The 57,671-nt window shown below is 72.7% G+C and carries 45 protein-coding genes, 1 tRNA gene and 2 pseudogenes (1 of these 48 only partly in view); 26 read left to right on the top strand and 22 right to left on the bottom strand.

The features are described from left to right. The first annotated feature begins 62 nt into the window (after positions 1-62). Entirely contained in the window at positions 63-1,010 is a 948-nt protein-coding gene (locus tag ACZ5TL_RS05375) for a methionyl-tRNA formyltransferase (RefSeq protein ID WP_468587869.1), read from the top strand. Between the two features lie 95 nt (positions 1,011-1,105). On the opposite strand, the gene ACZ5TL_RS05370 is transcribed toward ACZ5TL_RS05375, so the two are convergent. From ACZ5TL_RS05370 to ACZ5TL_RS05355, 4 genes are all read right to left on the bottom strand, one after another. Further along, positions 1,106-1,807, bottom strand: coding sequence for a response regulator (locus ACZ5TL_RS05370; protein ID WP_468587867.1), 702 nt, complete (start codon positions 1,805-1,807; stop codon positions 1,106-1,108). Beyond that, on the bottom strand, positions 1,804-3,432 hold the full coding sequence (locus ACZ5TL_RS05365) for a sensor histidine kinase (protein ID WP_468588025.1): 1,629 nt from the start codon (positions 3,430-3,432) through the stop codon (positions 1,804-1,806). The genes ACZ5TL_RS05370 and ACZ5TL_RS05365 overlap by 4 nt, the downstream gene beginning before the upstream one ends. 573 nt (positions 3,433-4,005) lie before the next feature. Further along, on the bottom strand, positions 4,006-4,509 hold the full coding sequence (locus tag ACZ5TL_RS05360) for a hypothetical protein (RefSeq protein ID WP_468587865.1): 504 nt from the start codon (positions 4,507-4,509) through the stop codon (positions 4,006-4,008). Positions 4,510-4,584: 75 nt separating this feature from the next. Next, a complete protein-coding gene (locus tag ACZ5TL_RS05355; protein ID WP_468588023.1) occupies positions 4,585-6,468 on the bottom strand; it encodes an ABC transporter ATP-binding protein in 1,884 nt (627 codons plus the stop codon). A gap of 300 nt (positions 6,469-6,768) precedes the next feature. On the opposite strand from ACZ5TL_RS05355, the gene ACZ5TL_RS05350 reads away from it, so the two are divergent. Beyond that, positions 6,769-7,668 (top strand): lysylphosphatidylglycerol synthase transmembrane domain-containing protein, encoded by a 900-nt coding sequence (locus ACZ5TL_RS05350; protein ID WP_468588021.1) that lies wholly within the window; start codon positions 6,769-6,771, stop codon positions 7,666-7,668. A 9-nt stretch (positions 7,669-7,677) separates the two neighbouring features. Here ACZ5TL_RS05350 and ACZ5TL_RS05345 read toward each other — a convergent pair. Then, positions 7,678-7,990: pseudogene (locus ACZ5TL_RS05345) on the bottom strand (IS200/IS605 family accessory protein TnpB-related protein); the annotation flags it as partial. 626 nt (positions 7,991-8,616) lie between these two features. On the opposite strand from ACZ5TL_RS05345, the gene ACZ5TL_RS05340 reads away from it, so the two are divergent. Then, positions 8,617-9,714 carry a mechanosensitive ion channel family protein gene (locus ACZ5TL_RS05340; protein WP_468587863.1) on the top strand — a complete coding sequence of 366 codons (1,098 nt, stop codon included), beginning with the start codon at positions 8,617-8,619 and terminating at the stop codon, positions 9,712-9,714. Positions 9,715-10,176: 462 nt separating this feature from the next. Beyond that, the gene (locus tag ACZ5TL_RS05335) at positions 10,177-12,396 is read left to right on the top strand and encodes an NADP-dependent isocitrate dehydrogenase (RefSeq protein ID WP_468587861.1); all 2,220 of its coding nucleotides are present in this window, start codon (positions 10,177-10,179) and stop codon (positions 12,394-12,396) included. Positions 12,397-12,486: 90 nt separating this feature from the next. Here ACZ5TL_RS05335 and ACZ5TL_RS05330 read toward each other — a convergent pair whose 3' ends face one another. After that, on the bottom strand, positions 12,487-12,828 hold the full coding sequence (locus ACZ5TL_RS05330; RefSeq protein WP_468587859.1) for a DUF5713 family protein: 342 nt from the start codon (positions 12,826-12,828) through the stop codon (positions 12,487-12,489). Positions 12,829-12,924: 96 nt separating this feature from the next. Here ACZ5TL_RS05330 and ACZ5TL_RS05325 point away from each other — a divergent pair, with 96 nt between their 5' ends. After that, complete coding sequence (locus ACZ5TL_RS05325) at positions 12,925-13,713, top strand: N-formylglutamate amidohydrolase (protein WP_468587857.1); 789 nt, start codon at positions 12,925-12,927, stop codon at positions 13,711-13,713. 79 nt (positions 13,714-13,792) lie between these two features. Then, positions 13,793-13,931 (top strand): annotated as a pseudogene (locus ACZ5TL_RS05320) (cytochrome P450); the annotation flags it as partial. 174 nt (positions 13,932-14,105) lie between these two features. On the opposite strand, the gene ACZ5TL_RS05315 reads toward ACZ5TL_RS05320, so the two are convergent. From ACZ5TL_RS05315 to ACZ5TL_RS05305, 3 genes are all read right to left on the bottom strand, one after another. Beyond that, entirely contained in the window at positions 14,106-14,525 is a 420-nt protein-coding gene (locus tag ACZ5TL_RS05315) for a hypothetical protein (protein WP_468588019.1), read from the bottom strand. Positions 14,526-14,635: 110 nt separating this feature from the next. Continuing rightward, complete coding sequence (locus tag ACZ5TL_RS05310) at positions 14,636-15,211, bottom strand: RNA polymerase sigma factor (protein ID WP_468587855.1); 576 nt, start codon at positions 15,209-15,211, stop codon at positions 14,636-14,638. 61 nt (positions 15,212-15,272) lie between these two features. Continuing rightward, on the bottom strand, positions 15,273-16,703 hold the full coding sequence (locus ACZ5TL_RS05305) for a S8/S53 family peptidase (protein ID WP_468587853.1): 1,431 nt from the start codon (positions 16,701-16,703) through the stop codon (positions 15,273-15,275). 197 nt (positions 16,704-16,900) lie between these two features. On the opposite strand from ACZ5TL_RS05305, the gene ACZ5TL_RS05300 reads away from it, so the two are divergent. Then, positions 16,901-19,507 carry a CHAT domain-containing protein gene (locus tag ACZ5TL_RS05300; RefSeq protein WP_468587851.1) on the top strand — a complete coding sequence of 869 codons (2,607 nt, stop codon included), beginning with the start codon at positions 16,901-16,903 and terminating at the stop codon, positions 19,505-19,507. A gap of 140 nt (positions 19,508-19,647) precedes the next feature. Here ACZ5TL_RS05300 and ACZ5TL_RS05295 read toward each other — a convergent pair whose 3' ends face one another. Further along, positions 19,648-21,372, bottom strand: a complete 1,725-nt coding sequence (locus ACZ5TL_RS05295) for a LuxR family transcriptional regulator AbsR2 (protein ID WP_468587849.1) — start codon at positions 21,370-21,372, stop codon at positions 19,648-19,650. Between the two features lie 96 nt (positions 21,373-21,468). Here ACZ5TL_RS05295 and absR1 point away from each other — a divergent pair, with 96 nt between their 5' ends. After that, positions 21,469-22,593: a beta-glucuronidase AbsR1 gene (gene absR1 / locus ACZ5TL_RS05290; protein ID WP_468587847.1), complete on the top strand. Its 1,125-nt coding sequence runs from the start codon at positions 21,469-21,471 to the stop codon at positions 22,591-22,593. Positions 22,594-22,810: 217 nt separating this feature from the next. Here the strand turns inward: absR1 and ACZ5TL_RS05285 are convergent. Continuing rightward, positions 22,811-22,884 (bottom strand) — tRNA-Pro (locus ACZ5TL_RS05285). 712 nt (positions 22,885-23,596) lie between these two features. Further along, positions 23,597-24,601 carry a LacI family DNA-binding transcriptional regulator gene (locus ACZ5TL_RS05280; RefSeq protein ID WP_468587845.1) on the bottom strand — a complete coding sequence of 335 codons (1,005 nt, stop codon included), beginning with the start codon at positions 24,599-24,601 and terminating at the stop codon, positions 23,597-23,599. Between the two features lie 111 nt (positions 24,602-24,712). Here ACZ5TL_RS05280 and ACZ5TL_RS05275 point away from each other — a divergent pair, with 111 nt between their 5' ends. Next, positions 24,713-25,876, top strand: a complete 1,164-nt coding sequence (locus ACZ5TL_RS05275) for a Gfo/Idh/MocA family protein (RefSeq protein WP_468587843.1) — start codon at positions 24,713-24,715, stop codon at positions 25,874-25,876. Positions 25,877-26,122: 246 nt separating this feature from the next. On the opposite strand, the gene ACZ5TL_RS05270 is transcribed toward ACZ5TL_RS05275, so the two are convergent. Then, a complete protein-coding gene (locus ACZ5TL_RS05270; RefSeq protein WP_468587841.1) occupies positions 26,123-26,734 on the bottom strand; it encodes a TMEM175 family protein in 612 nt (203 codons plus the stop codon). A gap of 63 nt (positions 26,735-26,797) precedes the next feature. Further along, the gene (locus ACZ5TL_RS05265) at positions 26,798-27,829 is read right to left on the bottom strand and encodes a LacI family DNA-binding transcriptional regulator (protein WP_468587839.1); all 1,032 of its coding nucleotides are present in this window, start codon (positions 27,827-27,829) and stop codon (positions 26,798-26,800) included. 108 nt (positions 27,830-27,937) lie between these two features. On the opposite strand from ACZ5TL_RS05265, the gene ACZ5TL_RS05260 reads away from it, so the two are divergent. The 4 genes from ACZ5TL_RS05260 to ACZ5TL_RS05245 are packed head-to-tail and all read left to right on the top strand — an operon-like array spanning position 27,938 to position 31,945. Continuing rightward, on the top strand, positions 27,938-29,095 hold the full coding sequence (locus ACZ5TL_RS05260; RefSeq protein WP_468587837.1) for a phytanoyl-CoA dioxygenase family protein: 1,158 nt from the start codon (positions 27,938-27,940) through the stop codon (positions 29,093-29,095). An 8-nt stretch (positions 29,096-29,103) separates the two neighbouring features. After that, complete coding sequence (locus tag ACZ5TL_RS05255; RefSeq protein WP_468587835.1) at positions 29,104-29,880, top strand: SDR family oxidoreductase; 777 nt, start codon at positions 29,104-29,106, stop codon at positions 29,878-29,880. 47 nt (positions 29,881-29,927) lie between these two features. Further along, positions 29,928-30,932, top strand: a complete 1,005-nt coding sequence (locus ACZ5TL_RS05250) for a Gfo/Idh/MocA family protein (RefSeq protein WP_468587833.1) — start codon at positions 29,928-29,930, stop codon at positions 30,930-30,932. After that, entirely contained in the window at positions 30,929-31,945 is a 1,017-nt protein-coding gene (locus ACZ5TL_RS05245) for a Gfo/Idh/MocA family protein (protein WP_468587831.1), read from the top strand. The genes ACZ5TL_RS05250 and ACZ5TL_RS05245 overlap by 4 nt, the downstream gene beginning before the upstream one ends. Before the next feature lie 41 nt (positions 31,946-31,986). On the opposite strand, the gene ACZ5TL_RS05240 is transcribed toward ACZ5TL_RS05245, so the two are convergent. Genes ACZ5TL_RS05240 through ACZ5TL_RS05220 form a run of 5 tightly spaced genes read right to left on the bottom strand, consistent with a single transcriptional unit; the run spans position 31,987 to position 36,953 of the window. Beyond that, positions 31,987-33,015 carry a Gfo/Idh/MocA family protein gene (locus ACZ5TL_RS05240; RefSeq protein WP_468587829.1) on the bottom strand — a complete coding sequence of 343 codons (1,029 nt, stop codon included), beginning with the start codon at positions 33,013-33,015 and terminating at the stop codon, positions 31,987-31,989. Positions 33,016-33,033: 18 nt separating this feature from the next. Then, entirely contained in the window at positions 33,034-33,936 is a 903-nt protein-coding gene (locus ACZ5TL_RS05235) for a sugar phosphate isomerase/epimerase family protein (protein WP_468587827.1), read from the bottom strand. 1 nt (position 33,937) lies between these two features. Continuing rightward, positions 33,938-34,849, bottom strand: a complete 912-nt coding sequence (locus tag ACZ5TL_RS05230) for an ATP-binding cassette domain-containing protein (protein WP_468587825.1) — start codon at positions 34,847-34,849, stop codon at positions 33,938-33,940. Between the two features lie 5 nt (positions 34,850-34,854). Further along, a complete protein-coding gene (locus ACZ5TL_RS05225) occupies positions 34,855-35,934 on the bottom strand; it encodes an ABC transporter permease (RefSeq protein WP_468587823.1) in 1,080 nt (359 codons plus the stop codon). Beyond that, positions 35,934-36,953 (bottom strand): sugar ABC transporter substrate-binding protein, encoded by a 1,020-nt coding sequence (locus ACZ5TL_RS05220; protein ID WP_468587821.1) that lies wholly within the window; start codon positions 36,951-36,953, stop codon positions 35,934-35,936. The genes ACZ5TL_RS05225 and ACZ5TL_RS05220 overlap by 1 nt, the downstream gene beginning before the upstream one ends. A gap of 321 nt (positions 36,954-37,274) precedes the next feature. On the opposite strand from ACZ5TL_RS05220, the gene iolC reads away from it, so the two are divergent. The 8 genes from iolC (at position 37,275) to ACZ5TL_RS05180 (ending at position 48,751) form a co-directional block, all read left to right on the top strand. After that, positions 37,275-38,252, top strand: a complete 978-nt coding sequence (gene iolC, locus ACZ5TL_RS05215; protein ID WP_468587819.1) for a 5-dehydro-2-deoxygluconokinase — start codon at positions 37,275-37,277, stop codon at positions 38,250-38,252. A 12-nt stretch (positions 38,253-38,264) separates the two neighbouring features. Beyond that, positions 38,265-39,143: a Cgl0159 family (beta/alpha)8-fold protein gene (locus ACZ5TL_RS05210; protein ID WP_468587817.1), complete on the top strand. Its 879-nt coding sequence runs from the start codon at positions 38,265-38,267 to the stop codon at positions 39,141-39,143. A 75-nt stretch (positions 39,144-39,218) separates the two neighbouring features. Next, positions 39,219-40,112, top strand: a complete 894-nt coding sequence (iolB, locus tag ACZ5TL_RS05205) for a 5-deoxy-glucuronate isomerase (protein ID WP_468587815.1) — start codon at positions 39,219-39,221, stop codon at positions 40,110-40,112. After that, positions 40,109-41,992: a 3D-(3,5/4)-trihydroxycyclohexane-1,2-dione acylhydrolase (decyclizing) gene (gene iolD / locus ACZ5TL_RS05200; protein WP_468587813.1), complete on the top strand. Its 1,884-nt coding sequence runs from the start codon at positions 40,109-40,111 to the stop codon at positions 41,990-41,992. The genes iolB and iolD overlap by 4 nt, the downstream gene beginning before the upstream one ends. Positions 41,993-42,059: 67 nt before the next feature. Continuing rightward, the gene (locus tag ACZ5TL_RS05195; RefSeq protein WP_468587811.1) at positions 42,060-43,562 is read left to right on the top strand and encodes a CoA-acylating methylmalonate-semialdehyde dehydrogenase; all 1,503 of its coding nucleotides are present in this window, start codon (positions 42,060-42,062) and stop codon (positions 43,560-43,562) included. A gap of 20 nt (positions 43,563-43,582) precedes the next feature. Next, positions 43,583-44,368 (top strand): GntR family transcriptional regulator, encoded by a 786-nt coding sequence (locus tag ACZ5TL_RS05190; protein ID WP_468587809.1) that lies wholly within the window; start codon positions 43,583-43,585, stop codon positions 44,366-44,368. 84 nt (positions 44,369-44,452) lie between these two features. After that, on the top strand, positions 44,453-45,553 hold the full coding sequence (gene galE, locus ACZ5TL_RS05185; RefSeq protein WP_468587807.1) for a UDP-glucose 4-epimerase GalE: 1,101 nt from the start codon (positions 44,453-44,455) through the stop codon (positions 45,551-45,553). A gap of 6 nt (positions 45,554-45,559) precedes the next feature. Continuing rightward, positions 45,560-48,751, top strand: a complete 3,192-nt coding sequence (locus tag ACZ5TL_RS05180; RefSeq protein WP_468587805.1) for a putative bifunctional diguanylate cyclase/phosphodiesterase — start codon at positions 45,560-45,562, stop codon at positions 48,749-48,751. A 45-nt stretch (positions 48,752-48,796) separates the two neighbouring features. On the opposite strand, the gene ACZ5TL_RS05175 is transcribed toward ACZ5TL_RS05180, so the two are convergent. Continuing rightward, entirely contained in the window at positions 48,797-50,662 is a 1,866-nt protein-coding gene (locus tag ACZ5TL_RS05175; RefSeq protein ID WP_468587803.1) for a glycoside hydrolase family 15 protein, read from the bottom strand. Between the two features lie 187 nt (positions 50,663-50,849). On the opposite strand from ACZ5TL_RS05175, the gene ACZ5TL_RS05170 reads away from it, so the two are divergent. The 5 genes from ACZ5TL_RS05170 to ACZ5TL_RS05150 are packed head-to-tail and all read left to right on the top strand — an operon-like array spanning position 50,850 to position 56,134. After that, positions 50,850-51,677, top strand: a complete 828-nt coding sequence (locus ACZ5TL_RS05170) for a glycosyltransferase family 2 protein (RefSeq protein ID WP_468587801.1) — start codon at positions 50,850-50,852, stop codon at positions 51,675-51,677. Further along, a complete protein-coding gene (locus tag ACZ5TL_RS05165) occupies positions 51,674-52,954 on the top strand; it encodes a glycosyltransferase family 2 protein (RefSeq protein WP_468587799.1) in 1,281 nt (426 codons plus the stop codon). The genes ACZ5TL_RS05170 and ACZ5TL_RS05165 overlap by 4 nt, the downstream gene beginning before the upstream one ends. A gap of 15 nt (positions 52,955-52,969) precedes the next feature. After that, positions 52,970-54,310 carry a lipopolysaccharide biosynthesis protein gene (locus ACZ5TL_RS05160; RefSeq protein WP_468587797.1) on the top strand — a complete coding sequence of 447 codons (1,341 nt, stop codon included), beginning with the start codon at positions 52,970-52,972 and terminating at the stop codon, positions 54,308-54,310. A 16-nt stretch (positions 54,311-54,326) separates the two neighbouring features. Continuing rightward, positions 54,327-55,313 (top strand): glycosyltransferase family 2 protein, encoded by a 987-nt coding sequence (locus ACZ5TL_RS05155; RefSeq protein ID WP_468587795.1) that lies wholly within the window; start codon positions 54,327-54,329, stop codon positions 55,311-55,313. Further along, positions 55,310-56,134, top strand: coding sequence for a polysaccharide deacetylase family protein (locus tag ACZ5TL_RS05150; protein WP_468587793.1), 825 nt, complete (start codon positions 55,310-55,312; stop codon positions 56,132-56,134). The genes ACZ5TL_RS05155 and ACZ5TL_RS05150 overlap by 4 nt, the downstream gene beginning before the upstream one ends. A 7-nt stretch (positions 56,135-56,141) precedes the next feature. Here ACZ5TL_RS05150 and ACZ5TL_RS05145 read toward each other — a convergent pair whose 3' ends face one another. Both ACZ5TL_RS05145 and ACZ5TL_RS05140 read right to left on the bottom strand, forming a co-directional pair. Then, on the bottom strand, positions 56,142-56,975 hold the full coding sequence (locus tag ACZ5TL_RS05145; protein ID WP_468587791.1) for a glycoside hydrolase family 16 protein: 834 nt from the start codon (positions 56,973-56,975) through the stop codon (positions 56,142-56,144). Beyond that, positions 56,972-57,671: the final stretch of an NAD(P)-binding domain-containing protein gene (locus ACZ5TL_RS05140; RefSeq protein ID WP_468587789.1), read on the bottom strand. Its footprint extends 1,013 nt past the window's final position; 700 of the gene's 1,713 nt are visible here — the last part of the coding sequence; its start codon lies beyond the right edge, outside the window; the stop codon is at positions 56,972-56,974. Before ACZ5TL_RS05140 ends, ACZ5TL_RS05145 begins: the two co-directional genes overlap by 4 nt.

Genomic DNA, 57,671 nt, shown 5'->3' with positions numbered 1-57,671 from the left:
CGGACTAAGGTAAGCCTTGCTTTACTTACCTCGGCCAACACCTTGCTCTGAGGAGGAACCCCATGCGGGTCGTCATGTTCGGTTACCAGACCTGGGGGCACCGCACCCTGCAAGCCCTCCTGGAGTCCGAGCACGACGTGGTGCTGGTCGTCACCCACCCCAAGAGCGAGCACGCGTACGAGAAGATCTGGAGCGACTCCGTCGCGGACCTCGCCGAGGAGCACGGGGTGCCCGTGCTGATCCGCAACCGCCCGGACGACGACGAGCTGTTCGAACGCCTCAAGGAGGCCGATCCGGACATCATCGTGGCCAACAACTGGCGTACGTGGATCCCGCCGCGCATCTTCGGCCTGCCGCGCCACGGCACACTGAACGTGCACGACTCGCTGCTGCCGAAGTACGCCGGGTTCTCCCCCCTGATCTGGGCGCTCATCAACGGCGAGCCCGAAGTGGGCGTCACCGCGCACATGATGAACGACGAACTCGACGCCGGCGACATCGTCCGGCAGGAGGCGGTGCCGGTCGGCCCGGCGGACACCGCCACGGACCTCTTCCACAAGACCGTCGACCTCATCGCCCCGGTCACCATCGGCGCACTCGCTCTGATCGCCTCCGGGCAGACGGAGTTCACGCGGCAGGACCGGTCCCGGGCGTCCTTCTTCCACAAGCGGTCCGACGAGGACAGCCGCATCGACTGGAGCTGGCCGGCGGAGGACCTGGAGCGTCTGGTGCGCGCCCAGTCCGAGCCGTACCCGAGCGCCTACACCTTCCACAGGGGCAGGCGCCTCGACGTCCTGGCCTCCTTCGTGTCCGAGGGCCGCTACGGCGGCACGCCCGGCCGCATCTTCTACCGCGAGGGCGACGGCGTGGTGATCGTCGCCGGCTCCGACGCCCGGACGGGCCGCAACCGCGGCCTGGCCATCACCCGCGTACGGACCGAGGACGGGCGGGAGTTGCCCGCCACCGAGTACTTCACCTCCATGGGCGGCTACCTCACCGGCCGCCCCTGACGTGCCGGCCCCGGTACGGTCCCGGGGCCGGCCGGCATCACCGCCGCGCGGGCCGGGCCGGCGTCCCGACGGCCGCCCGGCCTCGGGGCCGGGGCTCAGGCCCGCCAGGTGTAGCGGCGTTCCGGCCGGCCCGCCGCGCCGTAGCGCAAGGACACCTCCGCGTTGCCCGTGCCGTGGAAGTACTCCAGGTAGCGGCGGGCGCTCACGCGGGACACGCCGGTCAGGGCCGCGCACTCGGTGGCGGAGAGGGTGCCGTCCGCCTCGCGCAGGGCGCGTTCGACCAGTCCGGCGGTCTCCACGCTCATGCCCTTGGGCAGAGTGGGGGCCGGTGAAGGGGTGAACGCCCCGGCGAACACGCGGTCCACGTCGGCCTGTCCGCGTACGACGGTCGTGAGCAGCCGGCCCCGCTGGGCGGCGTAGCGCTCCAGGCGGAGGCGCAGATCCTCGGAGTCGAAGGGTTTGAGGAGGTAGTCGACCACGCCGCGGCGGACGGCGCCGCGCACCGTATCGGCCTCCTGCGCCGCGCTGATGACCATGACGTCGCAGTCGTGGCCGGCAGTGCGCAGCCGGGCGATGACGTCGAGGCCGAAGAGGTCGGGGAGGTACAGGTCGAGCAGGACGAGGTCGGGGCGCAGTTCGTCCACGGCCTCGATGGCCTCCGCGCCCGTGTGGGCCACGCCGACGACGCGGAACGGCTCGACGCGTTCGACGAACGCGCGGTGGACTCGGGCCACCATGAAGTCGTCGTCGACCACGAGGACGCCGATCGTGCCCGTCTTGTCGCTCGCTGCGGTCATGGGGCCGCTCCTTCCGCCACCGTGCCGGTGAGGTGGCCGACGGTCATGCGTGCGGTGAACACGGCCCCGTCGGGGGTGTTGGCCACCGAGATCTCTCCCCCGTGCCGTTCGCAGACCAGCTTGGTCAGGGCCAGCCCGATGCCGCGCTCGCCCTCCCGTGCGGCCTTGGTCGTGAAACCGTGGGAGAACACCTCGCGGGCCAGTTCGGGAGCCACGCCCGGTCCCGAGTCGCGGACGACGATCTCCACGCTGGAGGCGTCCTGCCGCAGCGCCACCTCCACCCAGGCGTCGTCCCGGGCGGCGGACGCGTCGACGGCGTTGTCCACCAGGTTGCCCACGACGGTCGCCACGTCGGCGGCGTCCTCCGGTGCCAGCCGCTCCAGGGCGGTGTCGTCGGAGATGCGCAGGCTGACCTTCCGTTCGGCCGCGAGGGACGCCTTCGCCATCAGCAGCGAGGCCACCGCTGTGTCGCGGACGCGGCGGCTGAGGGTGACGTCCAGGGACTGGCGGCGCTGGTTCAGCGCCCTGATGTAGCGCACGACTTCGTCCTGCTCGCCGATCTGGATCAGTCCGGAGATGGTGTGCAGCTGGTTGGCGAACTCGTGCGCCTGCGCGCGCAACAGTTCCGAGGAGCTGCGGAAGGAGCCGATCTCCCGCTCCAGCCGGGCCAGTTCGGTCCGGTCACGCAGGGTGGTGACCGAGCCGAGGAGCCGGCCGTCCTTGGTGACGGTCATCCGGTTCATCACCAGGACCCGGCCGTGGCGGACGACGACCTCGTCCCGCTTGTCGGCGGCGGTGCCGGCCAGCACGTCCCGCAGCCGTCCCTCGATGCCCAGGCCGTCCAGGCTCTGGCCGACGCAGTCCTCGGGCAGGTCGAGCAGGCGGCGCCCCATGTCGTTGACGAGGGTGAGCCGGTGCTGCGGGTCCAGGGCGACGACGCCCTCGGCGATCCCGTACAGCATCGCCTCCCGGTGTTCGGCGAGCCCGGCGATCTCGCCCGGCTCCAGTCCAAGGGTCTGCCGTTTGACCCGCCGCGCGAGCAGCCAGGAGCCGGCCACTCCGAGCCCGCTGGCGATGCCGAGATAGGCGAGCAGATAGGAGGAGGCGCCGCTGAGCCGCTGCCACACCGTCGGATCGGCCTCGCCGATCATCACCGTGCCGAGGATCGTGCCGAGGTTCTCCTCGGCCGCCCCGAGGACGGGCACCTGGGCGGCCAGCTGACGGTCGCCGTTCACGGTCACCTGCCCCGACCAGCCCCGCCCCTGGGCGATACCCGGACCCAGCCACATCCGCTCCCCGACGACCGTGGGATTGGTGGAGCTGACGATCCGCCCGGCGGCGTCGGCCACCGTCACCGACGTCACCCCGGACTGCGCCTGGGTGGAGAGCACCAGCGGGGCGAGCGCCTCCGCGGGCGCGGGACGCACCAGCTGGCTGCGCACGAGCGAGTTGGCGGCCAGCCGTTCGGCGAGCGCGCTCACCCGGCGCCCCTCGACGCGGTTGAAGGTGGCCTGCGACTGGGCGAGGGAGACGGCGGCGACCGCCAGCAGCACCACCACGACGATGGCGAGCTGGAGCACCAGCATCTCGCCCGCGAGCGAGTGGCGACGGAAGGTGGCGACCACGACGAACTCAATCTTTTCTGCCGACACAAGGGGAGCGGCTCATGTGCCGAGTCGCACAATCATGACGTCCACCAGCGGAAATCGAAAGAGATGTGTAGTGACGGGCCCGTCACGCGCTCTCGCCGGTACCTTCGCCGTCCTGACGCGGCGGGTGGTCCGCGCGTGCGGAGCGTGGCGGGCAGAGTCCCCGCACCCCCGCACCCCCGCACCCCCGCACGGCCTGCGGCTCAGGGGGCCGGGCACACCCGGCGGTGGCCGCGCCGTCACGGCCCGGGTTACGGCGCGGACCATGGCCCCCCACCTGCGGGTGTTCGCCCTGCCGGACGCCGGCGGGACGGTGGGACCGCAGCGTCTCGTCGACGAGGCAGGCAGGCAGGCAGGCAGGCAGGCAACGGTGATCACGCCCCGCGGCCGGGCCTCGGATCGGTGGCGCCGCTCACGCGGCCGGGTCGTGGGTCACCGTCGCCGAGACCGTTCCTGTGGCCCGCCCGGCGGAGGAGGCCGGCCCGACCGTCGTCCCGAAGGGTGAAAGGGGGTCACCAGCCTCGTCCGGCGTCTCGGCCCGGAGCGAGGTCAGGAGGTGTTCGCGCGCGGACCGATGCCCCGCAGGTCCTGAATGGTGCCGCCGAGTTTCGCGCGGAGCGGTTCCAGTATCTCCGGCTTGGCGCTGACCACCCAGCGCATGCCGACGAGGTACCTGCCCCCGTACACGCCGGCCGACTCCAGCCAGGTCTCCTTCAGCTTCTCCTCGGGGAAGGTGGTGATGAGGTAGTCGCCCTTCCCGGTGCGGCACACGCCCTCGCGCAGCTCGTCCGCCTCGGTGCGGATCTTCACCTCGCAGCCGGTCAGGCCGGCGATCACCTCCACCTTCGCCGGCGCGACGACCCCGGCGGCCGGAGCGGCGGACGCGCTCTTCGCCGCCTTGCCGCCGTCGCCCGGCTCGCCCTCGCCACCACCGCCGCAGGCCGTGCCGAGCAAGAGCAGGGCCAGAGCCCCGGCCGCCGCGACGGCGCGGAGCCGTCGGACGCGGGACGGGGTCCGGCGGTCGGATCGTACGTGCGGTTGCTGCTGGGACACGTCGCCTCTCCGGGTGCGGGCTGTCGGCAGGAGTACTCGAGGTAGGTACGGACACATCCGGAGAGGCGTTCACCCCTACGCGGCCTCCTCCACCGCGGCGCCCCGGGGCCCGTCGAACTGCGTGCGGTACAGCTCCGCGTACCGCGTCCCGGCCGCGAGCAGTTCCTCGTGGGTGCCCCGTTCCACGATCCGGCCGGCCTCGACGACCAGGATCTGGTCGGCCGCCCGGACCGTGGACAGCCGGTGGGCGATCACGATGGCGGTGCGGCCTTCGAGGGCTTCGGTGAGGGCCTCCTGGACGGCGGCCTCGGAGGTGTTGTCGAGGTGGGCGGTGGCCTCGTCGAGGATGACGACGCGCTGGCGGGCCAGCAGCAGCCGCGCGATGGTCATGCGCTGGCGTTCGCCGCCGGAGAGACGGTAGCCGCGCTCGCCGACCACGGTGTCGAGGCCGTCGGGCAGCGACCGGACGAGGTCGTCGAGGCGGGCCCGGCGCAGGGCGTCCCACAGGTCGTCCTCCGTGGCCCCGGGGCGGGCCAGCAGGAGGTTGGCGCGGACGGTGTCGTGGAAGAGGTGCCCGTCCTGGGTGACCATGCCGAGGGTCTCCCGCAGGGACCCGGCCGTGAGGTCGCGGACGTCGACGCCTCCGATGCGTACGGCTCCCTCGTCGGTGTCGTACAGGCGCGGCAGCAGTTGGGCGACGGTCGACTTGCCCGCGCCGGAGGAACCGACGAGCGCCACGGTCTGCCCGGGTTCGGCGCGGAAGGAGAGGCCGTGCAGGACCTCGTCCCCGCCCCGCTTGTCCAGGGACGCGACCTCCTCCAGGGAGGCCAGGGAGACCCTGTCGGCGGCGGGGTAGCCGAAGCGGACCTTCTCGAACTCGACCGCCACGGGACCGTCGGGCACCGGGCGGGCGTCCGGCTTCTCCTCGATGAGCGGCCTGAGGTCGAGTACCTCGAAGACCCGCTCGAAGCTCACCAGGGCGCTCATCACCTCGACCCGGGCCCCGGCCAGCGCGGTCAACGGCGCGTACAGCCGGGTCAGGAGCAGCGCCAGCGACACGACCGCGCCCGGTTCCAGGGTGCCGCGCAGGGCGAGGTAGCCGCCGAGGCCGTAGACCAGGGCCAGCGCCAGCGCGGAGACGAGGGTGAGGGCGGTGATGAAAGCCGCCTGGGCCGTGGCCGTGCGGATGCCGATGTCCGCGACCCGGCGGGCACGGTCGGCGAACTCCCGCGACTCGTCCCCGGGCCGCCCGAACAGCTTGATCAGGGTGGCGCCGGGCGCGGAGAACCGCTCGGTCATGCGGGTGCCCATCGCCGCGTTCAGCATCGCCGCCTCCCGCTGCATGCGGGCCATGCGGCTGCCCATGCGCCGGGCGGGGATCACGAACACCGGCAGCAGCACCAGCGCGAGCAGGGTGATCTGCCAGGACAGTGTGAGCATCACGGCGAGGGTGAGGACGAGGGTGACGACGTTGCTGACCACGCCGGAGAGGGTGTTGCTGAACGCGCGCTGGGCGCCGATCACGTCGTTGTTGAGACGGGAGACGAGGGCGCCCGTACGAGTGCGTGTGAAGAACGCGACCGGCATGCGCTGCACATGGTCGAAGACGGCCGTGCGCAGGTCGAGGATGAGGTGTTCGCCGAGCGTCGCCGAGAGCCTGCGGCCGAGGATGCCGAGTGCCGCCTCCGCCACCGCGATCAGCGCGATGAGCAGGGCCAGCCGGACGACGGTGCCCTCGTCACCGGCCGAGACGATCGTGTCCACGACCCGCCCGGCCAGTACGGGCGTCGCCACGGCGAGCAGGGCGGTTCCGACGCCGAGCAGGACGAAGAGGACGATGCGTCGCCGGTGCGGGCGGGCGAAGGCGCCGATGCGGCGCAGGGTTGTCAGGGCGAAGGGGCGGCGCTCCTGCTCGGCGTTCATGACGCTGTGCAGCTGCGTCCACGCTGTGGTCTCCATGCTCATGGGAGGCACCGTAGAACCTCAAGCAATCTTGAGGTCAAGGAGCTCGCACAACACCCGCGACATCCCGCACAATCGGCACGATCCCCCTCTCCCTCGTCCCTCCGCGCAAAGGCTCCGATGACGCTACCCACACAGCCGCTCCCCGCGCGCAATCCGCAGGTCCCGCTCCCGCAACCCGCTGTTGACGCGGCAGGGGAAGCCTCCGCGGATGTGACAGTGGCACACCTCCCCGAACTCCGCCCGGGACGACTCCCCCGTCGCGTCCCGGTCCGCCGCCTGCGGCAGCTCCTGTGCCTGCTCCCGCTGCTGCTCGTCACCGTGGTGGCGGTGCGGCACCGGACGGTGCTGGCCGAGGGCTTCGCGCATCTGGGCACCGCCCAGTGGCCGTGGCTGCTGGCCGCGGCCGGCGCGACCTGTCTGACCTGGGTCGCCGCCGCCTGCACCCGGCAGGGCGCGGTCGTCGAACGGCTGCCTCGACGGCGGCTGCTGGCCACGCAGTTCGCGGCGGGCGCGGCCAACCACCTGCTGCCGACCGGGCTGGGCGCGAGCGCGGTCAATCTGCGGTTCATGACCGTGTGCGGGCTTCCGCTCGCCCGCTCCTCGGCCGCCCTCGCGCTGTACCTGCTGGCGGAGAGCGTCGGCCGGGTGGCCCTGCTCGGTGCCCTGCTCATCGCGTTCCCCGGCGCGCTGCGGCTCGGCACGCTCGTCCCGGAGACGGCGTTCGGCCCGCTGCTGGCCGGAGCCGGAGCCGTACTCGTGATCGCGGTGGTCGTACTCGCCCTGGTCCGGCGGCTGCGCTCGGCCCTGGTGTCCTTCCTGCGCACCGCACTCGGTGAGGCACGCTCGGTGCACACCCGCCCCGCCCGGGCCCTGGCCCTGTGGGGTGGGTCCTTCGCCTTCCCCGCGCTGCAGGCGTCCGTGCTGGTGCTGGTGGGGCAGTCGCTGGGCCTTGACGTGCCGGCCGCGCACATGGCGGTGGCCTACCTGGCGGCGACGGTCGCCGTGGCGCTGGTGCCCACGCCGGGCGGGATCGGCTCGGTGGAGGCGGCACTGGTCGTGGCACTGGTGGCGGCGGGCGGCCCGGCCGCGGTCGCCACGGCCGTGGTCCTGGCCTTCCGGGTCATCACCGTCTGGCTGCCGCTGGTACCGGGTGCGCTGACGCTGGCGGCGCTGGTGCGGCTGAAGATCATCTGACCCTTCCCGAAGACTGAGCGGGAGTGAGTCCTGCTGCCAGGGCTCATGCTCAGCCGCGTGCTCCGAACGGTGCTGGGCACGCTGGTCTCCGCTTTCGCTCCGCGTCCGGGCGGCACGCATCTGGTGCGTGGGCCGGGGAGTGCGGGGGCGGGGCCCCTCACTCCCTCGGGACTGCGGTCCGGCCTGGACGGTCCGATGCCCGTAACGATCGCTCTTGTCGTTACGGAGCGGTGCCGTCCGTCGCCGGATCGGGATGCCCAAGGGCGCGCCGTCCGATCGCCACGACTGCCGCGTCATGGCGCGTGGTCTTGCGGGTGGGAGTGGCCGGCGGCTGCTGGATTAGGGGGCTTCTGATGGATCTCCGTGGAAGAAGGAGCGGCGTTCGGTGCGTGCTCTCGGCGTGCCGGGCGGAAGGCCTTGTAGCGGAGCTACCAGGCCTTTTGTCCGGTGCGGCGAGTGGGGGTCCCCCCTGCTCGAAGAGCTTGGGGGAGCGTGCCGGGCGTCGCGACGCCGCGGAGATCCATCAGAAGCCCCCTAGTCTAGGCGGGCCTGTGCGAGAGGGCCGGGCCGACCGCCGCGTTCCGCCACGGCACGGTGGCTCGGCTTCCTGGCCGTGGGCCGGGCGGGCCGCGGGGCAGCGTGCCCGCCGAGAGCCACGAGGGCGCCGTCCTCTTCGCCTCCGGCGCGGGCCGGCCCGGGACGTACACCGGCCTGTGAGGCAAGTTCCGTGACGGTACGTCATGTGCACCGGCTCACGCTCCGCGCACCCCGTCTCCGGTACGAAACCCCTTACGGGATGCGGCAGGATGAACGATCGTGCCGACCCCTGGTCAGGGTGGTCGGGCACCTACGGACATCCCGGAAACGAGCAGGTGACGATGTGACGAGACTTCACACCCGGCCGTCGGCGACGGCATGCGCCGCGCTTCTTCTCCCCGGAGGTGGCCGGTGAACCGGTCGCTCACCGTGGACGATCTGCTGTTCGCCGGCATCGCCCTGGGCTCGGGCCTGCTGGCGGCGTTCGCACTGCGCGTCCTGCTGCGCTGGCTGGGCCGGCACGCCGACCGCACCCGCTGGAACGGGGACGACGTCATCGTGCACGCGCTGCGGGCCGTGGTGCCGTGGGCGGCGGTCGTGGGCGGCGTGGCGGGTGCGGCGGCGGTGCTGCCGCTGACGCGGTCGGTGCAGCACCACACCAATCAGGTGCTCACCGTACTGCTCATCTTCGTCGCGACTGTGTCGGCGGCGCGGGTGGTCGCGGGGCTGGTGCGCACGGTCACGCAGTCCCGGTCCGGTGTCGCCGGTTCGGCCACGATCTTCGTCAACATCACCCGGATCCTGGTCCTGGCGATCGGCTTCCTGGTGGTGCTCCAGACCCTGGGCATCTCCATAGCGCCGCTGCTCACCGCGCTGGGCGTCGGCGGTCTGGCGGTCGCGCTGGCACTGCAGGACACCCTCGCCAACCTCTTCGCGGGCATCCACATCCTCGCCTCCAAGACCGTCCAGCCCGGCGACTACATCCGGCTCAGCAGCGGTGAGGAGGGCTACGTCGAGGACATCAACTGGCGGCAGACGACGGTCCGCAACCTGTCCAACAACCTCGTCGTGATCCCCAACGGCCAGCTCGCCAAGTCCAACATGACCAACTTCATGCGGCCGGAGGAGCACCTGACCATCCTGGTCCAGGTCGGGGTGGCCTACGACAGCGACCTCGACCACGTGGAGCGGGTGACCAACGAGGTCATCGCCGAGACGATGGCCTGCGTCGAGGGCGCCCTGCCGGACCACGAGCCGATCATCCGCTTCCACACCTTCGGCGACTCCCGCATCGGCTTCACGGTCATCCTGGGCGTCGGCGAGTTCAGCGACCAGTACCGGATCAAGCACGAGTTCATCAAGCGCCTGCACAGACGCTACCGCGCGGAGGGCATCCGCATCCCGGCCCCGGCCCGGACGGTGGCGCTCCAGCAGGGCTCGGTGGTCATCCCGCAGCAGCGCACGGGTGCGCTCGAGCCGAACGAGATCCCCTCGGTCCGGTTCGAGTGAGGCATCGGGCAAGGGCCGCTGCGAGGCCCCTGCCCGGCTGGCCGGCCAGCGTGGTCCGCACCACCCCGGCGGCCGGGGGCGAGCGGGACGGGTACGCGTCCGCGATCCGCTCGCCCAGGCCGCGCCGGCCGCCGGGCGCTCCGGAGCCGGCCGCCGACGGCGCCCGGCCACCGGCCGGACTTCCGGCCTGGGCGTTCGCGGGAAGCTGACGAGCGGGTGAGGTGGCCGGCCGACGCGGCCGCGGCCGGAGAAGGCGGGGGCGCCGGGCGTGGCGGCTCCGGCCGGAGCCACCACCGCGCCGACCAGGGCAGTCGCGGGCCGCCGGCCCGCCGCGCTGTCCGCCTGGCACGGGGCCCGGGACGATCGGTGGCGCGAAACTGGGCGTGGACCCCTGTCGAGACAAGGTCGGTCACGAGATATCTTGATGTCGAGCAATGTTGCAGACGTGGAGCGGAGCACCCGGTGACTGACTCGACCATCATCTATACGCACACTGACGAGGCCCCCGCACTGGCGACGTATTCCTTCCTGCCGGTGGTCCGGGCGTACGCCTCGCAGGCGGGTGTCCCGGTGGAGACCCGCGACATCTCGCTGGCCGGACGCATCATCGCCCTGTTCCCGGAGTACCTGACCGAGGACCAGCGCATCCCGGACGCCCTCGCGGAGCTGGGCGAGCTGGCCAAGACGCCCGCCGCCAACATCATCAAGCTGCCGAACATCTCGGCGTCCATCCCGCAGCTCAAGGCCGCCGTCGCCGAGCTGCAGGGCCAGGGCTACGCGCTGCCGGACTACCCGGACGACCCGAAGACCGACGAGGAGCGCGAGATCCGCGCCCGCTACGACAAGGTCAAGGGCTCCGCGGTGAACCCGGTCCTGCGTGAGGGCAACTCGGACCGCCGCGCCCCCGCCTCGGTCAAGAACTACGCCAAGTCCCACCCGCACCGCATGGGCGCCTGGACCCCCGAGTCCAAGACCAACGTGGCGACCATGGGCCAGAACGACTTCCGCTCCACCGAGAAGTCCGTCGTGATCGCCGAGGACGGCGCGCTGCGCATCGAGCTCGTCGGCGACGACGGCTCCACCACGGTGCTGCGCGAGTCCGTACCCGTGCTCGCCGGCGAGGTCGTCGACGCCTCCGTGATGCGCGTCGCCGCGCTGCGCGAGTTCCTGACCGCGCAGGTCGCCAAGGCCAAGGCCGAGGGCGTGCTGTTCTCGGTGCACCTGAAGGCGACGATGATGAAGGTCTCCGACCCGATCGTCTTCGGCCACGTGGTGCGCGCCTTCTTCCCGGAGACGTTCGCCCGGTACGGCGACAAGCTCGCCGCGGCCGGCCTCACCCCGAACGACGGCCTGGGCGGCATCTGGAAGGGCCTGGACTCCCTGCCCGAGGGCGCCGAGATCAAGGCCTCCTTCGACGCCGAGCTCGCCGAGGGCCCGGAGCTGGCGATGGTCGACTCCGACAAGGGCATCACCAACCTGCACGTCCCGTCGGACGTCATCGTCGACGCCTCCATGCCGGCCATGATCCGCACCTCCGGCCACATGTGGGGCCCGGACGGCCAGGAGGCCGACACCCTCGCGGTCCTGCCGGACTCCTCCTACGCGGGCGTCTACCAGGCCGTGATCGACGACTGCCGGGCCAACGGCGCCTACGACCCGTCCACCATGGGCTCGGTGCCGAACGTCGGCCTGATGGCGCAGAAGGCCGAGGAGTACGGCAGCCACGACAAGACCTTCGAGGTCCCGACCACGGGCACGGTCCGCCTGGTCGACCAGAAGGGCGACGTCCTCATCGAGCAGACCGTCTCGGCCGGCGACATCTTCCGCGCCTGCCAGACCAAGGACGCGCCGATCAAGGACTGGGTGAAGCTGGCCGTCACCCGCGCCCGCGCCACCGGCGACCCGGCCGTGTTCTGGCTGGACGAGACCCGCGCCCACGACGCCAACCTGATCGCCAAGGTCAACGCCTACCTGACCGAGCACGACACCGAGGGCCTGGACATCCGGATCCTCGACCCGGTCGAGGCGACCAAGCTGTCGGTGGAGCGCATCCGCCGCGGTGAGAACACCATCTCCGTCACCGGCAACGTGCTGCGCGACTACCTGACCGACCTGTTCCCGATCCTGGAGCTGGGCACCAGCGCCAAGATGCTGTCGGTCGTCCCGCTGATGGCGGGCGGCGGTCTGTTCGAGACGGGTGCCGGCGGCTCGGCCCCGAAGCACGTGCAGCAGCTGGTCAAGGAGAACTACCTGCGCTGGGACTCCCTGGGTGAGTTCTTCGCCCTGGTGCCGTCCCTCGAGCAGTTCGCCAAGGTGACGGGCAATGCCCGCGCCCAGGTCCTGGCCGACACCCTCGACCGCGCCACGGCGACCTTCCTCAACGAGGACAAGTCCCCGACCCGGCGCGTCGGTGGCATCGACAACCGCGGAAGCCACTTCTACCTGTCCCTGTACTGGGCGCAGGAGCTGGCCGGGCAGACCGACGACGCGGACCTGGCGAAGGCCTTCGCCCCGCTCGCGGAGACGCTCTCGGCGAGCGAGCAGAAGATCGTCGACGAGCTGGTCTCCGCCCAGGGCAAGCCGGTCGACATCGGCGGCTACTACCAGCCCGACCCGGCGAAGGCCGCGGAGGCCATGCGCCCGTCGGCCACGTGGAACGAGGTCCTGGCGTCCCTGAGCTGACGCCCGGGACCTCACCGGTCCTGACTCCGCCCCGGCCGCGCACCGCCCGGCCGGGGCGGAGCCGTGTCCGGGGCCCGGCGATGTCCGCCGTCACCACTCCCGCGTGGCGATCAGCTCCTCCACGTCCGCGTCCGGGAAGCCGTAGGCGCGGGCGAGGAAGGCGAAGTCCTCGGCTATCTCCTCGCGGGCCACCGTCTCGATCCCGCTGCCCGCCGCGTCGAACGCGGCCTCCAGACCGTTGAACTCCTCGGTGGCCGCCCGGGTCAGGGCGTACAGCGCGTCGAGGCCGGCGGGACGCTCCGCCTCGATGCGCTCGCACAGCGCCAGCAGGACCGCGCGGCCGCGGTCCACCACGTGGTCGGGGTAGTAGTCGTCCTCGTACAGCGCCCGCAGAAACGGATGGGCGCCCACCTGCTCGTTGCTGATCGGCATGACGGTCCTCGGCCTCGATGATCGGGGGTTGTGACACCTTGATCGTGCCGTACGCCACTGACAGCGATGCTGATCGACGCCCTCCGGAGCCGCCCCGTGACCGACACCCCGCACTCCTTCGAGCTCCTGCCCGGCGCCGACCGCTCCCCCGTGATCCTCCATGTGCCGCACTCCGCACGGGAGATACCGGCCGGTGTACGGGCGGGCATCGTGCTCGACGACGCCGGACTCGCGCGGGAGCTGGACCACATCACCGACGCGCACACGGCGGAGATCGCCGAGGCGGCGGCCGGGCAGGCCGGGGTCATGCCGTGGCGGTTCGTCAATCGGCTGTCGCGGCTGGTGGTGGACCCGGAGCGGTTCCCCGACGAGCGGGAGGAGATGCGGGCCGCCGGGATGGGGGCGGTGTACACGCGGACCACGCACGGCGGTGTCCTGCGTCCCGCGGACGTCGATCCCGGGCCGCTGGTCGAGCGGTACTTCCGGCCGTACGCGCGGGCGATGACGCGGGCCGTGGCGAACCGGCTGGCGGCAGCCGGGCGGGCGGTGGTCATCGACGTGCACTCGTACCCGAGCCGGCGGCTGCCCTACGAGCTGCACGGGGAGGGGCCCCGGCCGGCGGTGTGCCTGGGCACGGACTCCTTCCACACGCCGCCCGGGCTGCTGGACGCGGCCCGTGAGGCCTTCGGGGACTCGGGGCTGAACAGCCCGTTCAGCGGGACGTACGTGCCGCTGGAGTTCTACGGCCACGACCCGCGGGTGGAGGCGCTGATGGTGGAGATCCGCCGGGACACGTACATGAGCGAGCCGGGCGGTCCTGCCGGACCCGGGCTGGAGCGGCTCGCCGGAGCGCTGGCCGGACTCGTCGACGCCGTGTCCCGCTGAACCGTCACCGGCTGGAGCACTCCCGCGCGACAACCGGCGGGGCGCGGCGAGGGCGGGGGCATGACCGAGGACCACCACGCTGACCGGCCAGGTCCCGCCCCGGTGCGGGACCGGCCCGTCCTCGACCTGGACGGGACGGAGTTCGACCGGTCCTCGCGGGGCTGATGCGCGAGGGGCCGCTGACCAGGATCCGGCTGCCGTTCGGGCAGGGGTGGGCGTGACCGGCCCCCCGTCACGACGACGTGAAGCTGATCACCAACGACCTCCGGCTCGCCGCCCCCGCCGACCAGGTCGCCGGGCGCCGCGAGACGATGATCCGCGGGCCGCGGACGCTGCCCTGGGCCTGGTGAACCAGGCCGCCGCCCTGTCACCAACGTTCCCGGACAGCACACCTAGGCCCGCAGCCACTCCGTCACGACCACGTCCCCATCCGTCCGCAACCGCAGTGCGAACGGTCCGGAGAGCGGTGTGTCGCCGGTGAAGCGGCCGAGGTCGTCGGCCGTGAGGGGGGAGCCGGGGCGCGGGCCGCCCAGGACCTCGATCCGGGCCGGTTGCGGCGGCAGCACCTGTCCCATCAGCCCCTGCGCGGTCACCTCGACGTCGACGGTCACCTCGCCCGCCCGGAAGGTCAGCATCCGGGGCGCGCCGGTGACACCCCGGACCGGAAGGGCGTCGACCAGCGAGTCGAAGGTCAGCTCGGCGACGCGCGCGTCGAGGTCGTGCAGCGCGTACGCGTCGACGGCGATCTGCTGCAGCTCCGCCGGGACCGGGTCGAGGACGGCGGCCGCCTGCCGCAGTTCCTCCTCCAGCACCCCGTCGTCGAACTCCCCGTCGTCCCAGTCCTCTTGGCCGAGATCGCCACCATCGCCGGTGTGGCCTGTATGGCGGGCATCGCCGAAGAGGCCGTCGTCGTCCGCGCCGTTCACATCGCCCCCCTTGCCTCGAGCCGGGCCCGCAGGCGCCGCAGACAACGCTGGCGCAACGGCCCGATGCTGCCCACCGCGATCCCGAGCGCGGCGGACACGTCCTGGTAGCTGGGCGGTGGCGTGGCCATCAGCACGCGCAGCAACTGCCTGCACCGCTCGCCCAGTGCCTCGAACTCCTGCCACAGCCGCCGTACCCGTTCGCTCTGGGCGGCGGCCTCCTCGGAGTCGAGCACCGACTGCTCCGGCGTGCCGTCCTCGCTGACCCGGTCCAGGACCTGCGGATCGTCGGTCAGGGTCAGCCGCTGCGCGCTCTTGATGACCTTGAGGCACTCGTTGCGCGCGGTGGCCGCCAGCCAGGCGCCCGCCTTGCCGGGTTCGCGGATCCGCCCGAGGTGCTGGGCGAAGCGGAACCAGGCCGTCTGGTACACCTCGTGGGCATCGGCGTCGGAGAGCCGGTGGGCCCGTACGACGGACCACACCAGGGGGCTCAGCCCTTCCACGAGCGCCTTCCAGGCCGCCGCGTCCCCGTCGGCGGCCGCCTGGACGAGCGCGCCGGCATCAGTACGGTCCACTGCAGCCCCACCCCTCGAGTACGGCACGTCATCGTACGCCGTGGAGGGGTGGCCCCGGCCCTCACAGCCCGCGGGCCAGGCGCACGACCGGCACCGGGCGCCAGGTGGGCGGACGCAGCGCCGGAACGTGCGCCCCACGTACTTCGGCGAACTCCCCTTGACAGGCGAGCAGCTGCCGCCGGGCCGCACGCGGGGCGGTCTCCTTGTGGGCTGTCATGTGGGCTGCGACCAGGCCGGCGGTGACGGGGGTGGCGAAGGAGGTGCCGCTCCACTGCGCGTACCCCTCGAACATCACCTGGTCCGGCTTGGCGGCGTTGCCCTCGTCGCTCAGTACGCCGCTGTGGCGGGGGTGCTGGCAGGTGCATCCGTAGGAGAAGCCGTAGCGGCAGGCGTCGTACGTGGAGTGCTGGTACACGTACGGGACGGGCGCGTCGAAGCCGGTGAGGGTGCTGGTGAGGCGCTCGCCGGGGGCGTAGACCTTCACCCAGGGGCCGTGGTTGGTGAAGCAGGCGCCGAACTCGCCGTCGCTGCGCAGGGCGCCGACCGACAGCACCGAGTCCTGCCAGCCGGGCAGATCGGCGTAGGCCGCGGGCCAGAAGGGCGTGGCGCTGCCGTTGTTGCCGGCGGCGGCGACCAGCAGGGTGTGCTGCTCGCGCAGTTCCCGCATGAAGTTCTCGACGCCGAGCAGGCCGTCGGTACGGCCGTTGGAGGTGCCGGCGGAGAGGCTGAGGACGTCTGGCCAGCCGCCGGCGTCGACGGCCTCGAAGAGTTTCTCGCCGAACTCGGACTCCAGGATGGCGCCGGCGTCGTTGAGGGTGCCGCGGACGGTGATGTCGGTGTTGGGCGCGACGGCGGCGACGAGCCCGGCGATGAACGTGCCGTGCCCGACGTACTGCTGGAGGATCCCCTGGTCGTCGCACTCCTGGACCTGGGCGTCGCCGTCGGTGTGGGCCAGCAGGCCGCAGGAGCGGTAGTCGTGCATGAGGCCGGTGTCGACGACGAGGACGGCCACGGCGGTGTCCGGGTCGTGGGGCGTCTGCGCGGCGGACGGGTTGGGTGGCTCGCTGAGGGGGGCGGGGACCGGTTCGTCGCCGGGGCAGGCGTTGACCGCGATGTGCACCACGTGATTGGGGGCGACCATGCGGTGCCCCGTCCGGGACTCGTGCTCCCGGACGGAGCGCAGGGCGTGGGCGACGGCACGGTCGGCGTCCCGGCCGCCCTCACCGGGGTCGCCGACCCGGATCCGGGTGATGCCGCTGCGGTTGGTCTGCGGGCCCGCCCGGCGGACCTGCTCCTGGTCGAGGTCGGGGGCCGCCGTGAAGTGCGCCCGTACGGTGTCCTCGACGACGCGGGCCTCCTCGCCGTCGCGGACGAGGACGACGCCTTTCTCGTACATGAACTCGGCCGAGTCGTCCGGTCCCGTCGCGAGGGGCACGTCCGGCATCGAGCGCTGGATCTGGTCGAACTGCTCATGGAATCGCTGTGGTGCCATGCCGTGTCCTCCACTGGTGCGACGGCGTCGGTCGGTGCCGCGGAGCGGTCGTCGCCTCTCTTCGGTCTCTTCGGCTCTTCGGTCTTCGGTCTTCGGTTCGGCTCGCTTCGGTTCTCTTCGACATGAGTCGCCGTGCGCTCTTTTGATACAGCGCCACCCCTGTGTGGGGCGGTGAGGAGGCCGCTACCATCCGAGGAGTGACAGCGGGAAGCGAGTCGGTTACGGAACTGCTGCCGATGGTGTTCGCCGACCCGGGCGAGGCTCTCACGAGGGCCCGGGCGCTGCTCGACGCCGATCCCGCCCCGCTGGACGCCTCCGTCGCGCATCAGGTGATCGGTATCTGGCAGCGGGACTTCGGCGATCTGCGGCTCGCGCTGCACCATCTGCGGCGGGCCCGGGAGTGCGCGGCCCGCGCGGACTCGGCCGACCGGGAGGCGGACGTGCTGGCCACGCTGGGCGTGGCGCTGGTGCACGCGGGCCGTACCCGGGAGGGCCTGGCGGCGTTCGAGCGGGGTGTGGCGCGCGGCGGCGGGCACACGCGGGCGCGGGTGCTGTACCGGCGGGCGTACGTGTGGTGGGTGCTGGGGCGCCATCGTGAGGCGCTGGAGGACGTCCGGCGTGCGGTGCCCGTGCTGCGGCAGGCGGACGACGTGATCTGGACGGCCCGGGCGCTGACCCTGCGCGCCACCGTGCATCTGGCGCTGGGGGCGGTGGAGCGGGCCGAGGCGGACTTCGCCGCGGCCGAGGCGCTGTGGGACACCACGGGCCAGGAGCACGACAAGGCGGACGCGGTGGAGAGCCGCGGTCTCGCGGCGTTCCGGTCGGGTGACGTGCCGGCGGCGCTGCGGCTGCTGGACGAGGCGGAGGAGCGGTACGCCCGGCTCGGGACGCCGACGTTCATGCTGAACATCCGGCGGTGCGAGGTACTGATGGCGGCCGGGCTGGCGCCCGAGGCGCTGGCCGAGGCGGACGCGGCGACGGGGAGGCTGGACGGGATCGGCGGGCAGTCCACCCGCAAGGCGGAGCTGCTGCTGGCCGCGGCGCGAGCCGCCCGCCTGACGGGAGATCCGCACACCGCGATCGCCCGTGCCGCCCTCGCGGTCCGGCTGTTCGCGGGGCAGCGGCGCACCTGGTGGGAGACGCACGCCCGGCTGGTGCTGATCGAGGCTCGGCACGCGGCCGGGCGCGTGTCGGGGCGGCTGGTCGCCGATGCCGCCGCGGTGGCCGGGAAGCTGGCGTCCTTCCAAGCGCCCGCCGCGCCGGAGGCGTCGCTGCTCGCGGGCCGGATCGCGCTGGGCCTGGGCTGGACGGCGGACGCGGAGCGGCATCTGGCCGTCGCCGCCCGCAGCCGGCGCAGCGGCCCGCCGCTGGCGCGGCTGACGGGCTGGGCCGCGCAGGCGCTGCGGGCGCAGGCCGCCGGGTCGGCCCGAGGTGTCCTGGAGGCCTGCCGGCGCGGCCTGGACGTGCTCGACGACCACCGGATGACGCTGGGCGCCTCCGAACTGCGGGCGCGTGCCACCGAACAGGGCGCGGAACTAGCGGCGCTGGCGCAGCGGGCCAGTCTGGTCTCCGGCGGGCCGCGGCGGCTGCTGGTGTGGAGCGAGCGCTGGCGGGCCACCGTGCTGTCCACCCCGCCGACCCGCCCGCCCGCCGACCCGGAGCTGCTCAGCGGCATGACCGCCTTCCGGGAGATCGCCTCCCGCGCCGAGGCCGCCCGGATGGAGGGCCGGCCCGTCCCGGCGCTGGAGCGCGAACAGCGGCGCCTGGAACGGGAGATCCGCTCCCGGACCCTGCACATGCGGGGCGAGGCGCCCGGGGGCGGTGACCGGTTCGACGCGGGACGGCTGCTGGAGCGGCTCGGCGACGAGGTGCTGCTGGTGGAGCTCGCCGTGCTCGACGGGCGGGTGCAGGTGCTGCTGTGCGGGCAGGGGCGGGTGCGACGGTTCGAGGCGGGGCTGCTGGCCGAGGCGGAGTCCGAGGCCGAGCACGTCCAGGCCGGGTTGCGGCGGCTGGCCCACCCCGGGGCGGAGGCACGGCTTCCGGTGGTGGAGGCGGCGGGGCGCCGGCTGGAGGAACTGCTGCTGGGGCGCGCGGCGGCGCAGTTGGGCAACGGCCCGGTGGTGATCGTGCCGCCGGGGCGGCTGCACCGGGTGCCGTGGGCGCTGCTGCCGTCGCTGCGGGAGCGGGTGCTCAGCGTCTCGCCGTCGGCGGGCAGTTGGCTGCGCGCCCGGGAGACCGCGCCGCCGCCGGACGGCTGCCATGTGCTGGTCCGCGGCCCGGGTCTGGCCAGCGGCGGCGCCGAAGTGCCCGAACTGGCCGGGCGGTACGGCTGCGCCACGGTCCTGGAGGGCGACGAGGCGCGGGTGCCGCGCGTGCTGGAGGAGCTGGACGGGGCGGCGCTGGCACACATCGCCGCGCACGGCACGTTCCGCGCGGACAGCCCGCTGTTCTCCTCCCTGCGGATGGCCGACGGGCCGATCGTCGTGCACGACTTCGAGCGGCTGGACCGCAGCCCCTACCGGATCATCCTGTCCTGTTGCGACACCGCGCGCCTGGCGTCCGTGGGTGCCGACGAACTGCTCGGCCTGGTCACGGCGTTGCTGCCGCTCGGCACGGCCGGGGTGGTGGCGTGCAGCGCGCCCGTCAACGACGCCGCGGTGGTGCCGCTGATGCTCGCCCTGCACAAGGGCCTCGACGCCGGCCTGTCCCTGGCGGAGGCACTGCGCGACGCCCGGTCCGCCCTGCCGGGCGACGCGCTGCACCAGGCGACGGGCTGGGCGTTCTCGGCGTTCGGGGCGGCCTGACCCGTCCCCTGCGCGGGTCAGGCCGCCGGTCCGGGTGCGGCTCGGGGGGCGCCGGTCCGCGGATGGCTCGGGGGCCGCCGGTCCGGTTGCGACTCGGCTCTGCGGCCCGGGAATGGTTCAGCTCTTCGGTTGGGTACGGCTCAGGCCGGCTGGGCCTGGTGCGTTTCCGTCAGCCAGGGCAGGGCGCCGCGGTCGCTCGCGCCGAGCCGGGTGTAGGCGCTGTACAGGTGGTTGCCGACGGTGCGGATCGACAGGGTGAGGCGTTCGGCGATCTGCCGGTTGCTCAGCCCCGCGGCGGCGAGGGTGACGATCTGCCGCTGCCGGGCGGTGAGTTCACCGAGGACCAGCCCGGACAGGGCGGGCGTGCGGGCATCCTGGCAGCGCCGGGCGAGGGCGACGGCCCGGGTCCGGGAGTGCCGGGCGGCGCGTGGATCGCGGTGTGCGCCCACGGCCTGGGCGTACGCCTCGGCGGCGAACAGCGTGAAGCCCCGCCGCTCCAGTTCCCCGGCCACCTCGTCCAGGGCGGGGCCGTCGGCCCGGGTGAGCGCGTCGGCGTGCCGGGCGAACACGCCGCCGAGCCGGTCGATGACCTTCTCGGGGGCGCCGAGACGGACGGCGTCGTAGGGGTCGGTGAGGGTTTCCAGGTCGAGGTCGTCCGGGCTGTCCAACGGTGCGGTGGCGCGGGCGAGTTCCTCCCGGCACGAGGCGTCGTCGGGATCGCCCCGCAGGCCCTCCCGCGCCCAGGCCACCGCGTCTCTCGACTCCCCCCGCAGCCGGGCGAACCGGGCGCGTACGGCGGCGTACCGGCCGGGCAGCGGGCCGCCCTCGGCGACCAGCCACTCCCCCACCGGCGTGGGCATCGCCCGTACGTCGTCCTGGCTGATCCGGCGGGCCAGCTCGGCCGACTCGGAGTCGAGCGCCGGGGTGTACGCATCCGGCGTCCGGGCCAGCCGGCGCGCCCGCAGCCGGCCCGCCGCGGCCCTGAGCACCGGGCCGTACAGGGGGTGGGCGAGGCGGACATCGCCCAGGTCGTCGACCTGGATGAGGCCGTCGGACTCCAGGACTTCGAGGGCCTCGAGGTCCAGTTCGCCCAGTGCCGGCGGCAGAGGCTCGGCGAAGGCGAGGCGGTCGAGGGTCTCCCGTTCGAGCGGGCAGGTGCGGCCGAGGACGGAGGCGGTGCGTTCGCGGACGGCGGTGGTCAGCGGCACCGGGCCCCGCCATGCCCGTTCGCCGGTGCCCGGCACCGGGGCCAGCAATCCGCGGACCGCCCCCAGCAGCTCGCGCAGCAACCGCAGGTCGCCCTGGCTCAGGCGCAGCAGCCGGTGGACGGTGAGCGGTTCGAGAGGGCCGGCCCCCGCGGTGAGCAGTCGTGCGGTCTCCTCCTCGGGCAGCCGTTCCAGGGCGAGACGCGGCAGGAGCTCACCGGTCCACAGCCGGGAGATCGCGCCGGGCACCGGGGTGCCGTCCGTGACGACGACCAGCAGGCGGGTGCGGCCGTACACGGCGAGCTGGTGGACCAGGGCGGCGGAGGCGTCGTCGAGCAGATGGGCGTCGTCCACGGCCAGCGTCCGTACCTCCGACAGGAGCTGGACCGCGCGGTGCAGGGTGACCGCCTCGGGCAGCAGATGGGCGAACGCGGCGAAGGGGATGGTCCGGCTCTCGGGCGTGCCGGCGGTCCGGGCGCAGTCGGCGCCGCGGACCGCCTCGGTGACGAGGCGGGTCTTGCCGCAGCCCGCGGGACCCGTCACCACGATGCCGCGGCGGGTGCCGGTCAGGGACCGGCGGACCAGCTCCAGTTCGTCCTCCCGCCCGGCGAACGGCCAGGGCAGTTCCAGCGTCGTCGCGTCCTGCTCGTAAGTCGTCACACAGACATGAGCGCGACTACTCAGGTTTGATACAGGGCGACTTGAGTAGCCCCCGACTCAGGCGCCCGGGGCGGGCCGCACGGCAGGCTGTGCCCCATGACCGCACGCTACTGCTCGCTGGCCCAGGCGCCGGCGCCCGCCTTCGCACCGGGGCTGGCAGCCGAGCGGCTGAGCGCGCTCACGAGCGGTCGGCGGATGTGGGTCAACGGCACCGTTCTGCACTACTGGTTCTTCGACGGCGACACCGACGCGTCCGTCATCCCCGTGCCGGGGACGGGGATGACGCGACGGGTGTCGTGGGCCGGGGGACGGGAGCAGCGGGACGTCGTGCGCGCCTGCTTCCGTGAGTGGCAGGACCTCGGCATCGGGATCACCTTCGCCGAGGTCGACGACCGCTCGGAGGCCGAACTGCGCATCGGTTTCCAGTCCGGCGACGGCTCCTGGTCGGTGGTGGGCCGGGACGCGCTGCCGGCCGGACGGCACGAGCGCACCATGAACTTCGGCTGGGACCTGACCGCGCCCGGGGAACGCGCGACGGCCCTGCACCAGATCGGGCACGCGCTCGGCATGCTGCACGAGCACCAGAGCCCGTTCGCCGGCATCCACTGGGACGACGAGGCCGTGTACGCCGAACTGGCGGGCCCGCCGCACCACTGGAGCCGGGAGCGGACGCACTACAACATCCTGCGCAAGCTCGGCCCCGACGAGGCCAACGGCTCCGTCTGGGACCCGCAGTCGATCATGGAGTACCCGTTCTCGCCGGGGCTGATCCTGGAGCCGGAGGAGTACCGCGGGGGCCTGCGTCCGCCCGGCACCCTGTCCGCCGCCGACAAGGAGTTCGCGCTCCGCTGGTATCCGCCGGCGGATGCCTCCCGCGGCTCGGAAGGGCTCGACCGGGGCGAGGACCCCCTCGGCCCGCCCGCGCTGGTGCCGTTCCGCTCGGCGCCGCTCGGTCTCGGCCCGGGCGACCAGGCCGACTTCGTCATCGACCCGCCGGAGACCCGTACGTACACGCTGGGCACCTTCGGCGACAGCGACGCCGTCGTCGTGGTCTTCGAGGACCGGGACGGGGAACCCCGCTACCTCGCCGGCCGGGACGATGGAGGGACCCCGCACAACGCCACGATCGGCGCCCGGCTCGTCAAGGGCCGCCGCTACATCGTCCGCATACGCCTGTACTCCGCCTGGGGTTCCGGCGAGACGGCGGTGATGTGCTGGTGACGGCACACATGCGCCGCGCGGACATCTGAGCCACAGTCCGGCACCGGGGGAGCGGTCGAGGACGTCGCCCATGGGGGTGGGTGACGTCCTCGACCACGCCATGCCCGAGGCCTCACCCGAGGTGGCGGCCGAAGCAGCCGCGGGAACGACGGGAGCACGAAAACAGAGGCCGTATCGGCGTGTTTCCGATACGGCCTCTGCTTCGCTGCCTCACACGTCGGGACGACAGGATTTGAACCTGCGACCCCTTGACCCCCAGTCAAGTGCGCTACCAAGCTGCGCCACGTCCCGATGCGCCTCGCGCGGCTGACCCGCGTGATCGTGCAGGTCAACCCTACCGCATGCGGAGAGGGACGCGGTTTCGCCGCCCTGCGGGCGGGCTGTGCGCTGCGGGTACGGGCCGGGCATCGGCCCGGCGGGCTCCGGTGGTTCGTCCCGGGGCCCGCGCCGGCGGCCGATCTGGGCCCCGGTCCAGCCGGCGAGGCCCGCCGTCGAGACGGCGACGGCGAGGACGGCCCACCAGGGGAGTTCCGCCTTGGTCGCGTGCCCGGCGCAGGCCGCGACGGCCAGCGGTGCCGTGACGGCGCCCCCGGTCAGTCCGGCTCGCCGGACGGGTCGCTGCCGCGTCTCGTCCACGTCCTGGTCCCCCTTCGTCCGCGCACTCGTACACCCGGCGATCCCAACGCCCGGGCATATGCCGCAAACAATACGCGAATCGGCGGGAACTCCCGACCAGGGCATAGGGGTTGAGACGGCCCGAGACGGACACCCGGGACTCCTTCCGGTCCGCTCCTCCGTCTGCGGTGAACACCGTCGAGGACACGCCGGCCGACGCGGAGGCCGGGCCGCCCCTGGCCGTGACGGAGCGGCCGCCGGGACCCCACACTCGGCCGAGGCCGCTCCCCCGCTCGCCTGCTCTCCCGCTCGCCGGGGCCCGTGCCCGGCCAGACCGTCTCCGGGGCATCCGAGGTGACCGAAGAGGGCTTGCGCGAGGCCTACGCGATCAACCGGTGAGCGGAGGCGCCGTCGAACCCCGGATCTCCAGTGCGGGCGTGGCGAGTTGGACCCTGCCCGCTCCGCCGGCGCCCTCGAGGCGCTCCAGGAGGCAGTGGGCCGCGCGGCGGCCGACCTCGTGGCTCGTATTGTCGACCGTCGTGAGCCAGACGTGCCGCAGGCGGGCGATGCTCGTGTTGTCGTAGCCGACTACGGACAGGTCGCGCGGGACGCGCAGCCCCAGTTCCCCGGCCGCCGAGAGCACGCCGATGGCGGCTATGTCGTTGACGGCGAAGACGGCCGTGGGCCGCTCGGGGCCGCTGAGCAGCCGGACGGTCGCGCGGTAGCCGCCCTCCTCGGTCATGTCGCTCGGCTCGACGACCGCATGGTCCGCGAGGCCGTGCCGGCGCGTCGTCGCCTCGAAGCTCCGGCGGCGCAGTTCGCCCACCGCGCCGTATCCCGCGATGTGCGCGATGCGTCGGTGCCCGAGGCCGATCAGGTGCTCGGCGGCCAGCCGGGCGCCCTGCTCGTCGTCGCCCGCCACGACGTCGACGCCCGGCGGCGCCGGCTCACGGGAGCCGGCCAGCACGACCGGGATCCGCTCGGCCACCGCTCCGAGCGCCGCCGGGTCGGGCAGGGTGCCGACCACGACCAGTCCGTCGACGCGCAGGTCCAGCAGCGGGTCCGCCGGGTCCTGGCCGGTACGGCGGTTGAGCCGGGCGTCGGCGAGCAGCATCCGCAGGCCGTTGGCGTGCAGCAGGGAGTTCAGGCCGTCGAGGAGGTCCACGAACCAGGGGTTGCGCAGGTCGTTGAGGAGGACTCCGATCGTGCGGGTGCGCTGCTCGCTGAGGCTTCGGGCGGCGGCGTTGGGCCGGTAGCCGAGCTCCCGGGCGGCCCGGAGCACGGCTTCCCGCTTCTCCGGGCGCACCTGGTCGGAACCGCGCAGCACCAGGGAGACCAGCGACTTGGAGACGCCGGCCCGTTCGGCGACGTCGCGGATGGTCGGCGGTCTCATGGCATGGACCGTTCCATGAGGGTCGGCGGCTTGTCAAAGGGTTGACAGCGAAGGGAAACCGCGCCCAGGGTGACCTGGACAGGTTCTGGAACGGTCCAAAGAGGGGCTCTCATGGTGGACACGCTCGGCGTCGCCGTCATCGGATTCGGCTGGATGGGGCGGGTGCACACCCAGGCGTACGCGCGCGTGCGGCACCACTATCCGCAGCTGCCCCTCGTTCCGGAGCTGGTGACGGTCGCCGAGGAGGTGCCGGGCCGGGCGGAGGAGGCCGCGGCCCAGTTCGGCTTCGTCTCGACGACCCGGGACTGGCGCGAGGTGGCGGCCGACCCGCGGGTGAAGGCCGTCAGCATCACGGCGCCCAACTTCCTGCACCGCGAGATCGGCGTCGCCATGGCCGAGGCGGGCAAGCACATCTGGATCGAGAAGCCGGTGGGTCTGACCGCCGAGGACGCCGCCGCGGTGGCGGGCGCCGCGGCCGAGACGGGCGTGCAGGGCACGGTCGGCTTCAACTACCGCAACGCGCCCGCCGTCGAGGCGGCCCGCGAACTGATCGCCTCCGGGGAGCTCGGCACGGTCACGCATGTCCGCGTCCGGCTCTTCAGCGACTACGCGGCTCATCCCGAGGGCGCGCTGACGTGGCGGTACGAGCGGGAGCGGGGCGGCAGCGGGGTCCTGGGGGACCTGGCGTCGCACGGGGCCGACCTGGCCCGGTTCCTGCTCGGTGACATCACGTCCCTCACGGCAGACACGGCGATCTTCCTCCCGGAGCGGGCGCGTCCGACCGGCGCGACGGCGGGCCACAGCCGTGCCTTGGGCGGGGAGCTCGGCCCGGTCGAGAACGAGGACTACGTCAACTGCCTGCTGCGCTTCGCCTCCGGGGCGCGCGGTGTCCTGGAGGCCTGCCGGGTCTCGGTCGGCGAGCAGAACAACTACGGCTTCGAGGTGCACGGCACGAAGGGGGCGGTGTTCTGGGACTTCCGCCGCATGAACGAGCTGGGCGTCAGCCGCGGCACGACCTACCAGGACCAGTCCGTCACCACGGTGCACGTCGGCCCGGGCCACGGTGAGTTCGCCGCGTTCCAGCCCGGCGCGGCGAACGCGATGGGGTACGACGACCTGAAGGTCATCGAGGCCTACCGCTTCCTGCGGTCGGTCGCCGAGGGCACGGCGCACGGGGCGACGCTGCGGGACGCCGTGCACAGTGCGGCCGCGCTGGACGCGATGGCGCGGTCGGCGCGGAGCCGGACGTGGGCGGAGGTGGACTGCCCGGCGTGACGCGACGCCCCGGCCGGCTGAGGTCCGTGACCGGCCTCGGACGCGCTCACGCGGACCGGGTGAGGTCCAGGACCGGCCCAGAGACTCCCTCCCACAGACCAGCCGAGATCCGGAACCGGCCCAGACGCCCTCCCACAGACCGGCCGAGATCCAGGACCGGCCTCAGACGCCCACCCGCAGACCAGCCGAAGCCCAGGACCGGCCCCAGACGCCCTCCCACACACCAGCCGAGATCCAGGACCGGCCTCAACCGGTGCTTTCGAGCCGCCGGCCCAGATAGGCCTTCGCCGGGACGAGGACGAGCCACATCCACATGATCCCGGGGCCGGTCACGAAGACCAGCGGCACGGTGACGAGGAAGACCACCACGATCGTGGCGCTGTCGACGAGGTAGAGCGGGGTCGCGGCCTCGGAGGGCGTGCCGTGCCGCAGCCAGGGGCGCTTCGCCAGGACGGCGGCCAACCCCAGATGGCAGGCGCCGAGCGCGGCGACCGCTCCCGCGTAGGCGGCGACCGACACGGACAGGCCGCCGTACTCGGCGAGCAGCCGGGTCGGGAAGGGCACGAGGGCCGCGACGCCGAGGCCGGCGACGGAGATGCCGATCACCTGTCCGTCGATCTCGCGGACGTCCTTGAAGATGCGGCGGTGGTCGTGCCAGAAGCTGCCCAGCACCCACACGCTCAGCGCGTACGCCCCGAGGTCCGGGAGCAGTTCGCGCAGGGCCTCGCGGTACGCGGTGGGGTCCAGTTCCCGGGGCACGGAGAGGTCCAGGACGAGCAGGGTGATGGCGATGGCGAACACGCCGTCGACCAGGGCCACCAACCGCTCAGGTCCGCCGTCCGGGCGCGAGGTCCACATGGGCCCGACGGTAGGGGCCGTAGCGGGTCTCCTCCCGGACCCACGCCCGGTCACGCCCCCGGATCACACGGTCGCCTGCGGCGGCATGTTGTACGGCGTCACCACCTGGATCGCCGACGGCAGGGTGGGTCCCGCCGGCGGCAGGGCGCCGTGCGCGCGCATGACGGTGTGGCAGGCCTCGCGTACGTCCTGACGGAGGTCGTGGTGGAGCACGGCGGACAGGCGGTGCTCGCGGAGCAGGCGGGTGTTGTCGTGGTCGAGGTCGTGCGCGACGAACACCGCGCACTCGCGGCCGAGGTCGTCGAAGGCCTGCAGCGTGGCGATGTTGCCGCCGCCGATCGAGTACACCGCGCGGATGTCCGGGTCGCGTTCCAGCGCGGCCCGGACGAGGTCGTACTGCGTGGCGTCGAGGCCCTGCCCCTCGGCGATCTCGACCAGGGTGCGCTCGGGGTGCCGGGCCCGCATGGCGCTGCGGAAGCCCATCTCGCGCTCCTCCTCGTTGCGGAAGAACCCGCTGCTGAGGCTGGTCAGAATGTTGCCCGGCCGCTCCCCGAGCCACTGGCCCGTCAGATACGCGGCTGTCGCGCCGGCCGCCCGGTCGTCGATGCCGACGTAGGCCAGGCGGGCGCTGGCGGGCAGGTCGGTCACCAGGGTGACGACCGGGATGCCGGCGGCTACGAGCCGGCCGACCGCGGCGGTGACCTCGGGGACGTCCGGGGCCTTGAGGATCACGCCCTGCGAGCCGCGCCGGGCTATCCGGTCCAGGATCCGCACCAGCTCGGCGACCGGGCCGGTCTCACGGAAGTGGAAGCGGGAGCGCAGCACCGCCGGGTGCAGGGACGGCAGCTCGGCCTCCAGGGCGGCCCGGATCGCGGTGGTGAAGCGCTCGGGCGCCTGCATCACGATGTCGACCATGAACGTCCGGCCGACGAGCCTGACCTGGGTGCGCTGCCGGTCCAGGTCGGCGATGGCCTGGCGCACCTCCCGGGCCGTGCTCTCGCGCACCCCTCCCCTGCCGTTCAGGACCCGGTCGACGGTCGCCTCGCTCAGGCCCGCCTGACGTGCGATCTCCCGGATCGGGAAGGGGTGGCCCATGCGCCGGCTCCTTGAGGGGTTTTTGATGGCTCGCTGCTGGTTGTTCGAGGGGTTTGTACTGACAAGAATGACAGGGCTGCGTCGCTCCGTGACTCCGAAGGGACGACGATGTCCTTCACTTCCGTACACCGCCGCGCCTGGCTGTCCGAGCAGGACTGCGACCTCGACGCGTTCCGCGCGCTGGTCGAGCGGGCGACCGATCCCGCCGACTATCCGCACGCCTCCGCCGTGGAGCGGAACGTGCTGGTCTACGACACCGGCCTGCTCGAAGGCGACCGGGTGGTGCAGGCCGAGCTGGTGCGGGCGCTGGCCGACGGGCCCGGCATCGTCGTCTTTCGCGGTGCCTTTCCCGACCCGGAGGTCGTGGACCGGGCCACCGCCGTGTTCGAGGCGCTGATCGCCGAGCAGCGCGCCTCGGGCGCGACGGCCGGTGACCACTTCGCCCAGCCGGGCGCCAACGACCGGGTGTGGAACGCCCTGGAGAAGGCGGCTCTCCACGACGCGGAGACGTTCGCCGACTACTACGCGAACGACATCCTGGCCCTGGTGGCAAGCGCCTGGCTGGGCCCCGGCTACCAGGTCACCTCGCAGCTCAACGTGGTCAACCCGGGCGGTGCGGCGCAGACCGCGCACCGCGACTACCACCTGGGCTTCCTGTCCGACGAGGCCGCCGCCGCCTACCCGGCGCACGTGCACCGCCTCTCCCCCGTGCTGACGCTGCAGGGCGCGGTCGCGCACTGCGACATGCCGGTGGAGTCCGGGCCGACGATGTACCTGCCGCACTCGCAGAAGTACGAGCCCGGGTATCTCGCCTGGCGGCGGCCGGAGTTCCGGGCGTACTTCGCGGCGCACCAGGTGCAGTTGCCGCTCGCGAAGGGCGACGCGGTGTTCTTCAACCCGGCCCTCTTCCACGCGGCCGGCACCAACCGCTCGGCGGACATCCGGCGCATGGCCAACCTGCTGCAGGTGTCGTCGGCGTTCGGGCGCGCGATGGAGACGGTGGACCGGGAGGCGGTGGCCGGCGCGGTGTACCCGGTGCTGCTCAGGCGCCGGGCCGAGGGCGCCGACCAGGCGTGGCTGGACAACGTGGTCGCGGCGAGCGCCGAGGGCTACCCCTTCCCCACCAACCTCGACAGCGACCCGCCGGTCGCCGGCCTGGCCCCGCCCTCACAGGCGGATCTGATACGGCGGGCACTGCGCGAGGAGTGGACCCCGGAAACGCTCCGGGCGGAGCTGCGGGCCGGTGCCGAACGGCGAGAGGGCTGAGGAACTCAATGGGACTTCTCGACGACAAGGTCGTCCTGGTCAACGGCGGTAGCCAGGGGGTCGGCGCGGCCGTCGCGCGGGCCGCGGTTCGCGAGGGGGCGGTCGTGGCCGTCACCGGGCGGCGCCCCGAGCCCGGCGAGGCGCTGGTGCGGGAGCTGACCGCCGCGGGCGGCAAGGCCCTGTACGTCCAGGCCGATTTGTCGGACGCCGAGCAGGCGAAGGCCTCCGTGGCACGGGTCGTGGAGACGTACGGCCGGGTCGACTGCCTGGTGAACGCGGCCGGGCTGACCTCGCGGGGGACGCTGCTCGACACCACGCCCGAGCTGTTCGACCAGCACATCGGGATCAACCTCAAGGGCCCCTTCTTCGCGATGCAGGCGGCGGTCGCGGACATGGTGGGGCGTGAGGAGCCCGGCACGATCGTCAACATCATCACGTCGTCGGCGCACGGCGGGCAGCCGTTCCTGGCGCCGTACGTCGCCGCCAAGGCGGGGCTGATCGGGCTGACCCGCAACGCCGCGCATGCCCACCGCTGGGACCGGGTCCGGATCAACGGCCTCAACATCGGCTGGACTGCGACCGAGGGCGAGGACGCCACTCAGAAGACGTTCCACGGGGCCGGGGACGACTGGCGTGCGGAAGCTGCCGCGAAGCTGCCCATGGGCAAGCTCGGCCAGCCGGACGAGATCGCCGACTTCGTCGTCTTCCTGCTGTCGGACCGGTCCGGGGTGGTCACCGGGTCGGTGATCGACTGGGACCAGAACGTCCTCGGCGGACTCGACTGAGCACTCCCCCGCAAGAAACCCTCACCCTCCCTAGGAGCAACACCCCCATGCGTATCGGAATCCTCGGCCTCGGCCGCATCGGCGCCTTCCACGCCGAGACCCTCTCCGGACTCGACGCCGTCGACTCCATCGTCGTCACCGACCCGTTCGCGGACGCCGCCAAGGCCGCCGCCGAGCGGTTCGGGGCCGACGTGGTGGACTCGCCGGAGGCACTGCTGGCCGCCGGTGTGGACGGCATCGTCGTCGCGGCCGCGACGGACGCCCACCCGGCACTGATCCTGGCCGGTGTCGAGGCCGGTGTCCCCGTCTTCTGCGAGAAACCCGTCGCCAGGACCATGGCCGAGGGCGTCGAGGTACTCAAGGCCGTCCGCGGCCGGGACGTGCCGATCCAGATCGGCTACAACCGCCGGTTCGACGCCGGGTTCGTCAACGCCCGCGCCGCCGTGCAGAGCGGTGAGCTCGGCACGCTGCACACGGTCCGTTCGACCACGCTCGACCCGGCGCCGCCTCCGGCCGCGTACATCGCCGCCTCCGGCGGCATCTTCCGCGACTGCTCCGTACACGACTTCGACATCATCCGCTGGGTGACCGGCCGCGAGGTGACGGAGGTGTACGCCGTGGGCGGCAACCGAGGCGCCGACTTCATCAAGGAAGCCGGCGATGCCGACACCACCGGCGCGATCCTCACCCTGGACGACGGCACCATCGCGGTGGTCTCCAACTCCCGTCACAACGCCCGGGGTTACGACGTCCGTATGGAGATCCACGGCTTCGCGGACTCCATCGCCGTCGGCCTGGAGGACAAGCTGCCGCTGCGTTCGGTCGAGCCGGGCGTGACCTTCCCGGCGGGCACCCCGCACGACTTCTTCATGGACCGCTTCACCGAGGCCTACCGCGCCGAGCTGACCGCGTTCACCGAGGTCGTGGCCGGTACCCGCCCCTCCCCCTGCACGATCGAGGACGCCCTGGAGGCGGGCTGGATCGCCGACGCGTGCACACTGTCGCTGCACGAGCACCGTCCCGTGACGATCGAGGAGGTACGGCAGGCATGAGCGAGAGGGGCCGGGAACCGCTGCGCATAGGAGTGCTGGGAGCCGCGCGGATCACCGAACGCTCCCTGATCGGCCCGGCCCGGGCCACCGGCCACCGCCTCGTCGCGGTGGCCGCCCGCGACCGTGCCCGCGCCGAGGCGTTCGCCGCCGAACACGGCGTGGAGCGGGTGGCGTCGTCGTACGCCGAGCTGGTGGCCGATCCGGAGATCGACGTCGTCTACAACCCGCTCGCCAACGGCCTGCACGGCCCGTGGAACCTGGCCGCCCTCGCCGCCGGGAAGCACGTCCTCTCGGAGAAGCCGTCGGCGAGCAACGCGGAGGAGGCGGCCGAGGTGCGGCGGGCCGCCGAGAAGGCGGGGACGGTCTTCATGGAGGCCTTCCACTACCTCTTCCACCCGGTCACCCGCCGCCTGCACGAACTGCTGGCCTCGGGCGAACTCGGCGAACCGCGCCACGTGGAGGCCACGGTCGCCATCGCCGCACCGCCGGACTCCGACCCGCGCTGGTCGCTGCCGCTGGCCGGCGGCGCCCTGATGGACCTGGGCTGCTACAGCCTGCACGCCCTGCGCATGCTCGCTCCCTGGGCGGGCGGCGCCCCGCGCCTGACCGGGGCCCGGGGCGGGGAGCGCGCCGGCGCCCCCGGGGTCGACGAGTGGCTGGACGCCGACCTGGAGTTCCCGGGCGGTGCTACCGGCTCGGCCCGCTGCCACATGGCGTACGAGGGCCTGGACATGAGTATCCGGATCACCGGCTCGCGCGGCGAGGCGACGGCCCCGAACTTCGTGCTGCCCCAGAGGGACGACCGGATCGTGGTCCGCACCCCCGAGGGCGAGCGCACGGAACATCTCGGCACCCGCTCGTCGTACACGTATCAGCTGGAGGCGTTCGCGGCCCGGGTACGGGACGGCGCGCCGCTGCCGCTGGACGCGGACGACGCGGTGACGACGATGGAGCTCATCGACGCGTGCTACCGCGAGGCCGGGTTCGGGGTCCGGCCCCGGACCGGGATCTGAGGCAGGCCGCAAGGGGCCCGGGGTGCGCCCCGGGCCCCTGGTCACGCGTACAGGGCGGGCTTCTCGACCAGTTCGATCTCCATCCGTCCCCCGTCCTCCAGCGCCCGGACGCCCGCCTCGCACACCGCCGCCGCGGCGTAGCCGTCCCAGACGCTCGGGCCGGTCACCTCGCCCCGGCGGGTGGCGTCGATCCAGGTCTGGATCTCACGGTCGTAGGCCGTCTCGAAGCGTTCGGTCCAGTCCTGGGCGATCGTGCCGCCCCAGCGGCCGGCCATGTGGGTGACCAGGGCGTGGCCGTCGCCGATGCGGGCGGTGCCGCGTTCGCAGACCAGTTCGGCCTGGACCTGGTAGCCGAAGCCGCAGTTGACGAAGATCTCGACGTCGCTGAGCGCGCCGCCGTCGGTCTCGAAGACGACGAACTGGGGGTCCTTCAGGCCGTCCGGGGCGCTGGCGGACGGGGTCGGACGCAGCACCGTGACCGCCGTGATCTCGTGGCCCAGCAGCCAGCGGGTCGCGTCGGCCTCGTGGGCGACGGAGTCGCTGATGAGCATGGGGCTGGTGAAGAAGGGCGGGCTGGCGACGTTGCGGTGCCGGTTGTGCAGCATGAGCGGGCGGCCCAGCTGGCCCGTCGCCAGCAGGGCCTTCAGCTTGGCGTACTCGGGGTCGTAGCGGCGCATGAAGCCGACCTGGACCCGGCGGTGGCCGAGGCGCAGTTCGGCTTCGAGGACGCGCAGGGCGGAGGCCGCGTCGGGGGTGAGCGGCTTCTCGCACAGGACGGGCAGGTCGCGCTCGAAGGCGGCGAGAAGGGTGGCCTCGTGGGCCGGGCCCGGGGAGGCGATCAGGCCGGCGTCGACGCCGGCCGCCGCCATCGCGGCGGCCGGGTCGGTGTGGGCGGTGCAGCCGCCGACGCGGGCGGCGACGGCCTTCGCGCGCTCCGCGTCGACATCCGCGACGGCGACCACGCGTGCACCGCTGGTGACTTCGTGGATGCGGCGCACATGGTCGGCGCCCATCCTTCCGGTACCGATGACTGCGACGCCGAGGGTGGTGTGGGTGGCGCGCTCGGTCATGGCCGTCCTTTCGGGTCGTCAGGCGCCGCAGGACCTCAGGAACTTCCGGGTGCGCACCGCGATCGGCAGCGGCTTGTCCGGCTCGCAGGGGTACATGTCCTGCTCGACGATGGCGAAGAGGTCCACGCCCAGCTTCTGCGCCGCCGTCAGGACCGGGCCCAGCTCGGGTACGCCGGCGGGCGGTTCGCACATGACGCCGCGCTGCACGGCCGGGCCGAACGGGATCTCGTTCTTGACGACGTCGGCGAGGATCTCCGGGTCGACCTGCTTGAGGTGGAGGTACCCGATGCGCTCGCCGTAGGTCTCGATCAGCTTGACGCTGTCGCCGCCGCAGTAGGCGTAGTGCCCGGTGTCCAGGCAGAGGTTGACCACGTCGGAGTCGGTCGAGTCGAGGAACTGCTCGACGTGCTCCTCGGTGTCGATGTGGGTGTCGGCGTGCGGGTGGACGACGATGTCCAGGCCGTACCTGTCCTTCACCTCACGGCCGAGGCGCTCCATGCCGGTGGAGAGGTTGCGCCACTGCTCGGTGGTGAGCTCCGGGGGCTCGAGGATCTCGGCGGTCTTGTCGTCGCGCCAGAAGGACGGGATGACGACGAGGTGCTTCGCGTCCATGGCCTGGGTGAGGGCGGCGACCTGGCTGACCTGCTCCCAGGTGGAGTCCCACTCGGAGGGGCCGCGGTGCAGTCCGCAGAAGATCGTCCCGGCGGAGACCTTCAGGTTCCGCTTGGTCACCTCGTCGGTGAGCCGGGCCGGGTCCGTCGGCAGGTAGCCGTACGGACCGAGTTCTATCCAGGAGTAGCCGGCCTCGGCGACCTCGTCGAGGAAGCGTTCCCAGGGCACCTGCTGGGGGTCGTCGGGGAACCAGACGCCCCAGGAGTCGGGGGCGGAGCCGACCCGGATGCGGTCGAGCGCGAAGGCCATGTCAGGACTTTCCTTCCGAAGACGTGGCTACGGGGGCGGTGAGGTCTCCATCCTCGGGGAGCTCCTCGACATCGACGCCGCGGACCTGCGCCAACTCGTGCTTGAGGGAGGCCAGTTCGGCGCCGCCGGCCATGTGGTTGGTCAGCTCCTCGAGGCTGACCTCGCTGCGGGAGGCGGACAGTTCCATGGTGCCGAGGCGCAGCACGCTGAAGTGGTCGCCGACCATGTAGGCGTGGTGCGGGTTGTGGGTGATGAAGATGACGCCGAGGCCCTTGTCACGGGCGGCGGCGATGTACTTCAGCACCACGCCGGACTGCTTGACGCCGAGCGCGGCGGTCGGCTCGTCGAGGATGAGGACGCGGGCGCCGAAGTAGACGGCGCGGGCGATCGCGACGCACTGGCGCTGGCCGCCGGAGAGCGTGCCGATGGGCTGCTCCAGGTCATCCAGGACGATGCCCATGTGGCGCAGCTCTTCGTCCGCGGTCTTCTTCATCCTCTCGATGTCGAGACGGCGCACGGGCCAGGGGCCCTTGGTCATCTCGGAGCCGAGGAAGAAGTTGCGCCACACCGGCATCAGCGGGACGACCGCGAGGTCCTGGTAGACCGTGGCGATGCCCTTGTCGAGGGCCTCGCGCGGGGTGGAGAACCGCACCGGCTCGCCGTCGACGAAAAACTCGCCCTCGGTGTGCTGGTGCAGGCCCGAGACGATCTTGATGAGGGTGGACTTGCCGGCGCCGTTGTCGCCGAGGACGCAGGTCACCTTGCCCGCGTGGACACTGAGATCGACGCCGTGCAGGGCGCGGATGTTGCCGTAGGACTTGCCCGCGGCCTTCAGCTCGACCACGGGACGCTCGTCCGCGGGCCGGGTGTCCTTCAGAGCGGCCCCGTGGGTGCCGGTGGAGTTGCTTGTCATTCCGATCACCTCCGGGTCGCTTGCTTGCGGACCCACAGATTGACGAGGGTGGCGCCTACGAGCATCACGCCGAGGAAGGTCTTGAACCAGTCGGGGTTCCAGGTGGCGTAGACGATGCCCAGCTGGACCAGGCCGAACATGAAGGCGCCGAAGACCGGGCCGATGATCGTGCCGTAGCCGCCGGTCAGCAGGCAGCCGCCGACCACCGCCGCGGCGATGTAGATCAGCTCGTTGCCCACGCCCTCACCGGACTGCACGGTGTTGTACTGGAACAGGTTGTGCATGCCGACGAACCAGGCGCCGAAGCCGACCAGCATGAACAGCGAGATCTTGGTGAAGTTCACCGGGACGCCGACGGCGCGGGCGCTGTCCTTGTTGCCGCCGACCGCGAAGATCCAGTTGCCGTACTTGGTGCGCAGCAAAACCCACGTGGCCAGCGCCGCGAAAGCCAGCCACCACACGATGGTGATCTTGACGTTGACTCCGCCGACGTTGAAGGACGAGGCGAACAGGGCCTTGGCCTGATCGAAGCCGTCCATGTCGCTGATGTTGTCGGTGGCGACGTTGCCGGTGACCAGCTTGGTCACCGCCAGGTTCACGCCCTGCAGGCCCATGAACGTGCCCAGGGTGACCAGGAAGCTCGGCAGCCCGGTCTTCACCAGCAGCCAGCCGTTGAAGAAGCCGATGGCCAAGGACACCGCCAGGGCCGCGATCACGCCGACCCAGACGTTCAGGGTCAGCTGGAAGGCGGTCATGCTCGCCGTCAGCGCCGAGGCGACCGGCGCGACGCCGGAGGACAGGTCGAACTCGCCGCCGATCATCAGCAGCGCCACGGGCAGGACCATGATCCCGATGGTCGACGACTGGTAGAGGACCGTCGACATCGAACTGCCCTGGCGCAATGTCGGCGCCATGATCAGGAAGAAGATCAGGACGGCCAGGGCGCCGAGGATGACGCCCACCTCGGGCCGGGCGAGCAGTCGCAGCGCCAGGGAGCGCTGCTGGGTCCGCCCGTCCTTTTCCTTGCTGGGGCCGGAGGCCGGCGGTGTGTCCACCGCCGGCTCAGCCTGCTGGGTCATGCTCATCACCGGGTGCCCTTCGCGGCGAACTCCCCGACCTCGTCGACGTTGGACTTGTCGACGAAGGCCGGGCCGGTCAGCACGGGCTGCTCGCCGCCGCCGCTGTAGTTGCCGTTGTTCTTGTAGAGCCACAGGCCGTCGACGGCCAGGTAGCCCTGCAGGTAGGGCTGCTGGTCGACGGCGAACTGGATGGAGTCGTTCTTGATGGCACTGATGAGGTCCTTGTTGAGGTCGAAGGTGGCGACCTTCGCCTTGCTGCCGGCGTCGCCGACCGACTGCACCGCGGTCAGCGCGAAGGGGGCGCCGAGGGTGACGACGTAGTCGATGGACGGGTCCTGCTTCAGCTTGGCGGTGAGCGTCGACTTCACGGACGGCATGTCGGTGCCGTTGACGTTCTGCGGGTCGACCTTGCCCTCGAACGTCTTCGCCACGCCGTCGCAGCGCTGCGTCAGGCCGACGTTGCCCTGCTCCTGCATGACGCAGAGGACCTTCTTGGCGCCGACCTCGTTCAGCTTCTTGCCGAAGGCCTCGCCCGCGACGGACTCGTCCTGGCCGAAGAACTCCAGCAGGTTGAGGTTCTTCCAGTCGCTCAGGCCGGAGTTGAGTCCGACGACGGGTATGCCGGCCTTCTCGGCCTTGCCTATGACGCCCTTGAGCGCGTCCGGCTTGGCCAGGGTGACGGCGATGCCGTCGACCTTCTGGTCGATCGCGTTCTGGACCAGGTTGGCCTGGTTGCCCGCGTTCGGGTCGGCGGAGTAGACGAGCTTGATGTTGTCCTTGGCGGCCGCGGCCTCGGCGCCCTTGCGGACGGTGTCCCAGAAGGTGTCGCCGGGCGCCTGGTGCGTGACGAGGGCGACGGTCATGCGCGGCGTGGTCGCCTTGCCGGCGGAGGCGTTCGCCGCGCCTTCCTCGGACTGCTTGCCCCCGGAACTGCTGGAGCAGCCGGCGAGGGTCAGGGCGGCTGCGGCGGCCACGGCGGCGACGGGCACGAACCTGCGGGAGCGGGGGTGAGAAGAGCGGTCCATCTTTCCTGGCACCTCACTGTGCTGCTGCTGGGGAAAGGGAGGGGATCACGAAGGAGTCCGTGGTCCCGGGCCCTACGGAGTCCGGATCATGATGCCGCAAACCGACTGTTGCGATGGCACGGGATACAAGTCCCTGCCGGGCCCGCTGTCAATACTTTGTTAAGACATCATTTCACGAGCAGGTCCGAATGTAAGTACAAACTCTTGACAGCGCCGTCCTCCGAGACCTACACCTGGGAGGCGGCAGGTCCCGTGGATCCACGCCCCACCGTGTCAGGGCGCCCCGGACCCCGCATCCCCAGCTTCCCGAGGAGGTCGCGCATGGCCGAGCCAGCCCAGTATTTCGATGTGATCACGATGGGCCGCATCGGGGTCGACCTCTATCCCCTGCAGACCGGGGTCCCCCTGCCCGAAGTGGAGACCTTCGGGAAATTCCTGGGAGGTTCCGCGGCCAATGTGGCGGTCGCCGCCGCCCGCCTCGGACGCCGTACGGCGGTGATCACGCGCACCGGCGACGACCCCTTCGGCACCTACCTGCACGAGGAGCTGAAGGGCTTCGGCGTCGACGACCGCTGGGTCACCCCGGTCGCCGCGTACCCGACGCCGATCACCTTCTGCGAGATCTTCCCGCCGGACGACTTCCCGCTGTACTTCTACCGCCGCCCCAAGGCGCCGGATCTGGAGATCCACACCGACGAGCTGGACTTCTTCGCGATCCGCGGTGCCCGGATCTTCTGGTTCACCGGCACCGGCCTGAGCGAGGAGCCGAGCCGCTCCGCCACCCTCGCCGCGCTCAAGGCCCGCGACAAGACCGGCCTCACCGTCTTCGACCTCGACTGGCGCCCGATGTTCTGGCACGACCCGGAGGAGGCCCGCCCGTACTACCGCGAGGCGCTGCGCCACGCCACGGTCGCGGTCGGCAACCTCGACGAGTGCGAGATCGCCACCGGTGTGCGCGAGCCGCAGGCCTGCGCGGAGGCCCTGCTGGAGGCGGGCGTGGAACTGGCGGTCGTCAAGCAGGGTCCCAAGGGCGTGCTGGCCGTGCACCGGGACGGCGCCCGGGCCGAGGTGCCGCCGGTGCCGGTCGAGGTGGTCAACGGCCTGGGCGCGGGCGACGCCTTCGGCGGCTCGCTCTGCCACGGTCTGCTCGCCGGCTGGGACCTGGAGCGGACCATGCGCCACGCCAACGCCGCCGGGGCCCTCGTCGCCTCCCGCCTCGCCTGCTCCTCCGCGATGCCGACCGCGTCCGAGGTCGAGGACGTCCTCGCCGGGGTGCCGTCGCCGAGCCCGAGCCACTGAACGGAGCCTTCCTTGAACATCGGCATCCCCGACCTCACCACGGTCAGAGCCCGCAACCCCGAGGCCGTCGCCGAGGCGGCGGCCCGCCGGGTGCGGCGCCCGCTGATCGGTACGAGCGGTCGCCTGATGATCGTGGCCGCCGACCACCCGGCGCGCGGCGCCCTCGGGGTCGGTGACCGGCGCCTGGCCATGGCCAACCGCGCGGACCTGCTGCAGCGGCTGTGCACCGCACTGTCGCGGCCGGGCGTCGACGGGGTGCTCGCCACCGCCGACATCCTGGAGGACCTGCTCCTGCTCGGGGTGCTGGAGAACAAGGTCGTCATGGGATCGATGAACCGCGGGGGCCTCGCCGGCGCCGCCTTCGAGATGGACGACCGCTTCACCGGCCACCGCGCCGAGGACATGGCCCGGCTCCGCTTCGACGCGGGCAAGCTGCTGGTCCGCATCGACTACGACGACCCGGGCTCGCTGACCACCCTGGAGTCCACCGCGCGGGCGATCGACGCGATGGCGGCCCAGCGCCTGCCGCTGTTCGTCGAGCCGTTCATCTCCCGGCGGGTCGACGGCAAGGTCCGCAACGACCTGTCCGCCGAGGCCGTCACGCGGTCCGTCGCGATCGCCTCGGGGCTGGGCGGCACCTCCGCGTACACCTGGCTGAAGCTGCCCGTCACCGACGACCCGGACGACATGGCCGAGGTCCTGGAGACCTCCACACTCCCCGTCGTCCTGCTCGGCGGCGAGGTCGGCGGCGACCAGGAGGGCGCGTACGAACGCTGGCGCAAGGCCCTGCGGCTGCCCACCGTCCAGGGCATGGTCGTCGGACGGTCGCTGCTCTACCCGGCCGAGGGCAGCGTGGAACAGGCGGTGGACACGGCCGTCGGTCTGTTGTGAACCATTCTGTTGTGAACCGGGCTCTTGTGAGCCGGTCTGTTGTGAGTCCCTCCGCTGTGATCCGAAAGGCACACGATGACGTATCACCTTCCCGCGGGTAAGGCCCTCGGCGGCCCCTACGCCGTCGACGTGACGCCCGAGAAGGCGGGCTGGGGGCACTCCAGCCTGCGGATCCTGGAACTGCCGCCGGGTGGCGCGCACTCCTTCGACAGCGGCGACAGCGAGTGGATCGTCGTCCCGCTGAGCGGCGGCTGCACGGTCGCCGCGACGGACGACTTCGGCCAGGACACCTTCGAACTCCAGGGACGCCGGGACGTGTTCAGCGGTGTCAGCGACTTCGCCTACGTGCCGCGCGGCGCCCGGGCGACCGTGACGTCCGCCGCCGGCGGGCGGTTCGCGCTGACCGGCGCACGCTGCACCCGCCGGCTGCCCGCCCGCTACGGCCCCGCCTCCGAGGTGCCCGTGGAGCTGCGGGGCACGGGGAACTGCTCCCGGCAGGTCAACAACTTCGGCGCGGCCGGGGTCTTCGAGTGCGACAAGCTCATCGCGGTCGAGGTGATCACGCCGGGCGGCAACTGGTCCTCGTTCCCGCCGCACAAGCACGACGAGCACCGGCCCGGCGAGGAGTCCGTGCTGGAGGAGATCTACTACTTCGAGTTCGCCGGCCACGACGGCGTCCCCGGCCTCGGCTACCAGCGCGTCTCCCCGTCCGGCCCGGGCCGCGACACCGACGTGCTGGCCGAGGTCCGCGACGGCGATGTCGTCCTGATCCCGGACGGCTGGCACGGGCCCTCGATGGCCACGCCCGGCCACCACATGTACTACCTCAACGTCATGGCGGGCCCGGAGGCCGAGCGCGCCTGGCTGATCTGCGACCACCCCGACCACGCCTGGGTCCGCGACACCTGGCCGGACCAGCCGGTCGACCCCCGGCTCCCCCTCTACACCGCCCCGGAGACCTCCGCATGAGCGCCCGCACCCGCCGACTGACGACCGCCCAGGCACTGGTGCGGTTCCTGTCCGCCCAGTACACCGAGCGGGACGGCGTGCGCCGCCGGCTGATCGCCGGGACCTGGGGCATCTTCGGCCACGGCAACGTGGCGGGTGTCGGCCAGGCGCTGATGGAGGCAGGCATCGGGCCAGGCGCCGCCATGCCGTTCCACCAGGGCCGCAACGAGCAGTCGATGGTGCACGCGGCGGTCGGCTACGCCCGGCAGCTCAACCGCCTGTCCGCGCAGGCGGTGACGACCTCGATCGGCCCGGGCGCCACGAACCTGGTCACCGGTGCCGCCCTGGCGACGATCAACCGCCTGCCGGTGCTGCTCCTGCCCGGCGACTACTTCGCCACGCACTCCGCCGACCCGCTGCTCCAGCAGCTGGAGCACCCGGTCGAGGCCGACGTGTCGGTCAACGACACCCTGCGCCCGGTGTCCAGGTACTTCGACCGGATCACCCGGCCCGAGGCGCTGATCCCGTCGGCGCTCCAGGCGATGCGGGTGCTGGCCGACCCGGCCGAGACCGGCGCTGTCACCCTCGCCCTGCCGCAGGACGTGCAGGCGGAGGCGTACGACTGGCCGGAGGAGTTCTTCGCCGAGCGGGTCTGGTACGTACGGCGTCCCGCGCCGGACCCGGTGGAGCTGACGGCGGCCGTCGAGGCGATCCGGTCGGCCGGGCGGCCCCTGATCGTGGCGGGCGGCGGCGTCCACCACAGCGAGGCCGAGGCGGCGCTGAAGGCGTTCGCGGACGCCACCGGCATCCCGGTCGCCTCGACCCAGGCGGGCAAGGGGTCGCTCCGCCACGACCACCCCGCCGACCTCGGCGGCATCGGCCACACCGGCACGGCGGTCAGCGACGACCTCGCGCGCACCGCCGACCTCGTGATCGGCGTCGGCACCCGCTACACGGACTTCACCACGGCCTCCGGCACGCTCTTCCGGAACCCGGACGTGCGGTTCCTCAACCTCAACATCACCGGCTTCGACGCGCACAAGCTGGCCGCGCGCACGCTGGTCTGCGACGCGAGGTCGGGGCTGGAGAAGCTGCTGGAGGCGCTCTCCGGCCACCGGGTGAGCGAGGCGTACGAGGCCGAGTACCGGGCCGGCAAGGAACGCTGGGACGAGGTCGTCGAGGCGGCCTACCGCGCCGGCGACGAGAGCGCGGTCCCGACCCAGACGCAGGTGCTCGGCGCGCTCGACGCGGCCGTGGGCGACGAGGACGTGGTGATCAACGCGGCCGGTTCGCTCCCCGGCGACCTGCACAAGCTGTGGCGCTCCCGCAGCCCGCGCCAGTACCACCTGGAGTACGGCTACTCCTGCATGGGCTACGAGATCCCGGCCGGGATCGGCGTCCAGCAGGCCGCCCCGGGCACGCCGGTGTGGGCGCTGGTCGGCGACGGCACCTACCTGATGATGCCGACGGAGATCGTCACGGCCGTCCAGGAGGGCCTGCCCGTCAACATCGTCCTCATCCAGAACCACGGCTACGCCTCCATCGGCGGCCTGTCGGAGGAGACCGGCGGCGAGCGCTTCGGCACCGCCTACCGCTTCCGGGCCGCCGACGGCACCTTCACCGGCGCCCCGCTCCCCGTCGACCTGGCCGCCAACGCCGCCAGCCTCGGCATGGACGTCCTGCGCGCCAAGACGGTGCGCGAGCTGCGCGAGGCCCTGGCCGCGGCCCGCGCGTCCGACCGGCCGACCTGCGTGTACGTCGAGACCGACCCGGCGCCGACCGCTCCCCCGGCCGAGGCCTGGTGGGACGTGCCTGTCGCCGAGACCGCCTCCCGCGAGGCCGCCGTCGAGGCCCGCGAGCGCTACGACCGGCAGGTCGCCGGACGCCGCCGCCACCTCTAACACCCGCCGCACTCCAGGCTCGCACTCCAGGCTTGAACTCCAAGCTCACGAAAGGCCCTTGCGCACCATGAAGACCATCACCCACTGGATCGACGGCAAGCCCGTCGAGGGCACCTCCGGCCGCTTCGGCCCCGTCTACGACCCGGCCACCGGCGCCCAGGAGAAGCAGGTCGCGTTCGCGTCCGTCGACGAGGTGGACGCCGCGGTCGCCTCCGCCAGGGCCGCCTTCGAGAGCTGGGGTCAGTCCTCCCTGGCCAAGCGCACGGCGATCCTGTTCAAGTACCGCGAGCTGCTGGACGCCCACCGCGACGAGATCGCCGAGCTGATCACGGCCGAACACGGCAAGGTGCACTCCGACGCGCTCGGCGAGGTCGCGCGCGGCATGGAGATCGTGGAGCTCGCGTGCGGGATCGCCGTCCAGCTCAAGGGCGAGCTGTCCACCCAGGTCTCCACCCGGGTCGACGTCGCCTCGATCCGCCAGCCGCTGGGCGTGGTCGCGGGCATCACGCCGTTCAACTTCCCGGCGATGGTGCCGATGTGGATGTTCCCGCTGGCGATCGCCTGCGGCAACACGTTCGTGCTGAAGCCGTCGGAGAAGGACCCGTCGGCCTCCTTCCGCCTGGCCGAGCTGGCCGCCGAAGCGGGCCTTCCGGACGGCGTCCTGAACATCGTGCAGGGCGACAAGACGGCCGTGGACCGCATCCTGGAGCACCCGGACATCGAGGCGGTCTCCTTCGTCGGCTCGACCCCGATCGCCAAGTACATCCAGATGAAGGCCGTCGAGCACGGCAAGCGGGTGCAGGCCCTGGGCGGCGCCAAGAACCACATGCTGGTCCTGCCCGACGCCGACCTGGACCTCGCCGCCGACCAGGCGATCAACGCCGCGTACGGCTCGGCGGGCGAGCGCTGCATGGCCGTGTCGGTCGTGGTCGCGGTCGGCGACATCGGCGACGAGCTGGTCGGCAAGATCACCGAGCGCGCGAAGAACCTCAGGATCGGCCCGGGCAACGACCCGGCGAGCGAGATGGGCCCGCTGATCACGCGCGAGCACCGGGACAAGGTGGCCTCGTACGTGGCGAGCGCGGCCGAGCAGGGCGCCGAGGTCGTCGTGGACGGCACCGGGTACGCGGTGGACGGACACCCCGAGTGCGCGGACGGCTTCTTCCTCGGCGTCTCCCTCCTGGACCGGGTGCCGCTGACGGCGGACGCGTACCGGGACGAGATCTTCGGTCCGGTGCTGTGCGTGGTCCGCGCGGAGACGTACGAGGAGGCCATCCAGCTGATCAACGACTCCCGTTGGGGCAACGGCACCGCGATCTTCACCCGGGACGGCGGTGCCGCCCGCCGCTTCCAGCTGGAGGTCAAGGCGGGCATGGTCGGCGTCAACGTGCCGATCCCGGTCCCCGTCGGCTACCACTCCTTCGGCGGCTGGAAGGACTCCCTCTTCGGCGACCTGCACATCTACGGCAACGACGGCATCGCCTTCTACACCCAGGGCAAGGTCATCACCACCCGCTGGCCGGACCCGTCCGACGGCGGCATCAACCTCGGCTTCCCGAGCAACTCCTGACACCCGGAGGGGGGTCATCCATGGCGAGGACCGGTGACCGGGCCCGCACCACGGCCGCCGCCGCTCTCGGCTCGCTGGACTTCGCCCTGGACCGGGGCAGTCCCGTGCCGCTGTACCACCAGCTCGCGCAGCAGCTGGAGGCGGCGATCGAGCACGGAGCCCTCGCCCCGGGCGACCTCCTGGGCAACGAGGTCGACCTGTCCGTGCGCCTCACCCTGTCCCGCCCGACCGTCCGCCAGGCCATCCAGTCCCTCGTCGACAAGGGGCTGCTGGTCCGGCGGCGCGGGGTGGGCACGCAGGTGGTGCACAGCCAGGTCAAGCGCCCGCTGGAGCTGAGCAGCCTCTACGACGACCTGGAGGCGGCCGGGCAGGGCCCGGCCACCGAGGTCGTCCGCAACGAGGCCGTTGCGGCGTCCTGCGAGGTGGCGGCCGCCCTCGGCGTGCCCGAGGGCGGCGAGGTCACCGTCCTGGAGCGGCTCCGCCGTACGCACGGCCAGCCGGTGGCGCTGCTGTGCAACTACCTCCCGGCGTCCCTGCTGGACCTCGACGACGCCCGCCTGGAGTCGACCGGCCTCTACCGGATGATGCGCTCGGCCGGCATCACCCTGCACAGCGCCCGTCAGACCGTCGGCGCCCGCGCGGCCACGGCACAGGAGGCGGCCCGCCTGGACGAGCGGGAGGGCGCGGCGCTGCTCACGATGCGGCGCACGGCCTACGACGACACCGGGCGGCCGGTGGAGTACGGAACGCACATCTACCGGGCCGCGCGCTACACGTTCGACTTCCAGTTGCTGGTGAGGCCTTGACCGGATCCCGAACCCGGGTGCAAAGTCGTACATATACACCGTAAACATACGGTGCCCGGACGCACCTTACGCGGGGGTCCTGGCATGGCCCGCAGGAACCAGTCGCCGACTGCTCGAGGAGCCGGATCCTCATGGGCACCCTCGACCGTCCTCGTCACCGGCGGGGCCGGTTTCATGGGCAGTCACACCTGCGTGGAGCTGCTGGACCACGGCTACGAGGTGATCGTGGTCGACGACTACTCGAACAGCTCACCGCAGGTCTTCGCCCGGGTGGAACGGATCGCCGGCCGCTTCGTCGGCGCCGTCTACGAGCTGGACATCCGTGATCGGCACGCCCTCTCGGCCGTCTTCGACCGACACTCCGTGGACGCCGTCGTGCACTTTGCCTCGCACAAGGCGGGGGGCATGTCGACACGGATGCCCGTCACGTACTACGACACCAACATCGGCGGCACCACCGCCCTGCTGCGGACCATGCACGAGCACGGGGTGCACCGGCTGGTCTACGCGTCCTCATGCTGGATCTACGGCGACGCCGGGGGCGGCCCGCTCGACGAGACCACCCCGGTCCGGCCCGGGACGCCGTACGCGGCCTCGAAGTGGATCTGCGAACAGATCCTCGCGGACGTCTGCCGCCGCCATCCCGCGTACACCGTGCGGTGCCTGCGCTACCCCGTCCCGGCCGGCGCCCACCCGAGCGGACTCCTCGGCGAGGACCCCCTCCACACCCCGCAGAACCTGCTGCCCTACCTCGCGCAGGTGGCCGTCGGCCGACGCGACAAGCTCTCCGTCTACGGTGCCGACTACCCGACCCGGGACGGCACCGGGATCCGGGACTATCTGCACGTCATGGACGCCGTCGAGGCCCACCGCGTCGCCCTGGACCACCTGGCCGGCCCGCCGGGCATACAGGCGTACAACCTGGGTGCGGGAGCGGGGAGTTCGGTCCTCGACGTCATCGCGGCGTTCTCCCGGGCCAGCGGCAGGCCGATTCCGTACGACGTCGCGCCCCGCCGCCCCGGGGACGTCGCCGAGCTGATCGCCGACGCCTCCGCCGTGGGGCGTGCCTGGGGCTGGCATCCCACCCGGGACCTCGCCGACGTGTGCCGGGACGCCTGGCGCTTCCAGCGGCTCAACCCGCACGGCTACGAGGACACCGCGCGGCGGCCGGAGACGAAGGAGTAGGCCGCCATGCGGCCCACGGCTGTCCGCGCACCCCGTACGGTGAGCCGCGTCCGGCGGCCGGCCGTGTCACCGGCCCGCCTGCTGATGGCCGCCCACCTCGTGCCGGCCGGCATCCTCACCGTGCTCTCCATGAGCGTCCCGGTGCTGCGGACGCCGCTGTGGGCCCTCATCGGCCTGTCGGGGGTGGCCGCCGTCGTCGGGGTGCGGGTCCACCGGCCCCCGCGCCCCCGGCCGTGGCTGGTGCTCGCCGCCGGGCTGCTGGCCTTCACCGCGGGCGAGACGTACCGTGCCGCCCAGGAGGTGTACTTCTCCGCGCCGCACCCGTTCCCCTCCCCGGCGGGCGCCTGCCACCTCGTGGCGTACGCCCTGTTCGCCGCTGGCCTGTCCGGTCTGGTGCGCTGCCGCTGGACGGGCCGTGACCTGCCCGCTCTGCTCGACACCCTGGTCATCACGGCCGGCCTCGCCCTGCCGGTGTGGGTGTACCTGCTGCAGCCGCTGGCCCGGCAGGAGGGACTCGCCTGGCAGCAGCGCCTGGTCAGCGTCGCCTACCCGCTCGGGGACGTCCTGCTGCTCGCCCTCCTCGTCCGGCTCCTCGCCCGCGGCCCCGGGCCGGGCGCCCGACGGTCCGTCCAGCTGCTCGTCCTGGGCTCCTGCGCCCTGTTCGGTGCCGACACCATCCGCGGCGTCCTCCAGCTCAAGGGCGCGTGGCAGGCGGGCACGCTGCCGGACGCCGGCTGGATCGTGTTCTGCACGGCGTGGGGCCTCGCCGCGCTGCATCCCTCCATGGCGCGGCTGACCGCCCCGGACTCCTCGTCACAGTCCCTGCTGCCGCCCCGGCGGCGGCTGTTGCTGCTCGCCGCCGCGACCCTGATCCCGCCCGCGATCCTCGTCCACGAGGAGAGCCTGGGCCTGGCCTACGACGCGACCGTGCTGGCCGCGTTCTCCGGGGCGCTGTTCCTGCTGGTGATCCTCCGGCTCGCCCTGATGGTCGTCGCGCACCGCCGGGCCATGACGCGAGAGCTGGCCCTGCGCACCGCGGCCGCGTCCCTGGTCGGCACGTTCTGGCCGACAGAGATCGAGCGGGTCTGCGACGACGCGGTCACCGCCCTGTTCGGGCCGCAGGGCCGGCACACGACCCTGCTGCTGTCGGCCGGGGAGGCCCAGGACCTGTACGCGCGACTGGCGCACCGCCCCGCCCGGGCCGACGGCCCCGGTGCCACGCGCGACGGGTCCGCCGAGGCGGCCCGGGGCCGCACCGTGATGGTCCCGGCCGATGCACTGGGGCCCGGGATCGCCGCCCGGCTCAATGAGCTGCCGACGGCCCTGCTCTGCCCCATGGTCCAGCCCGAGCGACCGGCCGGCGGCGAGTTGCCCGGAGCGCTGCTCGCGGCCGGCTCCGAGCGGCAACTCGCCGAAATGCGCGTCTCCTTGGAACTGCTCGCCTCGCACGCGGGGCTCGCGACGGAACGCATCGCGCTGCGGCGGGAGGTCATCCGCAAGGAGAACGAGGCGTACTTCCGCACCCTCGTGCACAACGCCTCGGACGTCATCCTCATCGTCGACGACGACACCACCGTCCGCTACGCCAGCCCGTCCGCGCCGAGCGTGTTCGGCAACGCGGAACTCACCGGCATCCGGCTGCCGGACCTGGTGGACCCCCGGGAACGGGACCGGGCCGTGCGGACCCTGGCCACCACGAGCGACGACGGCCCGCAGGAAGCGCACGACAACTGGCGGGTGCTGCGGGACACGGACCGCATCGAGGTGGAGGTGCGCTGCCGCGACCTGCGCCGGGACCCGACCGTGGGCGGCCTGGTCGTCACCTTGCGGGACGTCACCGAGCAGCGGCAGCTGGAGCACGAACTCACCCGGCGGGCCTTCCACGACTCCCTGACCGGCCTGCCCAACCGCGCCCTGCTGCTGGAGCGGACCGAACGCGCGCTGCGCCGGGGGCACCGGGAGTCGACGACCACCTGCCTGCTCTTCGTCGACCTGGACGACTTCAAGATCGTCAACGACACGCTCGGCCACTCGGTCGGCGACCGGCTGCTGTGCGCCGTCGCCGAGCGCCTGTCGGGGACGTTGCGCCGTACCGACACCGCGGCACGGCTCGGCGGCGACGAGTTCGCCGTACTGATGGAGGACGCGGAGCAGCCCCTCGACGCCGAAGTGCTGGCCGCCCACGTGGTCCGGACGCTGAGCAGGCCGTTCCATCTGGACGTGGAGACGGTGAGCGTCTCGGCCAGCGTGGGGGTGGCCACGGCGGAGGACAGCACGAACGCCGGGGACCTCCTGGCCCTGGCCGACCTGGCCCTCTACGCGGCCAAGACGTCCGGCAAGCGCGCCTGGCGCCGGTTCCATCCCCAGCAGCGGATCCGAGTGGTGGAGCGGCACGACCTGCGGGCGCGGCTCGACCAGGCCGTCGGCAACGAGCAGTTCGGCCTGCGCTATCAGCCGGTGGTGGACATCGTGCGCGGCGACGTCGTGGGTTTCGAGGCCCTGGTCCGCTGGCCGGAACTCGGACCCGCCCCGGTCCCGCCGGGGCAGTTCATCCCGCTCGCCGAGGAGACCGGGCACATCTCGGCGCTGGGCGCCTGGGTGCTGCGTAGGGCGACGGCCGACCTCGCCCGGCTCCAGCACCGCACGACGCGGCTCGAACCGCCGTATCCCAGTCCGCCGTATCTCAGTGTCAACGTGTCCGCCCGGCAGTGGCGGGACACGGGTTTCCTGGACGAGGTGTGCGCCGCGCTGGACACCACCGGCCTTGCCGCGGACACGCTGCTGCTGGAACTCACCGAGTCGGTGCTCATGCGGCGGACCGAGCAGATCGAGGCGCAGATCCAGGCGCTGAAGGACCGGGGGGTGCGCATCGCGGTCGACGACTTCGGCACCGGGTTCTCCTCGCTGCGCTATCTCCGGGACTTTCCCATCGATGTGTTGAAGATCGACAAGTCGTTCATCGACGGCATCCCGCAGGATCCCCAGCAGGTCGCCCTCGTCGAGGGCATCGTCCATCTCGCCGACACCCTGGGCCTCCAGGTGATCGCCGAGGGCATCGAGGAGGAGCCGCAGCAGAACCTGCTGGCGGACATCGGATGCCGGTACGGGCAGGGCTTCCTGTTCGCCCGGCCGATGACACTGGAGCAGGGCGAAGCCCTGCTGCGACAGCGGAACGACGGGCGGCGGGCGGCCTGGTGAGTCCGACGGGTGCGGACGGCCGGCCGAGGTCGGGAACCTCCGCCGTCAGCCCCGATCCCCCGGACCTCCGCCGTCAGCCCCGATCCCCCGGGCCTCCGGCTTCAGCTCCGGCCCGCGCCGCCTCCCCCCGGACGCCGGCGACAGGCCGAACGCCGTCTCCACCAGCGCGATATGGCTGAACGCCTTGGGCGCGTTGCCCAGTTGACGGCCCGTGTCCGGGTCCCACTGCTCGGCCAGCAGACCGACGTCGTTGCGGACGGCGAGGACCCGTCCGAAGACCTCCCGGGCCTCCTGCCGACGCCCGGTGGCGGCGAGGGCGTCGGCGTACCACAGGGAGCAGGAGACGAACGCGCCCTCGGCGCCGTCCGGCCGGTCGGGCCCGGTGCCGCTCTCGGCGTACCGCCAGAGGAAGCCGCCGTGCCCGAGCCCGCCGAGGGCACGCACCGTGCCGCGCACCCGCTCGTCACGGCCCGGCAGGAACCCGACCCGGGGGATGAGCAGCGTCGAGGCGTCGAGCCCCCGGGCGCCGTAGGACTGCACGAAGGACCGCTGGGCCGTGTCCCAGCCCTCCCGGCAGACCTGCCGGTGCACCTCCTCGCGCATCGCCCGCCACTGCCCGGAGGAGCCGTTGCGTCCGAGCAACTCGCCCATGCGCACGGCGCGGTCGGCTGCCACCCACGCCATGACCTTGGAGTGGACGAACTGGCGGCGCGGGCCGCCCACCCGCCACAGCCCCTGGTCCGGTTCCCGCCAGTGCCGCAGCAGGAACCCCATGAGCGACTCGACCAGTTCCCACACGTGGGCCGGCATCGGGATCCCGGCGCGCAGCGACAACCACAGCGTGTCCAGGACCTCGCCGTACACGTCCAGCTGGAAGCAGCCCACGGCCGAGGTGCCGAACCGCACGGGCCGGGAGCCCTCGTAGCCGGGCAGCCAGGGCGCCTCGGTCTCGGGCAGCAGCCGCTGGCCCTTGACGCCGTAGACGGACTGCAGGTCGGCGGGGTCACCGGCGACGGCCCGCACCAGCCAGTCCAGCCAGGCGGTGGCCTCGTCCCGGTATCCGCTGCGCAGCAGGCAGGACAGGGTCCGGGTGGAGTCGCGCAGCCAGCAGAACCGGTAGTCCCAGTTGTGCTCGCCGCCGATGGAGCCGGGCAGCGAGGTGGTGGGGGCGGCGACGATGGCGCCCGTGGGGGCGTAGGTGAGGGCCTTGAGGGTGATGAGGGACCGTACGACGGCGTCCCGCCACGGCCCCTGGTAGCGGCATCGGGCGGTCCAGCGGCGCCAGAAGCCGACGGTCTCCTTCAGGGCGGTCTCCGCCGGGACGGACAGCGGCATGGGAGGCGCGGACCGGTGCGAGGGCGTCCACCCCAGGGTGAGGGCCAGCCGGCGCCCGGCTGTGAGGGTGAACTCCCAGACCGTGGCGTCCTCGTGGCCCCGGCCCCGGCCCCGCACCCGGCCGTCGGCACCGAGCCAGACGGCGTCCGGGCCGGCGACCGCGACGGTGCAGTGGCCGACGTCCCGGACCCAGGGCACGACACGGCCCTGGTGGAAGCGGAGCCGCAGTTCGCTGCGCAGGTCCACCGTGCCCGACAGGCCCTCGACCAGGCGGACGACGCAGGGCACGTCGGCGCGCGGCGGCATGAGGTCGGTGACGCGCACCGTCCCGGTGGGGGTCTCCCACACGGAGTCGAGGACCAGCGTGTCGGCACGGTAGGAGCGGCGCGTGCAGCGGCCGCCGGAGACGGGGGCGATGCGCCAGCGTCCGTTGTCCTCGGTGCCCAGCAGGGCCGCCAGGCAGGCCGGGGAGTCGAAGCGGGGCAGGCAGAGCCAGTCGACCGATCCGTCCCGGCCGACCATGGCGGCCGTCTCCAGATCGCTGATGAGGGCGTAATCCTCGATGGGTGCGTTCATGATCGGGACTACGCCGCCGTGCACTTTGCCGCCTTCCACCCTACGCCGGACAAAGCGCCCGGCACAGGCCTCCCAGCCCCGGAAAGCGCACAGGCCTTGACCTCGGCGACAAAACCGGCAATATGTACGTATACGTCGTAAATATATGGCGTCTCCTCAAGGACGCCTCACCGGGAGACCCGGCATCATGAACGACACGCATCCCCTGACCGCGCACTCCTCCTTCATCGCCCGGGGCGACAGCAACGGCGCCGCGCGGACGGACCGCACCTCGCACCCCCAGCGCCGGGCCGGGGACCGCCCCCCGCCCCGGGCCACCGTGAGTCTGGTCGTCCCCGCCCGCAACGAGGCGCGCAACATCCCCTGGGTCTTCGAGCAGATCCCGGCCTGCGTCGACGAGGTCATCCTGGTCGACGGGGACTCCGTCGACTGCACGGTGCACATGGCGACCCGGTGCCTGCCGACCGTGCGCCACGTCGCGCAGAGCGGCCCCGGCAAGGGCAACGCCCTGCGCACCGGCTTCCTCTCCGCGACCGGCGACCACATCGTGATGATGGACGCGGACGGCAGCATGCTGCCCGGGGAGATCCCGCACTACCTGCACTTCCTCGACAACGGCTTCGACTTCGTCAAGGGCTCCAGGTTCATCGCCGGCGGCGGCTCGCTCGACATCACCCGGATCCGCCGGCTCGGCAACCAGGTGCTCCTGGCCGCCGTCAACCACCTCTACGACACCAAGCTGACGGACCTGTGCTACGGGTTCTGCGCCTTCCGCCGCGACTTCCTGGAGGACCTCGACCTGCACTCCTCCGGCTTCGAGATCGAGACCGAGATGATCGCCCACGCCCTGCGCTCGGGCCTGCGCATCGCCGAGGTCCCGAGCCTCGAACTGCCGCGGCGCAGCGGGCGTTCTCATCTGCACGCGATATCGGACGGCCGACGGGTGCTGCGGACGCTGCTGTCCGAGCGGCCCGGGGCCCGATCCGCCGCGCGGGCCGGAGGGATCCCGGCGTGAGCGTCACCCGGCATCCGGCCGCCGCCGCACGCCGCCCGGGAACGGATCCGGGCCCGGCCGGGCCGGCGTACGCGCCGGTCCGGGTCGTCGACATGGATCTGGCGCGGCCGTACGTCTTCCGTCCGCCCGGCGGCCCGGGACCGATCCGCCCGACGGCGCCGGTGCTGGCCCTGGTGCGGCTGCGCGGCCGGCCCCTGGGTCTGGTCAGGGCGGCCGGAGCGGAGGGCGGCGCACCCGAGGACCTGTGGCGGTCGGTGGCGGACACGGCCCGGCGGCGGTTTCCGCTCCCGCGCACGGGATCTCCCGCCCGGGCACCCGCGCTCGCCCCGCCGTCCATCACCGTGATCATCGCGACGCACAACCGGCCGGCGATGCTACGGGAGTGCCTGAACTCCCTGCTGCGCGTGGACTACCGGGACTTCGAGGTCATCGTCGTGGACAACGCCCCGGCCAACGACGCGGCCGAGCGGCTGGTCCGCGACGCGTACGGGGGCCTGGTCCGCTACGTCCGGGAGCCCGTGGCGGGCCTGGCCCGCGCGCACAACCGGGGGCTGGCCGCCGCCCGCGGCGAGATCGCCGCCTTCACCGACGACGACACCCTGGTCGACCCGGGCTGGCTCGCCGCGATCGCGGAGGGCTTCGCCCAGGATCCGGGCATCGGCTGCGTCACCGGGCTCATCGTCCCGGCCGAACTGGAGACGGCCGCCCAGGCGGCCCTGGAACTCCACGGCGGCTTCGCCAAGGGGTACGCGCCGCGCGTCTGGTCCCTGCGCCAACCGCCGCAGGAACCGTTGTTCCCCTTCACGGCGGGACGCTTCGGCTCCGGCACCAACATGGCCTTCCGGACCGCCACGCTGCGGGCGCTGGGCGGCTTCGACCCGGCCACGGGCACGGGAACCCCGGCTCGCGGCGGCGACGACCTGCTCGCCTTCTTCCGGGTCCTGACCGCGGGGCAGGCGCTGGCCTACCAGCCCGGCGCGATCGTCTGGCACCGACACCGCCGCACCCGGGACGCCCTGGACGCCCAGGCGTTCGGCTACGGGGCCGGGCTCGGCGCGTACCTCACCGGCGCCCTGGTGAACGACCCCCGCATGATCCCGGCCCTGCTGCGCAGGCTGCCCCGGGGCATCCGGTACGCCCTGGCCCAGGCGCACCGCAAGGCGGAGGCGGACCCCACGCGGTCGCGACGGCTCGCCCGCATGGAACTGCGAGGCCTGCTGTACGGGCCGGTCGGCTATCTGCGCAGCCGCCGCCGGATCCGCGGCGGTCCGGTCTGAGGAGGGGCCGTGTACGTGTCCCAGGAGACAGCCGGCCCGCCCGAGGCCATGGGGACATCCGGCCGGGGGCGAACGCTGACGGCGGTGCGCACCGGGATCGCCCGCGTCCTGCCCAGCGAGCCCCTGGTGCGCAACGGCCATCTGCTGGCGGTCAGTTCCCTGGTCAACGCCGGAGTCGGCGCGATCTTCTGGCTGTTCGCCACCCACTGGTACGACGACGAGGTCGTGGGCGTGAGCTACTCCGCCCTGTCCGCGTCCCTGCTGCTGGCGAACATCGGCCAGCTCAACCTCAACGACTTCCTGATCCGGTTCCTGCCCTGCTCCGGACGGCAGACCCGCAGACTGCTGCTCACCTGCTACGCGGTGACCGCCTCGTGGAGCGCCGTGGTCTGCCTCGTCTTCGTGCTCCTCGTGCCCGCCCTCTCGCCCGAACTGGCCTTCCTGCGGGACCCCCTGGTCGCCGTCTGGTTCGTGGCGGCGACCGCCGCGTACACCATCTTCGTCCTGCAGGACGGAGCGCTGACGGCGATGCGCCGCCCGGGCTGGGTGGTGGCGGAGAACATGGTCTTCGCCCTCGTCAAGATCCTGCTGCTGGCCGGCGGTGCCCTCCTGGCCCTGAGGACCGGGATCCTGCTGTCCTGGGCGGGAGCCCTGCTCGTCTCCCTCCTCGTGGCCAACTACCTCCTGCTGCGGCGGGCGGTGCCGCGCCACGAGCGGGAGAACCCCGAGGCCGTGCGCCCGCCGCGGCTGCTGAGCTACGCGGCGGCCGACTACACGGGCTCCCTGTTCCGGATGGCCGCCTACACGCTCGTGCCGCTGATGGTGCTGAGCGCCCTCGGGGCGGAGCAGAGCGCCTACTTCTCCCTCGCCTGGATCATCGGCTACGTGCTGTTCCTGGTGGTGCGCAACATGGGCAGCTCGCTGGTCGTAGAGGCCGTACGCCGCCCCGAACGGCTCGCGGAGCACGGGCTGCGGGTGCTGCGCCACTCCGGGATGATGCTGGCCGCCGGTGTCGCCGTGATCGTCGCGGGGGCCCCGTGGATCCTTCGGCTGTTCGGGCCCGGCTACGCCGAGCACGGCACCACCCCGCTGCGTCTGCTGGCCCTGGCCGCACTGCCCAACCTGGTGTTCAGCGTGGCCGTGGACGTGCTGCGGGCCCGGCGCCGCATGCGCCTGGTGGTCGGGCTCCAGATCGCCCTGTGCGTGCTGGTCCTCGGACTGGTCCAGCTGCTGCTGCCGGTGCTGGGGGTGACGGGCGCGGGCGTCGCCTGGCTGGCGGCGGAGTGCCTGATCGCCGCGCCCCTGCTGATCTGGCGGTCCCGCTGGCTGGTCTCCGCTTCCGGGAGCACGTCATGACCTCCGGGAGAACCTCATGAACACCACACCGAGCCTCTCGGTCGTCGTGTGCGCCTACACGCTCGACCGCTGGGAGGACCTGCAGGCCGCCATCACCTCCGTGCAGTCCCAGCGCCGCCCGCCGGACGACGTGGTGCTGGTCGTCGACCACTGCCCGGAGCTCCACCGGCTCGCCGCCCGCCTGCTGCACGGCGTCCGGGTGCTGCCCAACCAGCACCGCAAGGGTCTGTCCGGCGCCCGGAACACGGGCGTCGAGGCGGCCGTCGGGGACGTGGTGGCCTTCCTGGACGACGACGCGACCGCGCACCCCTCATGGACGGACCGCCTGCTGACCGACTATCGCGACCCGCGGGTCGCCGGCGTCGGCGGGCTCGTGGTCCCCTGGTGGGAGACGGGCCGGCCCGCCTGGTTCCCCCCGGAGTTCGACTGGGTGGTCGGCTGCTCGTACCGCGGTCTGCCCGAGGAGCGCGCGCCGGTACGCAACTTCATCGGGGCCAACATGTCCTTCCGCAAGGACGCGCTCGACACGGCCGGCGGTTTCCGCACGGACCTGGGGCGGGTGGGTACACGGCCGCTGGGCTGCGAGGAGACGGAACTGTGCCTGCGCATCAGCTCCCGCCGCCCGGCCGCCGTGCTGCTCCACGAGCCCTCGGCCGCCGTCCGGCACCGGGTCCCCGCGGCACGCGCCACGTGGTCGTACTTCCGGTCGCGCTGCTACGCCGAGGGACTCTCCAAGGCCCTGGTGGCCCGGTGCGGCGGCGGCCCCGCCGCCCTGTCCAGCGAGCGCGCCTACCTCACGACGAGCATTCCGCGCGCCTTCCGCGAGGCCCTGCGCCGGGGCCGGCCCGCTCCGGTGCGTACCGCCGCCGCCCTGGCCCTCGGTGTCGCCGCCACCGGCCTGGGCTACGCCGTGGGCGCTGTGCGCGCCCGGCACTCCGCCGCCCCCGTCCCCGTCGCCGCAGGACCGGCCTGCCGCGCGCCGGTGAAGGGGAGCCCGGTATGACGTGCCAGCCCGTCCCCGTCTTCCTGTACCACTCGGTGTCCGCCGACCCGCCCTCGTGGATCGCCCCGTTCACCGTGGGCCCGCGTGTCTTCGCCGAGCAGCTCGACCTGCTCGCGGACCACGGTCTGGAGGTCGTCCCGCTGCGGCGCCTGGTCGCCGCGCTGCGCGGGGGTCCGCCGCTGCCCTCCCGGTCGGCCGTGCTGACCTTCGACGACGGGTTCGCCGACTTCCACTCCACCGTGGCGCCGCTGCTCGCCGCCCGGAGCCTGCCGGCGACCCTCTACGTCACCACCGGAGCTCTGGGCGGTCCGTCCTGGCCATCGGAGCACGGCAGTCTCCTCCCGCCCGCGCCGATGCTGAGCTGGCGCCAGGTGCGGGAGCTGGACCCGCTCGTCGAGATCGGCGGGCACACCCGGAGCCATCCGCAGCTGGACGCGCTCCCCCGGCGGGCCGCGAGGGAGGAGGTCGAGGGCTGCAAGGCCCGTCTGGAGGACGCTCTCGGGCATCGCGTCGACGCCTTCGCCTACCCCCACGGCTACTCCGACCGCGCGGTCCGCCGCCTGGTGGACGAGGCGGGCTGGACCTCGGCGACGGCCGTTCGGTACGGCTTCAGCTCCGGCGCGGACGACGTGCTGCGCATCGCCCGGCTGATGGTGCGCGCCGACACCGCCCGGGACCGGTTCCTGGCCTGGCTCCAGGGCGCGGGCGCGCCGGTGGCGCCGTTCCCCGAGCGGGCCCGGACCAGGGCCTGGCGGGGCTACCGGCGACTGCGGGCCGGCATCAACCACCCCTACCCGGCGCTGCCCACCCCCGCCCGCTGACCGTCCCTCACTCCTGCCAGATCCGCACCCAGTCCACCGTCATCCGGGCCGAGTCCACCGACGGGGGCGGTGACCGGGGCACTCCGACGGCCAGGTTGATCAGGACCTCCATGGGCACGTGGGGGACCCGCTCGGGCTCGGTCACGCGGAACCTGCGGACACCGTCGACGTACCAGCTCACCTCGTCGGGGGTCCAGAGCATGCCGAAGACGTGATGCCTCTCCGGGAACGGAACGGGCCCGAAACTCTCCCGCGCCCGCTGGTCGCCCTCCGGGCTGCGCCAGTGCACGTACATCATGACCCGGTCCGTGCGCTCGAGGAACTCCATGATGTCCAGCTCGGGGGGTGTGAACTTGGACGCCGGCATCATCCAGAACGCGGGGAACATGCCCTCCTGGGCGGGGATCCTGATGGACGCCTCGAAGTATCCGTACGTGAAGACGTGCCGGGGTTCGCCGTACCAGTCGTCCCGGCCGGTCGAGATCATGCCGGACCGCCAGGGATAGGTCTCGTCGTCACTGCCGCGTGTGGAGCGCCGCTCCGCGTCCAGTCTCAGGTGCCCGTCGCCGACGGAGACCTGGCCGGGCAGGTACCACTGCTCCTCGTCGTTGCCGCTGTTGGTGCACCCGTCCTCGTTCCAGTCGTAACAGGTCGCCCAGCGGTCGGTGTCGAGTTGCGAGCCGTCGAACTCGTCGCGGAAGGACAGCTTCCAGTCCTGCGGAACGGGCCTCGGCCTGGGGGGTGCCTCGGAGTCGGTGGCGCCGCAGCCCACGGTCAGCACCAGCGTCGTCGCCAGGGCGGCCAGGGCGGCTCGCAGCCGTCGCGCGGGCACGGGGATCACCGCCGTTTCCCGGCCGCGACGGCGGCGGTGAGGCGGCGCGCGGCGAAGCCGGTGCCGGCGACGAACCGCATCAGCGGCCCGAAACTCGGGGCCGCGGCGAGTCCGGTGAAGTAGAGGCCGGGCATGGAGGACTCGAACCCGGAGGTGAGCACCGGCGCCCCGGCGAACACCCGCAGCGACCGCCTGAGGCCGGGCTCCAGCAGGTCCAGGCGGCGCACGTCGACCCGGTAGCCGGTGGCGGCCAGGACGTGGTCGACCACGAGGTCCTCGGGCCGGCCGTGCTGGTCGAGCAGCCGCAGGCGGACCACCCCGTAGCCCGGCTCGGCGGCGACCAGCGTACGGCCGCACAGCACCGGGAACCGGTCCGCCGCCCGCTCCTTCAGCCACCAGGCGCCGGACGGTCTCGGTACGGCGCGCAGCACCTCCATGCGCAGCGGTGCCGGGAGCAGACGACAGGCCGCTCCGGCGTGGCTGACGGCGCCCAGCAGCGGGTGGCCGGGCAGCCAGGAACGGACGCCCGCTCCGTTCGGCGGCGGGGGGTCGTAGAGCACAGCCGGCGTGCGGGCGACGACGGTGGGCCGGGCTTTGCCCTCGTACAGCAGCGTCGCGCACTCGAGCGCGGACTGCCCGGACCCCAGGACCGCCACCCGCTCCCCCGCGAAGCGGCTCAGGTCCGTGTGCTCGCTGCTGTGCGAG

The sequence above is a fragment of the Streptomyces sp. NPDC033136 genome (assembly GCF_055578235.1).
The sequence above is the reverse complement of the archived record's forward strand: the minus strand, read 5'-3'. Positions and strand labels throughout refer to the sequence as shown.

Bases quoted from the DNA above. Each gene is read 5' to 3' on its own strand.
- ACZ5TL_RS05305 (WP_468587853.1), bottom strand. From the start codon at position 16,703: ATGGCACCACAGCGATTCCATGAGCAGTTCGACCAGATCCAGCGCTCG.
- absR1 (WP_468587847.1), top strand. From the start codon at position 21,469: ATGACCGCACGCTACTGCTCGCTGGCCCAGGCGCCGGCGCCCGCCTTC.
- iolC (WP_468587819.1), top strand. From the start codon at position 37,275: ATGGCCGAGCCAGCCCAGTATTTCGATGTGATCACGATGGGCCGCATC.
- ACZ5TL_RS05170 (WP_468587801.1), top strand. From the start codon at position 50,850: ATGAACGACACGCATCCCCTGACCGCGCACTCCTCCTTCATCGCCCGG.
- iolB (WP_468587815.1), top strand. From the start codon at position 39,219: ATGACGTATCACCTTCCCGCGGGTAAGGCCCTCGGCGGCCCCTACGCC.
- ACZ5TL_RS05355 (WP_468588023.1), bottom strand. From the start codon at position 6,468: ATGGAGACCACAGCGTGGACGCAGCTGCACAGCGTCATGAACGCCGAG.
- ACZ5TL_RS05190 (WP_468587809.1), top strand. From the start codon at position 43,583: ATGGCGAGGACCGGTGACCGGGCCCGCACCACGGCCGCCGCCGCTCTC.
- iolD (WP_468587813.1), top strand. From the start codon at position 40,109: ATGAGCGCCCGCACCCGCCGACTGACGACCGCCCAGGCACTGGTGCGG.
- ACZ5TL_RS05375 (WP_468587869.1), top strand. From the start codon at position 63: ATGCGGGTCGTCATGTTCGGTTACCAGACCTGGGGGCACCGCACCCTG.
- ACZ5TL_RS05275 (WP_468587843.1), top strand. From the start codon at position 24,713: ATGGTGGACACGCTCGGCGTCGCCGTCATCGGATTCGGCTGGATGGGG.
- ACZ5TL_RS05175 (WP_468587803.1), bottom strand. From the start codon at position 50,662: ATGAACGCACCCATCGAGGATTACGCCCTCATCAGCGATCTGGAGACG.
- ACZ5TL_RS05250 (WP_468587833.1), top strand. From the start codon at position 29,928: ATGCGTATCGGAATCCTCGGCCTCGGCCGCATCGGCGCCTTCCACGCC.
- ACZ5TL_RS05155 (WP_468587795.1), top strand. From the start codon at position 54,327: ATGAACACCACACCGAGCCTCTCGGTCGTCGTGTGCGCCTACACGCTC.
- ACZ5TL_RS05270 (WP_468587841.1), bottom strand. From the start codon at position 26,734: ATGTGGACCTCGCGCCCGGACGGCGGACCTGAGCGGTTGGTGGCCCTG.
- ACZ5TL_RS05230 (WP_468587825.1), bottom strand. From the start codon at position 34,849: ATGACAAGCAACTCCACCGGCACCCACGGGGCCGCTCTGAAGGACACC.
- ACZ5TL_RS05240 (WP_468587829.1), bottom strand. From the start codon at position 33,015: ATGACCGAGCGCGCCACCCACACCACCCTCGGCGTCGCAGTCATCGGT.
- ACZ5TL_RS05225 (WP_468587823.1), bottom strand. From the start codon at position 35,934: ATGAGCATGACCCAGCAGGCTGAGCCGGCGGTGGACACACCGCCGGCC.
- ACZ5TL_RS05220 (WP_468587821.1), bottom strand. From the start codon at position 36,953: ATGGACCGCTCTTCTCACCCCCGCTCCCGCAGGTTCGTGCCCGTCGCC.
- ACZ5TL_RS05370 (WP_468587867.1), bottom strand. From the start codon at position 1,807: ATGACCGCAGCGAGCGACAAGACGGGCACGATCGGCGTCCTCGTGGTC.
- ACZ5TL_RS05180 (WP_468587805.1), top strand. From the start codon at position 45,560: ATGCGGCCCACGGCTGTCCGCGCACCCCGTACGGTGAGCCGCGTCCGG.
- ACZ5TL_RS05235 (WP_468587827.1), bottom strand. From the start codon at position 33,936: ATGGCCTTCGCGCTCGACCGCATCCGGGTCGGCTCCGCCCCCGACTCC.
- ACZ5TL_RS05265 (WP_468587839.1), bottom strand. From the start codon at position 27,829: ATGGGCCACCCCTTCCCGATCCGGGAGATCGCACGTCAGGCGGGCCTG.
- ACZ5TL_RS05330 (WP_468587859.1), bottom strand. From the start codon at position 12,828: ATGCCGATCAGCAACGAGCAGGTGGGCGCCCATCCGTTTCTGCGGGCG.
- ACZ5TL_RS05280 (WP_468587845.1), bottom strand. From the start codon at position 24,601: ATGAGACCGCCGACCATCCGCGACGTCGCCGAACGGGCCGGCGTCTCC.
- ACZ5TL_RS05260 (WP_468587837.1), top strand. From the start codon at position 27,938: ATGTCCTTCACTTCCGTACACCGCCGCGCCTGGCTGTCCGAGCAGGAC.
- ACZ5TL_RS05195 (WP_468587811.1), top strand. From the start codon at position 42,060: ATGAAGACCATCACCCACTGGATCGACGGCAAGCCCGTCGAGGGCACC.
- ACZ5TL_RS05150 (WP_468587793.1), top strand. From the start codon at position 55,310: ATGACGTGCCAGCCCGTCCCCGTCTTCCTGTACCACTCGGTGTCCGCC.
- ACZ5TL_RS05255 (WP_468587835.1), top strand. From the start codon at position 29,104: ATGGGACTTCTCGACGACAAGGTCGTCCTGGTCAACGGCGGTAGCCAG.
- ACZ5TL_RS05245 (WP_468587831.1), top strand. From the start codon at position 30,929: ATGAGCGAGAGGGGCCGGGAACCGCTGCGCATAGGAGTGCTGGGAGCC.
- galE (WP_468587807.1), top strand. From the start codon at position 44,453: ATGGCCCGCAGGAACCAGTCGCCGACTGCTCGAGGAGCCGGATCCTCA.